Here is a 55542-nt window from a genome sequence, read left to right as displayed (position 1 = left end):
TTGCCCGAGAACGGTGCCTTTGGGGCAGATGTGCCCGCGCGACCACACGTCGTCCGGATTGCCGCGGATGTCAGTCACCTCGTCGCCGTCGACGGTCACCCGAAGCCCGCACATCGCCTCACACAGCGGGCAGGTCACCCGGGCCGCGAGACCGTTTGCCTTATCCGACCGCTGTCTGGACACCTGTCCAAGTTAAGCAGGCCTCGGCGGCCCACACAATGGTCAGGATTGGCCCCGGCGAGCCCGCCAGTCGCCGATCTCGGACAGGCGTCGCCGCTGCTGGACCGCCACCCCGGCGTCGAGACCGCGGCCGCGCTCCTCGAGATGACCGATGACGCGCTCACGGTGTTCGACCGGGTTGGCGTCGTCGTACTTGAACTTGGCCTCGACTCGCTGGACTGCCAGCCGGACGCCACGGATGCCGGGAAGCATCCGGCCGTACGGGTCCTCCCCCACGGCCACCTCGGCGTGGCGCCCCTCGGGCTGGAAGTCATCGAGCTGCGCCTGCAGGATGTCGGCCTTGCCCTGCGGATCGTCGACAATCGTTGGGCGGCAGATGAATTGCACCGAGGCGTAGTAGCTCGTGGGCACCCCGTCCTCATCGGGGCCACCGGCCTTGGCGCGCCAATACGTCGGGATGTAGGCATAGTCACCGATCACCGCCACCCGCACCTCGGTGGCGGCCTCCAGGTGTTGCCAGACCGGATTGGGTCGCGCGAGGTGGATAAACAGCTCGTCGGCGGCCACGGTGAAATGGGTCGGCACCAACACCGGCGCCTGCGCGGAGTCGATGTTGTTGACCGCGAGGACGCCGAACCGGTCGGTCGATGCCAGCCAGGTCTGCCACTCGGCAGTGTCCAGCGCGGCATCCCAGGGATGGATCAGCATGCCGGTCAATGCTTCCCGGGCAGCGGTCGTCACGCAACAGGTTTGAACGTGAGATGCAATTCGCTCAGGCCGCGCAGCAGGAAAGTCGGCTCGTAGCGGTAGCGACGGGCGCCGGCGGGACCGTGCTGTGTCTCGTCGATGGCGATGTCGGCCATGCGATCCAGAAGCCGGTTGAGCGTCACCTTCGCCTCAACGCGGGCCAGCGGCGCCCCGGCACAGGTGTGGATGCCGCGGCCGAACGTGATGTGCTCGCGGACGTTCTTGCGGTCGAGGTGGAACTCGTCGGGGTTCTCGAACTTGCGCGGGTCGCGGTTGGCCGCACCCAGGCACAGCATCAGCACGGTCCCGGCCTTGATGTCCACGCCGCCGAGGTTGGTGGTCTTGCGCGCCAGCCGGAAGTCGACCTTGGTGGGGCTTTCGATACGCAGCGATTCCTCGATGAAGTTGCCGATCAGACTGCGGTCGGCGCGCAGCTTGTCCTGAAGGTCGGGACGCTCGGCCAGTACCCGGGTCGACGCGCTGAGCAGCTTGACGACGGTCTCCTGTCCGGCGGCGAACAGGAATGTCGCCGCGCGGACGACGTCGACGACGTCCGGTGTCGTGCCGTCCGGGTACGTCGCTGCGGCAAGGGAATTCAGGACGTCTTCGCGCGGGTGCCGGCGACGTTCGTTGATATAGCCGGTGAACTTCGCGTCCAGCCACTCCAGCGGGTTGACCGCGACGGGCGTGTGATCCAGTGCGCCGACCGCGCTTCCGGGCTCCTTGCCCGCCCCGAGACTTGCCCGGAACTCCGCGCGGTCATCGTCGGGTACGCCCAACAGGTCCGCGATCACCAGGGTGGCGAAGGGCTTGCCGTATTCCGACAGCAGCTCGCACTTCCCGTTGCCGATGAACTCGTCGAGCTGGCGATCGGCCAGCTCCCACATGAAGTCTTCGTTCTCCTTCAGCCGGGCCGGGGTCAGCAACCGACTGAGCAGCGAACGGGCCCGGGTGTGTTCCGGCGGATCCATCACGACCATCATCTCGTTGATGGGAAACAGGTGCCGGTGGGCATCGATCTGCTCGGAGATGTCGTCGCCCTCGGGGACGAACGGCAGCGGCGGGAACGGACCACCGATGGCGTTCACCGCCGAGAACGTCTCGTAATCCTTGAATGCCGCGACCGCCTCGTCGTACCCGGTGACAGCCACGACCCCGTAGTTGGGCTCGCGAAACACCGGGTTCTGCGAACGGATGTAGTCCAGGTAGTCGTAGGGGTCCTGCGCGATGGCCTGGTCGGAGAAATAGTCGGCAGCTGCCAAATCGGTCATTCTTGCGGGCCTTTCACGATGCTGATGGCTTGGCGCGGGCACGCGGCCACCGCCGCCTCGAGAAGATCGGCGGCCAACTCGACACACAGGGCGTGCCCTTCGCACAGGTTCCGGTCGACCTGCACGCGCGAGCGAGCTGCGGTCATCGAAGCCTCCATATCCAATCGCGGAGCGATTTTTGATCGATCGATCAAATTCTCGCGGACATGCCTACCATGGCCGGAGATCACCGGTCAAGAGCCGGCCCCATTGGCTATCTAGCCAAGTGCGAAGGACTCCTGAGAGGATGGCGCCATGGCGTCGACATCGAAAAGCAAAGACAAAGATGTCGGCACGCGTGAACGCTTGATGGAGGCGACCGCTCAAATCATGCGCGAGGAGGGCTATGCCGGCGCCACGTCGCGACGGGTGGCCGCGCGCGCCGGCGTGAGATCCGCCCTGGTTTACTACTACTTTCCGACGATGGACGACCTGTTCGTCGCCGTACTGCAAGCGGGTTCGGAAGCGTCGCTGGCCAAAATGCGTCAGGCGATCACCGCCGACGAACCGCTGCGGACGTTGTGGGCCATCAACACCGACCCGCGCTGGACCGGTCTGTACGCCGAGTTCGTCGCGCTGGCCAACCATCGGAAGGTGATCAGCGCGGAACTGAAGTCCTACGCCGAACGTGTCCGCGATATCGAAACCGCCGCCGCGACAGTCGCTCTGCGGTCGCATGGCGTCGACCTCACCGAATTTCCCCCCGTCGCGATCTCGATGCTCGTTGCGCAGAGCGCACGCAGCCTGTGTAACGAGAGCGCGATCGGGATGACGGAGGGCCACAAGGAGCTACGCGAACTGGTGGAGCGCTTCCTCAACAAGGTCGCCGCTTCGCAGCAACCCCAATCCACCTGAGCGACGTTCGGCAGCTATGTGGCACAGCAGCTTTCATGCTCTTTCAAAGCCCGCTCGATAGCCGTGACCCGGTGGGTGCCAGTCGGCTTGGCCGGTCCAACCACAGCTCAACCCATAGCCGATCGTAATTGGTCGATCGGTCAATAGTCCCTGCAGGGTGGCAGGTTGGTCTCGATCATCAAAGACTCAACCCCCCGCCGACCTTGAGCGCAGTGCTCATCAGCAGGCCGCGGAAGGCCGGACGCTTCGCCGCCGGCGAGATCGCGATCACCGACATCCTGCCCACCATCGAACGCACGGTTCGATGGTTCACCACCGGCTACGAGGCGACCCGCGGGTAGGCCAGCCGCGGGCGCTACCGTCTTGGCATGGATTCTTATCAGGCACTACTGGCCCGTCAGGACGGCGATCAGATCACCGCGTCGGTGGAGACGCTCGACGCCTCCGAACTTCCCCCCGGCGACGTCACGATCCGGGTCGCCTATTCCAGCGTCAACTACAAGGACGCACTCGCGCTGACACCGCGTGGCGGGGTGGTCCGGGACTATCCGATCGTGCCCGGCATCGACCTCACCGGTGAGGTCGTGGAGTCCGACTCCGCCGAGTTCGCCGTCGGCGACCAGGTATTGGCGCACGGTTACGCGATCGGCACCGGCCACCACGGCGGCTACGCCGAGTATGTGCGGCTGCCCGCCGATCAGGTTGTCGCACTGGGATCGCTGACACCGCGCGAAGGCGCGGCGATCGGAACGGCCGGTTTCACCGCGGCGCTGAGCGTCGAGGCCCTGATCGGGTACGGCGTCACACCCGACGACGGCCCGATCGTGGTGACCGGTGCGACCGGCGGCGTCGGCTCGGTGAGCGTGGACATCCTCGCTGCCGCCGGTTTCCACGTGGTGGCCTCCACCGGAAAGGCCGAGGCGGCCGAGCATCTCAAGTCCCTTGGGGCCGCGGAGGTCATCGGCCGGCTGCCCGAGGACCCCGACGCCAAGCCCCGCCCGCTGGGCAAGTCGCGGTGGGCGGGCGCGGTCGATTGCGTCGGCGGAACGACGCTGGCCGACGTCATCAGCACACTGGAGTACGGCGGTGCTGTCGCGGCCAGCGGTCTGACCGGTGGCCCGGCGCTCAACACGACTGTGATGCCCTTCATCCTGCGCGGGGTCGCGCTGCTGGGTATCGACTCGGTGCAGTTGCCGATCGGTCCGCGTCGGGCGCTGTGGGAGCGCCTGGGCGGCGAGCGCAAGCCGCGTCACCTCGACGACGTCACCCACGAGGTCGACGTCAAAGATGTCGTCTCGGTCATCGACCAGGTGCGGGCCGGTAAATACTCCGGGCGCGCGGTGGTACGGGTCGCCGGCGGCTTCTGAGCCTCAACAACAAAGCGGGCCACCGGCTTTCACCGGTGGCCCGCTTCGTTGGCTTGCTACATCAGGACTGCGGAGTAGCTCCCAGGTGGCTGATGAGATCGGGCTTCATCGCCTGAAGCTCGCGACCCCAGTAGGCCCAGTTGTGGGTGCCGTTGTCGGGGAAGTTGAACACACCGTTCTTGCCGCCCGCGGCCAGGTAGTTGTCGCGGAAGGTGATGTTGGTGCGAATGGTCAGACCCTCGAGGAAGGTGGCCGGCAGGTCGCCGCCGCCCAGCTCATTGGGCTTGCCGTTACCGCAGTAGATCCAGATGCGGGTGCCGTTGGCGACGATCGCGGGGATCTGCACCATCGGGTCGTTGCGCTTCCAGCCGCTGTTCGGATCTTCGGTCCGACCCCACATGTCGTTGGCCTTGAAACCGCCCGCGTCACCCATGGACAGGTTGATCAGGAACGGCCACGAGCCCTCAGACGGGTTCAGGAAGCCCGACATCGAACCGGCGTAGATGAACTGCTGCGGGTGGTACACCGACAGGATCAGCGAGGCCGAACCGGCCATCGACAGACCGATCGCGGCGCTGCCGGTGGGCTTGACCTGACGGTTGGCCGACAACCACTGCGGGAGTTCCTGGGTCAGGAAGGTCTCCCACTTGTAGGTCTGGCAACCGGTCTTGCTGCAGGCCGGCGAGTACCAGTCGGCGTAGAAGCTGGACTGTCCGCCGACGGGCATGACAATCGACAGACCGGACTGGTAGTACCACTCGAACGCCTGGGTGTTGATGTCCCAGCCGTTGAAGTCGTCCTGCGCACGGAGGCCATCGAGCAGGTAGACGGCCGGAGAGTTCGGTCCGCCACTCTGGAACTGGATCTTGATGTCGTGGCCCATCGAGGGCGACGGAACCATCAAGTACTCCACCGGGAGCCCCGGACGGGAGAACGCGCTCGCCGTTGCCGATTCACCGACCAGGCCGATCAGGCCCGGAAGAGCCGCCGCCGCAACCGCAGCGACAGCCAATCGACGCGGCCAGCCGCGCACCTTGTCAAACAAGGACTTCACAAATCCACCCCAGCTTTCTATGACCCCGGTTCTCGGATTGCAGAGTTGAGTAAAACATGCCGTCTCAAACCTGTGAAAGTCCGCCACGTTACCCAACTCCTTGGTTGGGGCTTGTCAGGGGTCTAAAGAAAAACTAATGTCACTTTTAGTTTTCTACCGATGCGTACCTCGACGCCAATCTCGGGAGAGTCCATGGAATCCTTCACTCACCTGCGCAAAGGCACAACACCTCGGCGCGTCCACGCCGACCTCGACGGCCTCAAGGACGATGAACTGGGCCGAGGTGGATTCACCGGCCGTACCGCCAATATCTACCGCCGTAACGATCCCACCACATTTCGCGCCACGGGTCCGCTACGACCGCTCGACGTCCTTTCCAGTGAGCTCAAACCCAGCGACCTCGCCGACTTCGCCGGCACACCGCTGCTGCTGTTCACCAACGACGACTGCCGCATCTCACTGAGCCGGCGCGAGGCGGCCATGCCGTTCTATGTGCGCTACGTCGACGGCGACCTGCTGTGCTTCGTCCACCAAGGTTCCGGATCATTGGAAACCGAGTTCGGACCACTGGACTACCGCACCGGCGACTGGATCTACATCCCGAAGGCGTGCACGTGGCGGCAGATCCCCACCCCGGGGCACGAAAGCACCTGGCTGATCATCGAGGCCACCGACGAGTTCCGGGTGCCACCGGCGGGCCCACTCGGGCGCCACTGGCCCTTTGACCCCTCCCAGGCCGTCGTGCCGGACCCAGCGCCCATCGACGACGGCGACGGGCCGCACACCGACGGTGAATATCAGGTGCGGCTCTATCACCGCCCTATCGACGGCGTCGACACCACAACACTGCGCTACCCGCATAACCCGATCGACGTCGAAGGGTGGCGCGGCGACAACTACGCGTTCACCTTCAATATCGACGACTACAACGTGGTCACCTCCGACAGCGTGCACCTGCCGCCGATGGTGCATCTGTTCATGGAAGCGACGGGCGTGTACGTCTGCAATTTCCTGCCGAAGCCGGCCGAATCGGTCCCCGGCACCGAACGCACCCCCTGGTATCACCGCAACGTCGACTTCGACGAGATCGCGTTCTTCCACGGCGGCTCGCTCTACGGCATCCCGATGCCGCCGGGGTTGATCAGCCACGCCCCGCAGGGGGTCCACCACGGCGCACCGGAGAAAGCTCGCGAGCGGGCCCGGCGCAAGTTCGACGACTTCGACCGCGTGGACTGGAAAGTCATCGCGATTGACACCCGCAGGCGACTGGTCCCGTCGCCGGAGGTCCTGGCCAACGATTTGGAGCAGCACTGATGGTTACCCCGGTCAAACGCGCCTACGAACGCATCCCGTATCTCATTGCCTACCAGAACACTTCGGCCGTCCGCGACGTCTACGGCGGAGTCGCGGAGCTGGTCGTGCTGGAGAGCTACCTGCTCAAACCCACCACCCCGTCCGACACCGTGCTGGTGTTCATGCACCCGATCGGCGGTGGCGCCTACCTGCCGATGATCAACGCGCTGGCGAAGGCCGGGCATCACGTCATCTACTGCAACAGCCGCTTCCGTGGCACCGACTCGGCGCTGCTGATGGAGAAGGTGGTCGAGGATCTCGGCGAATGCATCAAGGACGCCAAGAATCGGCTGGGTTACACCAAGGTCGTCCTCGCCGGGTGGAGCGGCGGCGGGTCGCTGTCGGTCTTCTATCAACAGCAGGCTCAGAACCCGACGATCACGGCGAGTCCGTCCGGTGACGGCCCGGATCTGACCAAGTTGGGCTTGATTCCCGCCGACGGCATCATGCTGCTGGCCGCGCACATCAGCAGGCACGGCACCATGACCGAATGGATGGATGCGTCCATCCTCGACGAGAGCGACCCCACCAAGCGGGATCCCGAACTCGACCTGTACAACCCGGACAACCCCAACCAGCCGCCGTACACACACGAGTTCCTGACGCGCTATCACGAGGCGCAGATCGCCCGAAACCGGCGAATCACCAAGTGGGTCAAGAATAAATTGGCCGAGCTCAAAGCCGAAGGCCGACCCGATGACGAATTCTGTTTCGTCGTGCACGGCACCATGGCCGACCCACGGTGGCTCGACCCGACCGTCGACCCCAACGAACGCGCCCCGGGCACCTGTTATCTCGGCGATCCGCAGGTGGTCAACATGAGCCCGGTCGGGCTGGCACGGTTCTGCACCCTGCGCAGCTGGCTGTCACAGTGGAGCTATGACGACGCCAACGGTGACGCCGTGAAGGCCGGCCCGGACATCGCTGTGCCGGCACTGGTGATCGGTAACCTCGCCGACGACGCCTGTACGCCCAGCCATACCCGTCGGCTCTATGAGGCGATCGGGCATCCCGATAAGGAGATGCACGAGATCCCGGGCGCCAACCATTACTACTCCGGACCCGACCAGCGCGAGACGCTGCGTCAGGCCGTCGGGATCGTCACGGATTGGCTGGTCCGACACGACTTCTCAAAGGCTGATTGATGGCGCGAGCAGACACAGAATCGCGCATTTTCACCCAATTTCGTGCGAGTTTGCGTCTGCTCGAGGTGAGAAAGGGTGTGCGATGACGACTGGCCCCCTGGACGGTATTCGCGTCCTCGAGGTCGGGACGCTGATCTCGGGACCGTTCGCCGGCCGGCTGCTCGGCGACATGGGTGCCGAGGTCATCAAGATCGAGCCGCCGGGCGCTCCGGACCCGCTGCGCACCTGGGGCCAGGCCGAATTGGACGGTCACCACTTCTTCTGGACGGTGCACGCCCGCAACAAGAAGGCCGTCACACTCAACCTGCGCCAGCCCCGCGGGCGCGACCTGTTCCTTGATCTGGTCGAGAAGTCGGACATCATCGTCGAGAACTTCCGGCCCGGAACGCTGGAGAAGTGGGGCCTGGGTTACGACGTTCTGCGCGAACGCAATCGGGGCATCATCCTGGTCCGGGTGTCCGGCTACGGCCAGACCGGACCGGAGGCGAAGAAGGCCGGCTACGCGTCGGTGGCCGAGGCCGCCAGCGGGCTGCGACATATGAACGGCTTCCCCGGCGGACCGCCGCCGCGGCTGGCGCTGTCCCTCGGCGACAGTCTGGCCGGTATGTTCGCCGCGCAGGGTGCGCTGGCGGCGCTATATCGGCGCACCGTCACCGGTGAGGGGCAGATCGTCGACGCGGCACTGACGGAATCGTGCCTCGCCGTGCAGGAGTCGACGATCCCCGACTACGACGTCGGTGGTGTGGTGCGCGGACCGTCGGGCACCCGGCTGGAAGGCATTGCCCCATCCAACATCTACCGCAGCGCCGACGGTAGCTGGGTGGTGATCGCCGCCAACCAGGACACCGTGTTCCGTCGGTTGTGCGCGGCGATGGGTCAACCCGAGCTGGCCGACGACGACCGGTTCGCCAATCACGTTGCGCGCGGCCGCAATCAAGACGAGCTCGACAGGATCATCGGTGACTGGGCCGCGGCCCGCCAACCGGACGACATCATCACCACTCTCAGCGAGGCCGGCGTGATTAGTGGGCCGATCAACACCGTCGCCGAGGTCGTCACCGATCCGCAATTGCTGTCCCGCGGCATGATCGCCGACCACTGGGACGAACGCATCGGACGCAATGTGAAAGGGCCGGGCGTGGTTCCGGTGCTGTCGGAGTCCCCCGGCACCATTCGATCGGCCGGATCAGCGCGTCCCGGGCAGCACAACAGCGAGGTGTACGGTGAACTTCTGGGCCTGCGGTCCGAGGAGATCGCCGACCTCGAGTCCCAGGGGGTGCTGTGAGCGACCTACCCGAACACGTGACGATCCGTGAGGTCGCGCTGCGCGACGGCCTGCAGATCGAAGACCCGATCCCGTTGTCCGCCAAGCTCGAACTCCTCGCCGCGATCGCCGCCACCGGTGTGCGCGAGGTCGAGGCGACGGCCTTCGTCTCGCCGTCGAAGGTGCCGGCCCTGGCCGACGCGCCGGAGCTGGCAGCCCACCTCGGCGACTATCCGGACATCGAGTTCTCCGCGCTGGTCGCCAGCCCCAACGGCGCCAAGCGCGCGATCGCCGCGGGCTTGAGGTCGGTCGAATACGTGGTGTCGGCGGCCGACGCCCACAGCCGGGCCAACGTCGGGCGCAGCAGCGCCGAGGCCACCACACAGATCGCCGACATCGTCGCCATCGCCCACGACTCCGGCGTCACCGTCGAGGTCATCATCGCCACGGCCTGGGACTGCCCGTTCGACGGGCCCACCCCGCCGCAGCGGGTGCTCGACATCGTCGATGCCGCATGTGAATTCGGCGCCGACCGGCTGGCCATCGCCGACACGATCGGCACCACCACGCCGGGGCGCGTCACCGCACTGATGAATCAGGTCAGACCCCGCATCGGTAATCGGCCCCTGGGAGCGCACTTCCACAACACCCGCGGGGCCGGGCTGGCCAGCGCGTACGCGGCGGTGGCCGCGGGTGTGACACGGCTCGATTCCTCGGTTGGCGGCCTGGGCGGCTGCCCGTTCGCACCGGGAGCGAGCGGCAACATCGCCACCGAGGACCTCGTATACCTATTGCGAGACAGCGGGATTGGCGTCGACGTCGACCTACCGGCCGCGATCAGCGCGGCAGCAGTGGCGAAATCGGTGGTCGGTCACGATCTGCCCAGCGCTCTGCTGCGGGCCGGTGACCGGATCTTGAACTGACCCCTGATGGAATCGACCCGGGTGGATCGATGGTTGTGGGCGGTCCGACTGACCAAGACCCGGCCGGACGCCGCCGCGGCGTGCCGGGGCGGGCACGTCCGGGTCAACGGCCGGTTGGCCAAGCCTTCGACGTCGGTGGCGCCCGGTGACGAAGTGCGCGCGCTCGTGAATGACACGACGCGCATCGTCGAAGTCGTGCGGGTGATCGCGAAACGAGTGGGTGCCGCCGACGCTGCCACCTGCTACCTGGACCGCACCCCCAAACCACCCTCGGTCCCGGTCGTGCCGGTAGCGGCCCGCGACCGTGGCGCGGGCCGGCCGACCAAACGTGAGCGCCGGGCTCTGGAGAAGTGGCGTGCGAGCCAGTGGTGAACCGGCCCGGCCGCCCTACTTCGTCAGAGTGAACTGGCAGACGTCGGTGTAGCGGTTGCGGAACAGATCCGCACACCCCGTCAGGTACTTCATGTAGCGGTCGTAAACCTCTTCGGACTGCAGCGCGATCGCCTCGTCGCGACGCGCCTCGAGTGCGGCCGCCCAGAGGTCCAGGGTCTTGGCGTAGTGCTGTTCCAGGGATTGGATGCGTTCGGTGGTGAAGCCGGCCTTCCCGGAGAGCTCCACCACCAGCTCACGCGTCGGGAGGTGACCGCCGGGGAAGATCTCCACCGAGATGAACTTGAAGAACCGCAGCAGGCTCATCGTGATGGGCAGCCCGCGTGCCTCCATCTCGGCCCGCGGGATCTGCATGATCGAGTGCAGCATCATCACGCCGTCGTCGGGCAGGACGCCGTACGCGAAGTCGAAGAACGCGTTGTAGCGGTCCGCCCCGAAGTGTTCGAAAGCACCGATCGACACGATCCGGTCCACGGGCTCGTTGAACTGTTCCCAGCCCTGCAGCACGACACGGCGACTGCGCGTGGTGTCCATCTCGGCGAACGCCCGCTCGGCATGAGCCTGCTGATTGCGGCTCAGCGTCAAGCCGATGACGTTGACGTCGTACTTCTCGATCGCCCGGCGCATCGTGGCGCCCCAGCCGCAGCCGACGTCAAGCAGCGTCATCCCGGGCTCCAGGCCCAGCTTGCCCAGCGACAGGTCGATCTTGGCGAGCTGCGCCTCGTGCAGTGTCAGATCATCGCGCTCGAAGTAGGCGCAGCTGTACGTCTGCGTCGGGTCGAGGAAGAGCCGGTAGAAGTCGTCGGAGAGGTCGTAATGCGACTGGACGTCTTCAAAGTGCGGCTTCAGGTCTGAGGTGGTGCTCAATGCATGTGACAAGGAAAAGCCTTCGACTATTGGGCTGATTTTTGTGCAGCTCCAATTGCTCAAGAGCCTCCCTGACCAGATACAAGGGTACGCAATCGTGTCAAGGCGCGCCCACACGACCAGCGTTGGGCCAGGTCAGGTCGGAATTTTGCAGTCGCGGCGCCCTTGCCAAACCATTGGAACGAAAAGTAACGTCAGCTTTAGTTTCACACCAGCGAGCACGGGGGCCAGCCATGGAACCGTCCAGCCGTTCGCGTACCGCGGACGGGGCCGGCGACGCCCCGCGCGCATTGAGCTCCAAGGGTCGCCAGACCCGCCAGGCCATCGAGGACGCGGCTCGAAAGCTGTTCGCCGAACGAGGCTTCCACGGCACCACTTTGGTCGACATCACCTCGGCGGCCGGCCGGTCCCCCGCGGTGTTCTACCGGTACTACGACGACAAAGAGGATTTGCTTGCCGCACTGGCCGATTCGTTTCTGCACGATGTCGTGCTGCCCTCGGGATTGCGATTACATCTTCCCGAATCACCGGACGATACAAGCTTTTTCGTCACCGTCGTGACCGCGTACTGGGAGATGTTCAAACAGAGCATCGGCATCATGGTCGCCGTCGACCAGCTCGCCGCCACCCAGCCGCGGTTCGCCGGCCTACAGAACGAGTTCCGCCAGTTCGGCGTCGACATCGTCGCGGCGTCGGTGCTGCGGGCCCAGGAACACGGTTACGCGACCGGCCTGCAGCCCGAGCACACCGCGCTGGCGATCGCGCTGCTGTTCGAACAATTCACCACCGTATGTCTGCGCCCCGACAGCTCGGGACTGGGGCTGCGCCTGTCGGACGACGACGCGATCACGACCTTGTCCACCATTTGGAAGAAAACGCTCTACGGATATTGATCGATAGGAGATCAGTGTGGATTTCTCTCTGCCCGAACACCTTACGACGCTGCTGGCCGAGATGGACGCGTTCATCGACGCCGAGATCAAACCGCTCGAACGTGAGCACATGCAGTACTTCGATCAGCGTCGCGAGTTCGCCCGCACCGATGTCGAGAACGGTGGCATTCCGCGCCGGGAGTGGGAGGATTTACTCGACGAGATGCGTCGTCGCGCTGACAAAGCGGGCTGGCTGCGCTACGGGCTGCCGTCGAAGTTCGGTGGTCGCGACGGTTCCAACCTCGATATGGCGGTGATCCGAGAGCATCTGGCGCACAAGGGTCTTGGCCTGCACAACGATCTTCAGGACGAATCCTCGATCGTCGGGAACTTCCCCCAGGTCATCGTGATGGACCGGTTCGGAACCGACGACCAGAAGAGCGAATGGATCGAGGCGATGCTGACCGGCAAGCGGTCGATGGCCTTCGGACTCACCGAACCGGACCACGGCTCGGACGCTACCTGGCTCGAGACCCGCGCCGTCCGCGACGGTGACGACTGGGTGATCAACGGCAACAAGCGCTGGAACACCGGCGTCCATCGCGCCACCCATGACCTCGTGTTCGCCCGCACCTCCGGCGAGTACGGCCAGGCCCGCGGCATCACCGCATTCCTGGTTCCGTGCGACGCCGAGGGCTTCGAAGTGCCCTACTACTGGTGGACGTTCAACATGCCCACCGACCACGGCGAGGTCGTCCTGCGCGACGTCCGCATCCCTGCCGACGCCGTACTCGGCGAGGTGGATCACGGCCTGGAAGTGGCACAAACCTTCCTGCACGAGAACAGGATTCGGCAGGCGGCGAGCAGCCTCGGCGCCGCCCAGTACTGTATCGACCGTGCTGTGGACTACGCAGGCAAGCGCGTGACGTTCGGTAAGCCGCTGGCAGTCAACCAGGCGGTGCAGTGGCCACTGGTGGAGCTGCAGACCGAAGCGCAGATGGTCCGCCTGCTGGTGCGGTACGCGGCCACCGAACTCGACCGCAACCACCACCTCGAGGTGTCCGACAAGGTGTCGATGGCGAACTATCGCGCCAATCGGCTGGTGTGCGAGGCCGCCGACCGGGCCATGCAGGTCCACGGCGGTGTCGGCTACAGCCGCCACGAGCCGTTCGAGCACATCTACCGCCACCACCGCCGCTACCGGATCACCGAGGGAGCCGAGGAAATACAGATGCGCCGGGTGGCCCAACGGATGTTCAAGTTCGGCAAGCCGGCTCGCTGACGTGACCGCCGAAACGCTGTCCGACAATGTGGCCGGTGTGCTGCGTCCGTTACTCGGCGCCGACACCGAGGTCGACAACCTGCGCGCCCTGACCGGCGGCGCCAGCCGCACCACATGGGCCTTCGACGCGGTCACCGGCGCGCAGCGGCGCGCCCTGATCCTGCGCACCGGCCCGCCCGACGATGTGCACGCGGGAATGGAACTGGAAGCCGCCGTGCAGGTCGCCGCCGCCGCGGCCGGCGCTCCGGTACCCGACGTGTTGGTCGCCTCCGATTCGGTTGAGGCGCTGGGCAACCCGTTTCTGATCTGCGGTGAGATCGCCGGTGAGACCATCGTGCGGCGGATCCAGCGCCAACTCGACGATGACGGGCGCGCCACGCTGCTGCGGCAGTGCGCGCAGGCGTTGGCGGCGATTCATCGCGGCGCAGCCGATGCGCCGGGCCTGGCCGAGCAGGACCAGATGGCGGAATGGCACCAGCGTCTCGATGAAATGGGTGATACCACAGCGACATTCGAGTGGGCGTTCCGGTGGCTCGCGGCACATCGACCGCCACCTTCTCCCCTGCGGCTGGTGCACGGTGATTTCCGGATGGGCAACCTGATTGTCGACGGCTCCAACCTGGCGGCGGTATTGGACTGGGAGCTGGTCCACATCGGCGAGATCTACGAGGACATCGCCTGGTTCTGCATCCGGGCCTGGCGGTTCGGCGCTCCGCCCAGCATGGCCGCGGGTGGCCTGGGCAGCATCGACGACTTCGTGACGGCCTACGAGGAAGCCGGTGACGCGACCGTCGACCGGGCGACGCTTCGCTGGTGGCTGGTGCTGGCCACCCTGCGCTGGGGGGTGATCTGCCGCTTTCAGGCCGAACGGCATCTGAGCGGCCAGACCCGCTCGGTCGAACTCGCCGCGATCGGCCGCCGGGTCTGCGAAACCGAATGGGATGTGCTCGACCTGCTGGAGGGTGTCTCATGACCGGGCTCAACGGGCGGCCCACCGCCGCCGAACTCGTCGCTGCCGTTGCGGAGTTCCTCGAAGGCGACGTCCGGGCCAACACCACCGGGTCGGTCAACTTCCACGCCCTCGTCGCCGCCAACGTCTTGCGCACCGTCGAACGCGAACTGCTCGACGACACCGCGGCCGAACCACTGGCCGCCCTCGAGCGGCTCGGCTATCCGGACGAACGCGCCCTCGCCGCCGCCATCCGCGCAGGCGATCTCGACGACCGCGGTGACGAGGTGGTGGGCGGCCTGCGCGCGTTGGTTCGCCACCGACTGGCCATCGCCCATCCTGGATACGACGCACCCGAGGGAGGCACGCGGTGATGGCCGAAGACACCCGCATCCTGCAGGCCGCCGATCGACTGTTCGCCGCCATCACCGACGGTGACGTGGACGCCGTGGCGGCACTGTGGTCCGACGATGTCACCGTCTGGCACACCGGCGATGAGCGCGACAGCGACAAGACCCGCGCCCTGAAAGTCATCCGGTGGTACGTCGGCGCCACCACCTACCGGCACTACGAGGTGCTCGACCGGCAGGTCTTCGACGGCGGCTTCGTCCAGCAGCACATCCTGCACTGCACCTCCATACGCGGTGAAGACGTGGCCCTTCGGGTATGCCTGGTGGTGAAGATCGGAGACGATGGGCTGATCCGGCGGATCGACGAATACCTCGATCCGGCCGACCTGGCGCCGCTGCTGTCCTGAGGGAGATGAGATGTCCGCATTGCACGCGCTGCTCAACGATCCCGGCGCTGCCGGGACCTGGCAACTGGTTCCCGCGCGGTCGTCGGTTCGATTCAAGAACAAGACTTTCTGGGGGTTGGCCACCGTCACCGGCAAATTCGGTGATGTGAGCGCCACCGGCCAGATCAGTGCGAACGGTGCGGTGTCGGGCCGGCTGGACATCCGGGCGTCGTCGCTGAAGACGGGCATCGGCAAGCGCGACGAACACCTACGCTCGGCCGACTTCTTCGACGTCGAGAACCATCCCGACATTCGCGTCGAAGTGACCGCACTGAAACCCACCGGCGATGACACCGCCGACCTCACCGCCACACTCACCGCGCGCGGCGTCAGCCGGCCGATGCCGTTGTCGGCAACGATCACACCGCTCGGCGACGGCACGGTGCAGCTGACCGCCCAGACCTCGGTCGACCGCACCACATTCGGGGTCAGCGGCAACATGATCGGCATGATGCCCGCCACCACCACACTGCTGGCCGACGTCGTCTTCGCCAAGGCGTGAGCAGAACCTGCCGAACGCCCTAAGCGACAGGTCATTTCGCAGTAGCATCGGCTGCGTGTCTCGCCCGGGCGCACAGCCCCTCCACGTGCTGGTCTACAGCAGCAATGCCCGCACCCGCGAGCAAGTGCGGCTGGCCCTGGGCACACGCGTGCATCCCGAACTGCCAGACCTCACCTATACCGACGTGGCCACCGGGCCGATGGTGATCCAGTTGATGGACGCCGGCGGATTCGATCTGGTGATCCTCGACGGCGAGGCCTCCCCCGTCGGCGGCATGGGCATTGCCAAACAACTCAAAGACGAGATCGACGACTGTCCGCCGGTACTGGTGCTGACGGGCCGCTCCGACGACGCGTGGCTGGCCAACTGGTCGCGCGCGGAGGCAGCGGTGCCGCACCCGATCGACCCGGTACGGCTCGGCGAGGCGGTCGTCGGTTTGCTGCGAACTTCGGTGTAGTGACAGAAACGCCAATTACGCTGTCGCCCTTGCCATCCCGGACCGAGATTGGCCGCGCTCAGCTCTTGAAGACATCCTAACGAAAACGCGGCAACCCACGACTCAAGATCGGTAGGCTGTGTCTTAGCTCACATCTCCAGCCCAAGCGAGGAGTGACACAGCCATATGAATTTGTACCTGCCCATCCTGGTGTTGGGGGTGATAGCGGCTGGGTTTGCGGTGGTGTCGGTGGTGATCGCGCTGGTGATCGGGCCTCGGCGGTTCAACCGGGCGAAGCTGGAAGCTTACGAGTGCGGGATCGAGCCGGTGGCCGGGGAGCCGGCTGGTCAGCGGTTCCCGATCAAGTACTACCTGACGGCGATGTTGTTCATCGTGTTCGACATCGAGATCGTGTTCCTCTATCCGTGGGCGGTCTCCTTCGATGCGTTGGGGACGTTCGCGCTGGTGGAGATGCTGATCTTCATGGCCACGGTGTTTGTGGCGTACGGATACGTGTGGCGTCGGGGTGGGCTGGAATGGGATTAGAGGAAGCACTGCCGGGCGGCATTCTGTTGTCGACGGTGGAGAAGGTCGCCGGGTTCGTGCGCAAGGGGTCGTTGTGGCCGGCGACGTTCGGGTTGGCGTGTTGTGCGATTGAGATGATGGCGACGGCGTCGCCGCGGTTTGATATCGCCCGGTTTGGGATGGAGCGGTTTTCGGCCACGCCGCGGCAGGCGGATCTGATGATCGTGGCGGGGCGGGTGAGTCAGAAGATGGCGCCGGTGTTGCGCCAGGTGTATGACCAGATGGCTGAACCGAAGTGGGTGCTGGCGATGGGGGTGTGCGCCTCCAGTGGCGGCATGTTCAACAACTATGCGGTGGTCCAGGGTGTGGATCATGTGGTGCCGGTGGACATCTATCTGCCCGGGTGTCCGCCGCGTCCGGAGATGTTGCTGAACGCGATTCTGGCGTTGCACGCCAAGATCGCCGAGATGCCGTTGGGGGTGCACCGCGCCGAGGCTGTCGCCGCAGCCGAAAAGGCCGCGCTGGCCGCGCCGACCACCCTGGAACTCAAAGGGCTGCTGCGGTGAGCGACCAAGACCGCAGTGATCCGGCCACGGATAGCGGCGGCGAGGTCATCGGCGTGCGCCGCGGCATGTTCGGCATCAACGGCAGTGGCGACACCTCCGGGTACGGCCGGCTGGTCCGCGCAGTCGCCCTGCCCGGCAGCACACCGCGGCCGTACGGCGGCTACTTCGACGACGTCGTCGACCGGTTGACCGAGGTACTGGGTGACGACGGATTCAGCGCTGCTGTCGAGCGCGTCGTGGTCTTCCGCAATCAGTTGACCCTCGACGTCCGTCGCGAACACCTGATCACCGTCGCCAGGGCACTTCGCGATGACGAACAACTGCGCTTCGAATTGTGTTGTGGTGTTTCGGGTGTGCACTATCCGCAGGATGCGGGTCGGGAGTTGCATGCGTTCTATCCGTTGATGTCGATCACGCATAACCGGCGGGTTCAGGTGGAGGTGGCGTGTCCGGATGCTGATCCGCATGTGCCGTCGCTGTTTTCGGTGTATCCGACGGTTGATTGGCATGAGCGGGAGACCTACGACTTCTTCGGCATCGTTTTCGACGGCCATCCCGGGTTGACGCGCATCGAGATGCCCGACGATTGGGTGGGCCACCCGCAGCGCAAGGACTACCCGCTGGGCGGAGTACCGGTCGAATACCACGGCGCCCAGATACCCCCACCCGACGAACGCAGGTCGTATCACTGATGAGCGTGGAAGAAAACGTGATCGTCCTGGGCGGCCAGGACTGGGAGGACATCGTCGCCGCCGCCCGCCAGGGCGAAGCCGGCGAACGCATCGTGGTGAATATGGGTCCGCAGCATCCCTCGACGCATGGGGTGTTGCGGTTGATCTTGGAGATCGAGGGTGAGACGGTCACCGAGGCGCGGTGTGGGATTGGGTATTTGCATACCGGGATTGAGAAGAATCTGGAGTACCGCACCTGGACTCAGGGTGTGACGTTTGTGACGCGGATGGATTATCTGTCCCCGTTTTTCAACGAGACCGCCTACTGCCTGGGTGTCGAGCAACTCCTCGGCATCACCGATGACATTCCGGTGCGGGCCAGTGTGGTGCGGGTGATGATGATGGAACTCAACCGCATCTCCAGTCATTTGGTGGCGTTGGCCACCGGCGGGATGGAGTTGGGGGCGATGACCCCGATGTTCTTCGGCTTCCGCGAACGCGAACTCATCTTGAGTGTGTTTGAGGCGATTACCGGGTTGCGGATGAACAACGCCTATATCCGCCCGGGCGGGTTGGCGACCGACCTGCCCGACGACGGACCCCAGCGGGTGCGGGATTTGTTGAAGATTTTGCCGGGCCGGTTACGGGAGCTCGAAGACCTGTTGACCGAGAACTACATTTGGAAGGCCCGCACCCAGGGCATCGGCTACCTGGATGTGACCGGTTGCATGGCGCTCGGGATCACCGGCCCGGTGCTGCGTTCGACCGGGTTGCCGCACGATCTGCGGAAGACCCAACCGTATTGCGGGTATGAAACCTATGACTTCGACGTCATCACCGATACCGGGGCCGACTGTTACGGCCGGTATCTGATCCGGGTCGGCGAAATGCACGAGTCATTGAAGATCGTGGCCCAGTGTGTGGACCGGTTGGAGCCGGGGCCGGTGATGATCAGCGATAAGAAACTCGCCTGGCCCGCCGATCTGCAACTCGGGCCGGACGGGTTGGGGAATTCCCCGGCGCATATCGCCAAGATCATGGGCACCTCCATGGAGGGGTTGATCCACCACTTCAAACTGGTGACCGAAGGGATCCGGGTGCCGGCCGGGCAGGTGTACATCGCCGTGGAGTCCCCGCGCGGCGAGTTGGGAGTCCACATGGTCTCCGACGGCGGGACCCGGCCCTATCGGGTGCACTACCGCGACCCGTCGTTCACCAATCTGCAAGCGGTGGCCGCGATGTGTGAGGGCGGCATGGTCGCCGACGTCATCGCCGCCGTCGCCTCCATCGACCCGGTCATGGGAGGTGTCGACCGATGAGCATCGATCTGGTGTTGGGGCCGCGCCCGGACGAACCCGGACCGCCGATCAGCGGACCGACCACCTACCCGGGCGAGGTTACCGCCCGGCTGGCCGCCGATGCGGCGGTGATCATGGCCCGCTACCCGCAGGCCCGCTCGGCGCTGCTGCCGCTGCTGCACCTGGTGCAGGCCGAGGACGGCTACCTCACCACCGCCGGAATCGCCTTCTGCGCCACCCAACTGGCCTTGACCGAGGCCGAAGTGGCGGCGGTGGCGACGTTCTACTCGATGTACCGGCGCACCCCCACCGGGGACTATCTGGTCGGGGTGTGCACCAACACCCTGTGCGCCATCATGGGCGGCGACGCCATCCTCGAAACCCTGCAACGCGAACTCGGCATCAACCCCGGCGACACCACCAGCGACGGCCGCATCACCTTAGAGCACATCGAATGCAACGCCGCCTGCGACTACGCCCCCGTCATCATGATCAACTGGGAATTCTTCGACAACCAAACCCCCACCACCGCACGACAACTCATCGACGGAATCCGCGCCGGTGAACAACCCGTAGCCACCCGCGGATCGCGGGTGTGCCCGTTCCGGGAGACCGCGCGAACACTCGCCGGATTGACCGGTGAGACGAGCGCGGAGGGTGGTGCGCCAGGTACTGCGACCCTGGCCGGTCTTCGGGTGGCTCGTGAGTTGAACATGTCGGCGCCTGCCGTTCCCGAGAGCGAGGGGCGATGACACCTGCCACACCGTTGACGCCGGTCCTCAGCCGCTTCTGGGACGAACCCGAACCCTGGACGCTCGAGACGTACCTGCGCCACGACGGCTATCAGGCCCTGCGGACGGCGCTCGGCATGAAACCCGATGACGTGATCGCGACGGTCAAAGAGTCGGGGTTACGCGGGCGCGGTGGTGCGGGCTTCCCGACCGGCACGAAATGGTCGTTCATTCCGCAGGATGCCACCGGTGCCGGAGCCAAACCGAAGTACCTCGTGGTCAACGCCGACGAGTCGGAACCCGGTACGTGTAAAGACATTCCGCTGATGTTGACCACGCCGCACTTTCTGGTCGAGGGTGCGATCATCGCGGCCTACGCGATTCGGGCCCGGCACGCGTTCATCTATGTGCGCGGTGAGGTGGTGCCGGTGCTGCGCCGGTTGCAGGCCGCGGTGGCCGAGGCGTACCAGGCGGGATATCTCGGCACCGACATTCAGGGCTCGGGCTTCGATCTGGACTTGATCGTGCATGCCGGTGCGGGCGCCTATATCTGCGGTGAGGAAACCGCCCTGCTGGATTCGCTGGAGGGTCGGCGTGGCCAACCCCGCCTGCGGCCACCGTTTCCCGCGGTGGCGGGACTCTACGCCTGCCCGACGGTGGTCAACAACGTCGAATCCATCGCCAGCGTGCCGCCGATCCTGCTCAACGGCGTGGACTGGTTCAAGGAAATGGGTTCGGAGAAATCGCCTGGCTTCACGTTGTATTCGCTGTCTGGCCATGTCACCAATCCCGGACAGTACGAGGCGCCGTTGGGTATCACCCTGCGCGAGTTGCTCGAGTACGCCGGTGGAGTCCGCGCTGGTCACGAGCTGAAGTTCTGGACGCCCGGCGGATCGTCGACTCCACTGCTGACGGCCGAACACCTGGACGTGCCACTGGATTACGAAGGCATGGCGTCGGTCGGTTCGATGCTGGGTACCAAGGCGCTGCAGATCTTCGACGAAACCACCTGCGTAGTGCGCGCGGTGCGGCGCTGGACCCAGTTCTACGCCCACGAATCCTGCGGCAAGTGCACACCCTGCCGGGAAGGCACCTACTGGCTCAGCCAAATCTATGAACGCCTCGAGACGGGTCGCGGCACCGAAGATGACATCGGCAAGCTGCTCGACATCTCCGACACCATCTTCGGAAAGTCGTTCTGCGCGTTGGGTGACGGCGCCGCGTCGCCGATCATCTCCTCGATCAAACATTTCCGCGCCGAGTACGAGGCACATCTGGGCGGCAGCTGCCCGTTCGACCCATATGCCTCGATGTTGGCCGCACCGGAAGGGGTGGGAGCCTGATGACGCAGACTTCCGATACCGGTACCCACGAGGCGCCCGCCGTGGAGATGGTCACCGTCGTCATCGACGATGTCGAGGTGGCAGTACCCAAGGGCACCTTGGTGATTCGGGCGGCGGAGTTGATGGGTGTGCAGATCCCGCGGTTCTGCGATCATCCGCTGCTGGACCCGGTCGGGGCGTGCCGGCAGTGTCTGGTGGAGGTGGAGGGCCAGCGCAAGCCGATGGCCAGCTGCACCACCACGGTCACCGACGGCATGGTGGTGCGCACCCAGTTCACCTCCGAGGCCGCCGATAAGGCGCAGCACGGGGTGATGGAACTGCTGTTGATCAACCATCCGTTGGACTGCCCGGTCTGCGACAAGGGCGGTGAATGCCCGCTGCAGAACCAGGCGATGTCCAACGGCCGGGTCGAAACCCGCTTCGAAGACATCAAGCGCACCTTTCCAAAGCCGATCAATCTGTCGAGTCAGGTGCTGCTGGATCGGGAGCGGTGTGTGTTGTGTGCCCGTTGCACACGGTTTTCCGAGCAGATCGCCGGGGATCCGTTCATCTCCCTGCTCGAGCGTGGCGCCCTGCAACAGGTGGGAATCGGACCTGGGGAGGCGTTCGATTCCTACTTCAGCGGCAACACGGTGCAGATCTGCCCGGTCGGGGCATTGACCGGAACCGCCTACCGGTTCCGGGCCCGCCCCTTCGATTTGGTGTCCAGCCCCAGCGTGTGTGAGCACTGCGCCTCCGGATGCGCCCAGCGCACCGATCACCGCCGCGGCGTCGTACTGCGCCGGTTGGCCGGTGACGACCCGGAAGTCAACGAGGAATGGAACTGCGACAAGGGCCGCTGGGCCTTCACCTACGCCCGTGTCGGTGACCGGCTGACCACCCCGATGGTGCGCGACGAGAACGGTGCGCTGCGCCCTGCGTCGTGGTCAGAAGCCATCGCGGTGGCAGCCGCGGGATTGAGGTCCGGCCGGGCCGGTGTGCTGGTGGGCGGCCGTGCCACCGCCGAGGACGCCTACGCCTACGCCAAGTTTGCACGAATCGCCCTGGACACCAACGACATCGACTTCCGCTCCCGCCCACATTCGGTCGAGGAACAGGAGTTCCTGGCGGCACACGTCGCCGGCCGCCGCGACGTCAGCTACGCCGACCTGCAGGCCGCACCCATGGTCGTACTGGCCGGGTTCGAACCAGAGGACGAATCCCCAATCGTGTTCCTGCGGTTACGCAAAGCGGTCCGCAAGCACGGGCTTCGCGTCCTGACCATTGCGCCGATGGTCTCCTACGGATCGGAGAAACTCTCGGCCCGGGTGGTGCTGACTCCACCCGGCCAAGAAGCGGCCGCCCTCGACGCGCTCGCCGATGACGTGCCGCCGGGAGCGATCATCCTGGCCGGGGAACGACTGGCCACCAGCCCGGGCGCACTGTCAGCGGCGATCCGCCTGTCCGACCGCACCCAGGCCCGCCTGGCCTGGATCCCACGGCGTGCCGGTGACCGCGGCGCCGTGGAAACCGGTTGCCTGCCCAACCTGCTGCCCGGCGCCCGCCCGGTCACCGAAATCGTTGCGCGCCAACAACTCGCGGCCGCATGGCATGTCGATGACCTACCCTCGGAGCCCGGCCGCGACACCGCCGACATCCTCATCGCCGCAGCCGGCGGCGAACTCGACGCACTCCTCATCGGCGGCGTGGACACCGTTGACCTCCCAGACCCGCCTGCCGCGCTGGCGGCGATCGAGTCGGCGGGCTTCGTGGTCAGCCTCGAACTGCGGGAGTCGGCGATCACCGAGGTGGCCGACGTGGTGTTCCCGATATCGCCGGTCGCCGAGAAAGCCGGTTCATTCCTGAACTGGGAGGGCCGGATTCGACCGTTCGAGCCGGCGCTGACCTCCAACGCCTTCCCGGACCTCCGGGTACTGCAGATCCTCGCCGACGAACTGGGTGTGGACCTCGGGTTCCGCACCGCCGACGAGGCCCGCGCCGAGCTCGCCGGGCTGGGCCAGTGGGACGGCCCGCGACCCGCTGCGCCATCGGTGGCCCCGAAAGAGCCGCCGGCGTTGGAATCCGGCGAGGCGGTGCTGGCCGGCTGGCGGCTGTTGCTCGACGACGGCCGATTGCAAGACGGAGAGCCGTATCTGGCGGGTACGGCGCGGCCGGCGGTGGTGCGGTTGTCGGCGGTGACGGCGGCCGGCATCGGCGCCGTCGATGGTGATGTGGTCATCGTCTCGACGGGCCGCGGCGAGATCGCCCTCCCCTTGGCCATCACTGAGATGCCCGACGGTGTGGTGTGGCTGCCGCTGAACTCACCCGGCAGCTCGGTGTACACCCAACTCGGGGTGACCGCGGGCGCTGTCGTCAGCATCGAGCGGGAGGCGCGGGCATGACTCCGCCGGCGACGATGCAGAGCGAAGCAATGAGGAGGAGCGGCGGCATGATCCCGCCGGATATGACTGTGTTCGGCCATGATCCGTGGTGGCTGATCCTGATCAAAGCCGTCGCGGTCTTCGCCTTCCTACTCTTGACAGTGCTCGTCGCGATCCTGTTGGAGCGCAAGATCCTGGGCCGCATGCAGATGCGGTACGGCCCGAACCGGGTGGGCCCCTTCGGGTTGCTGCAGTCGCTGGCCGACGGTATCAAGCTGGCGCTGAAGGAGGGCCTGACCCCGGCCGGGGTGGACAAACCCATTTACCTGATGGCCCCGGTCATTTCGGTGATCCCCGCGATCATGGCGTTCGCGGTGATCCCGTTGGGTCCCGTCGTCTCCGTGTTCGGCCACCGGACTCCGTTGCAGCTGACCGATCTGCCGGTGGCGGTGCTCTACATACTGGCGGTCACCTCGATCGGGGTGTACGGCATCGTCCTGGCGGGGTGGGCGTCAGGCTCGACCTACCCGCTGCTGGGCGGTCTGCGATCCAGCGCGCAGGTCATCTCCTACGAAATCGCCATGGCCCTGTCGTTCGCCGCGGTGTTCCTCTACGCCGGCACCATGTCCACCTCCGGGATCGTCGCCGCCCAGGAACACACCTGGTATGTGTTCCTGCTGCTGCCGTCGTTCGCGGTGTACGTCACCTCGATGGTCGGTGAGACCAACCGGGCACCGTTCGACCTGCCCGAGGCCGAAGGTGAACTGGTGGGCGGGTTTCACACCGAGTACTCGTCGCTGAAGTTCGCGATGTTCATGCTCGCCGAATACGTCAACATGACCACCGTCTCCGCTCTGGCGACCACCCTGTTCCTGGGTGGCTGGCATGCCCCGTGGCCGATCAGCCTGATCGACGGCGCCAACACCGGCTGGTGGCCGCTGATCTGGTTCGTGGCCAAGGTGTGGACGTTCATGTTCGTGTTCATGTGGCTGCGCGCCACCCTGCCCAGACTGCGCTACGACCAATTCATGGCACTGGGCTGGAAACTACTCATCCCCGTCTCCCTGGTCTGGATCATGATCGTCGCCGTCCTGCACAGCATCGGCCACAGCGGCATCATTCCCAACCTCATCGCGGCGGCGGTCCTGCTGCTTGCCCTGTTGGCCGCGAACTCGCTGCGGCACAAGCTCAGTCAGCGTTCCACCGCACCGCCGCCGACTCCAACCGGCGCCGGTGGATTCCCGATACCTCCCATGCCCGGGTCGCCGGTGCCGAGCAAGGAGAAAGCAGATGCCTAAGTTCCTCGACGCGGTCAAGGGTTTCGGCGTGACGTTCGGGACGATGTTCAAGCGTCCGATCACCGAGGAGTATCCCGAGAAGCCGGGGCCGGTCGCCCCGCGCTATCACGGCCGCCACCAACTCAACCGTTACGCCGACGGGCTGGAGAAGTGCATCGGCTGCGAGCTGTGCGCCTGGGCCTGCCCCGCCGACGCGATCTACGTCGAGGGTGCGGATAACACCGAGGAGCAACGCTTCTCCCCCGGCGAACGCTACGGGCGGGTCTACCAGATCAACTATCTGCGCTGTATCGGCTGCGGGCTGTGCATCGAGGCCTGCCCCACCCGCGCGCTGACGATGACCAACGTCTACGAGATGGCCGACGACAACCGCTCCGACCTCATCTACGGCAAGGACAAACTACTGGCCCCACTACAACCCGGCATGCAACCACCTCCCCATGCGATGACGCCGGGGGCGACGGACGACGACTACTACCTCGGCCATGTCACCCCCGAGGGACTGACGCGATGACGACGACGCTGCTCGCGGCCGAGATGATGACCCGCACCACCACAGCCGAAGCCGTCGCGTTCTGGATCCTCGCCGTCATCGCGGTCGCGGGTGCGATCGGCGTGGTCGCGGCACCCAAGGCGGTCTACTCCGCGATCTTCCTCGCGACGACGATGATCGCGCTGGCCATGATCTACGTCGCACAGGACGCGTTGTTCCTCGGCGTCGTACAGGTGGTGGTCTACACCGGTGCGGTGATGATGCTGTTCCTGTTCGTGCTCATGCTCGTCGGGGTGGATTCCTCGGAGTCGTTGGTGGAAACCATTCGTGGACAACGGGTTGCCGCGATCGTCGCGGGCCTCGGATTCGGCATCCTGCTGATCGCCGGCATCGGCAACATCGCCACCACCGGGTTCGTCGGGCTCGCCGAGGCCAACGCCGGCGGAAATGTGCAAGGCCTGGCGACGTTGATCTTCACCCGTGATCTGTGGGCGTTCGAGTTGACCAGTGCGTTGTTGATCACCGCTGCGCTCGGGGCGATGGTGCTGGCGCACCGGGAGCGCTTCGAGCGGCGAAAAACTCAGCGCGAGTTGGTGGTCGAGCGCTTCCAAACCGGCGCGCGCGCCACCCCACTCCCCAATCCCGGCGTCTACGCCCGCCACAACGCCGTCAACACGCTCGCCCGGCTCCCCGACGGCACTGACGAGGAATCCTCGGTCAGCACGATCCTTCGTACCAATGGGAACGGAGACGGCCAGCGATGAACCCGGACAACTATCTGTATCTATCGGCGTTGTTGTTCACGATTGGTGCGGCGGGGGTGTTGTTGCGGCGCAACGCGATCGTGATGTTCATGTGTGTGGAGTTGATGCTCAACGCCGCGAACCTGGCGTTCGTCACCTTCTCCCGCATGCACGGCCACCTCGACGGTCAGGTCGTCGCGTTCTTCACGATGGTGGTCGCCGCCTGCGAAGTGGTGGTCGGTTTGGCGATCATCATGACGATCTTCAGGACCCGACGCTCGGCGAACGTCGACGACGCCCACCTGCTGCGGCACTGATATGCAGACACTGGTGTGGTTGACCATCGCGCTGCCCTTGGCCGGGGCCGTCATCCTGCTGCTGGGCGGCAAAGCCACCAACGCGTGGGGGCATCTGCTGGCCTGCGCGGCGGTGCTCGGCGCCTTCGCCTGCGGCGCAGTGCTGTTCACCCACCTCCTCGCCCTACCCGGCGAGGACCGCATCGTGCACCAGGTCCTGTTCTCCTGGGTGCCCGTCGGGGTGCTGCGGGTGGACTTCGGTCTGCAACTCGACGCGCTGTCGATGTGTTTCGTGCTGCTGATCACCGGCGTCGGCGCGCTGATCCACATCTACTCGATCGGCTACATGAAGACCGATCCCGGCCGGCGCCGGTTTTTCGCCTACCTCAACCTGTTCGTCGCCGCGATGCTGCTGCTCGTGCTCGCCGACAACTACCTCGGTTTGTACCTGGGGTGGGAGGGCGTCGGTTTGGCGTCGTATCTGCTGATCGGCTTCTGGGCGCACAAACCGTCGGCGGCGACCGCGGCGAAAAAGGCGTTCGTGGTCAACCGGGTCGGCGACATGGGGCTGGCGATCGCATTGATGGTGCTGTTCGCCAGCCTCGGCTCAGTCACCTTCAGCACCGTGTTCGGTGCGGTGCCGCAGATGACCTCCGGTGTCCTGACCGCCGTCGGCTTGCTGCTGCTCCTCGGCGCCTGCGGCAAGAGCGCCCAAGTCCCATTGCAGTCCTGGCTCGGCGACGCCATGGAAGGCCCCACCCCCGTCTCCGCCTTGATCCACGCCGCCACCATGGTCACCGCCGGTGTTTACCTGATCGTGCGCTCCGGGCCGATCTTCACCGCGGCGCCCGCGGCCCAGACCGCGGTCGTCACCGTCGGTGCGGTCACCCTGTTGTTCGGGGCGATCATCGGCTGCGCCAAAGATGACATCAAAAAGGCCCTGGCCGCCTCCACGATGTCGCAGATCGGCTACATGGTCCTCGCCGCCGGGCTCGGGCCCGCCGGCTACGCGGTGGCGATCATGCACCTACTCACCCACGGCTTTTTCAAAGCCGGACTGTTCCTCGGCGCCGGCTCGGTCATGCACGCCATGAACGACGAAACCGACATGCGCCGCTACGGCGGCCTCCGCACCCTGCTACCCATCACGTTTGTCACCTTCGGGCTCGGCTACCTGGCCATCATCGGTGTGCCACCGTTCGCCGGCTACTTCTCCAAAGATGCGATCATCGAAACCGCCTTCAACACCGGCGGACTCCAAGGATTTCTCCTCGGCGGCGCCGCCCTCCTCGGTGCCGGGATCACCGCCTTCTACATGACCCGCGTCATGCTGCTCACCTTCTTCGGCCAACGCCGCTGGAAGCCCGACACCCACCCGCACGAATCGCCTGCCTCGATGACCGCACCGATGATCATCCTGGCGATCGGCTCCGTCGGCGCCGGCGCCCTGCTGGCCATCGGCAACACCCTGCAACACTGGCTCGAACCCGTCGTCGGCCACCACGAAACCGAACATCTCATCCCCGCCTGGATCATCACCCTCACCGCACTCGGCGTCGTCGCCATCGGCATCGCAGTGGCATACCGGCAGTACGCGAACCACAAGGTCCCCGAGACCGCACCGCTGGACGTCTCGGCCCTCACCGTCGCGGCGCGCAACGACCTGTACGGCGACGCGTTCAACGAGGCCGCGTTCATGCGCACCGGCCAGGGATTGACCAAAGGCCTTGTCGCCGTGGATGAGAAGGGTGTCGACGGCGTGACCCAGGGGCTGGCGTACCTGGTCGGCCGGATCTCGGACCGGCTGCGTCAGGTGCAAACCGGGTTCGCCCGATCCTATGCGCTTTCCATGCTGGCCGGTGCGGCACTCGTGGTCGCCGCAGTCTTGTTCACGGCGTGGAGGTGAGCGGCATGATCCCCTGGCTGACGATCCTGTGGGCCATCCCCGTCATCGGTGCAGTGCTGATCATCGTGCTGCCCGCGTCGCTGCGCCACTTCGCCAAGTACGCCGGTCTGGTCGTGTCGCTGGCGGTGCTGGCGCTGTCGCTGCTGCTCGCGGTGCGGTTCGATCCGGCCGGCGAGCAGTTCCAGTTCGTCGAAAACCATCCGTGGATACCGTCTTTCGGAACCGGATACATCCTCGGCGTCGACGGCATCGCCCTGGCCCTGGTGGTGCTCACCGCCGTGCTGATGCCGATCCTGTTGATCGCCGGCTGGAACGACGCCGATGACCGGCCCGGCCTGTCCGGCCGGGGGCCGCACAGCTACATCGCGCTGATGCTGGCCGTCGAGGGCATGGTGATGATGTCGCTGGTCGCCCTGGACATCCTGCTGTTCTACGTGTTCTTCGAAGCCATGCTGATCCCGATGTACTTCCTGATCGGCGGGTTCGGCGCCGAGAACCGGTCGAAAGCAGCGGTGAAGTTCCTGCTGTACAACCTGTTTGGTGGACTGATCATGCTGGCCGCCGTCATCGGCCTTTATGTGGTGACGGCGGGGAGCAAGGCGTTCGAGGCGGGCACCTTCGACTTCCGCGCGATCGTCGACGCCGTGGCAACCGGGAAGTTCACCATGAACCCCGGGATCGCCAACGCCCTGTTCCTCGGGTTCATGTTCGCCTTCGCCGTGAAGGCACCGTTGTGGCCGTTCCATCGGTGGCTGCCTGACGCCGCCGTGCAGGCCACGCCCGCGTCGGCGGTGTTGATGATGGCGGTGATGGACAAGGTCGGCACGTTCGGGATGCTGCGCTACTGCCTGCCGCTGTTCCCAGACGCCGCAACGCTGTTCCGGCCCGTCGTCATTGCGTTGGCGGTGATCGGCATCGTCTACGGCGCGATCCTGGCGATCGGCCAAACCGACGTCATGCGGCTGATCGCCTACACCTCGATCAGCCACTTCGGCTTCATCATCCTCGGCATCTTCGTGATGACTAGCCAGGGCCAGGCCGGCTCCACCCTGTACATGGTCAACCACGGAATCTCCACCGCAGCACTGTTCTTGATCGCCGGCTTCCTGGTCAGCCGCCGCGGCAGCCGCCTCATCGCCGACTACGGCGGAGTCCAGAAAGTCGCCCCAGTGCTGGCAGGCACCTTCCTGGTAGCAGGATTGGCGACGTTGTCACTGCCCGGGCTGGCGCCGTTCATCAGTGAATTCCTGGTCCTCATCGGCACATTCACCCGCTACCCCGCCTTCGCCGTCATCGCCTCGGTAGCGCTGGTGCTCTCAGCGGTCTACATACTCTGGCTCTACCAGCGGATGATGACCGGTCCCGTCGCCGACGGCACCGACAGGGTGCGCGATCTGCGGCCCCGAGAGCTGCTGGTGGTGGCGCCGCTGATCGCGCTGCTGATCGGACTCGGGGTGTACCCCAAGATCGCGTTGGATGTCATCAACCCGGCCGTGAGCGCAACTCTCACGTCGATCCATCAACCCGACCCGGCGCCGACGGTCGCGGAGGGGGCACGCCCATGAACGCGCCCAGCATCGAATACACCCAGGTCTCACCGATGTTGATCGTGTTGGGTGTCGCCGTGGCCGGCGTGCTGGTCGAGGCGTTCGCGCCCCGCAAGAGCCGCTACCCTACCCAGGTCGCGCTGAGCCTGGCCGGCCTGGTCGCCGCGTTCGTCGCCGTGGTGCTGCTCGGTCGTGGTCTACACGGCGGGGTCGGCCAGTCCGTCGTGGTCGGTGCGGTGGCCGTCGACGCGCCGGCGTTGTTCCTTCAGGGCACCATCCTGTTGATCGGGGTGCTCGGCGTGCTGCTGATCGCCGAACGCCGGGCACCGGTCGAATCGCAAGACAGCCCAGCCACTTTGGACGCCTTCACCCCCGACGCGTCGGCCGTGCCGGGCAGCGTCGCGGAGAAGATCGCCGCCAAGGCCGCGCTGGTGCAAACCGAAGTGTTCCCGCTGACCATGTTCGCCATCGCCGGGATGATGCTGTTCCCGGCCGCCAACGACCTGCTGACGATGTTCGTCGCGTTGGAAGTGTTCTCGCTGCCGCTATATCTGATGTGCGGACTGGCCCGCCGCCGGCGGCTGCTGTCCCAGGAAGCCGCACTCAAATACTTTCTGCTGGGCGCGTTCTCGTCAGCCTTCTTCCTCTACGGCATCGCGCTGCTGTACGGCTACTCCGGCACCCTGAGCCTGCCCGGCATCGCCCGCGCCATCGACACCAGCACCGACACGTCCACCCTGGCTCTGGTCGGCGCGGCCCTGGTGGCCGTCGGCGTGCTGTTCAAAGTCGGTGCGGTGCCGTTCCACGCGTGGATCCCCGACGTCTATCAGGGCGCCCCCACCCCGATCACCGCGTTCATGGCCGCCGCAACCAAGGTCGCCGCGTTCGGCGCCATGCTGCGGATCTTCTACGTCGCGTTGCCCGGGCTCAATCACGAATGGCGCCCCGTCCTCTGGGCGGTGGCGATCCTGACCATGGTCGTCGGGACGGTCACCGCGGTGACCCAGACCGACGTCAAGCGGATGCTCGCGTATTCGGCTGTCGCGCATGCCGGTTTCATCCTCACCGGGGTGATCGCCGCCAACCCGCCGGGACTCTCGGCAACACTGTTCTATCTGTTCGCCTACGGGTTCTCGACGCTCGGAGCGTTCGCCGTCGTGAGCGTGGTCCGCGACGCCGCCGGGGCCGAGGAGACCGACATGTCCCGCTGGGCAGGCCTGGGCCGTCGCTATCCACTTGTCGGCGTGGTGTTCTCGCTGTTCCTGCTGGCCTTCGCGGGCATCCCGCTGACCAGTGGTTTCGTCAGCAAGTTCGCGGTATTCAAGGCCGCGGGCCAGGGCGGTGCCATCCCGCTGGTGGTGGTGGGCGTGATCGCCTCGGCGATCGCCGCCTACTTCTACGTGCGGGTGATCGTGTTGATGTTCTTCACCGACCCGCCCGAGGATGCCCCCGAGGTCGTCACACCCAGCTCGCTGAGCATCGCGACGATCACCCTGACCGCGGTGATCACGTTCGCGTTGGGAGCGCTGCCCCAGCCGCTTCTCGACCTCGTCGACCATGCGGCTAGATTCCTGAACTGATGATTCTCCTCAGCGATGACCACGGCGCGGTCCGGGTCTTGACCATGAACCGGCCCGAGGTGCGCAACGCGTTGAGCACCGAGCTGTTCGAGGCGCTCTACACCGCGCTCGGTGCGGCCGACGCCGACGAGTCGGTGCGCGCCGTGGTGCTCACCGGTACCGATCCGGCGTTCTGCGCCGGCGTCGACCTCAAGCAGGCGCAGAACCTCGGCATGGACTACTTCGGTCGGTTCGACAAGATGAACTGCATGAACGCGATCGTCGATCTGAGCAAGCCGGTCGTCGGGGCGGTCAACGGGCCGACGTTCACCGGCGGCCTGGAGATCGCACTGGCGTGTGACTTCCTGATCGCCTCGGAGCGCGCAGTTTTCGCCGACACCCACGCCCGCGTCTGCATCCTGCCGGGCGGCGGGATGACGGCGCGGCTGCCGCGGCTGGTGGGTTCGGGGATGGCGCGACGATTGTCGATGACCGGTGAGGTGGTCGACGCACAACGCGCCGAGAAGATCGGTTTGGTCACCGAAGTGGTTGACCACGAACGACTTCTGCCGCGGGCGCTGGAACTGGCCGCGCAGATCGCCGAGGTGCCCGCTGCGACCATGGCCGGTCTCAAGGAGATCTACCGGACCGGCACCGCGGCCGTCACCGGACCGGCGTTGAAGGCCGAGCGCGCCGTGGCCGGTACGGCCTCGGTGGACACCGCCCAGCTGGCCGCCCGCCAGCGCGAGGTCGCCGAACGCAACAAGCGGCAGATGTAGTCCCCCGCCCAAACCGCCATTTGGCAGCGAAAGTGCGAGTGGATCGCGACATAACGTCGATCTCGGCACAGCAAATGATTCAATATCGTCGTGACAGATCGTGTTCGCGCCGGTGCCGCTCTCATCGGTCTGGTGATACTCGTCAGCGCCTGCGGCAACACGGGAGCGCACAACGATCAGCCTTCCGAGTCCGCCGTCAGCCCCTCGACGGCGCAAGCGGGCCCGGCGCAGTCGGCGCGCCCCGCCGAACCATCCGGGACCGGCACGGACGATGCGTCGGGCTCGATGATTCCCCGGTATGACGACGCCACCTCGTCCGAGGCCAAGACGGGCCGCGATATTCAACAGGAGGCCAACCTCCTGAACCACCTCTCGGACAGCGTCAACAACACACTCAAACTGCCGCACGACATTCAGTTGGTCGGTAAGCAGTGCGATACGGCCAACGCGTGGTGGGATCCGAACGACAACTCGGTGACGCTCTGTTACGAGGAAGCGACAGAGGGTCTGGAGATCTACACCAAAGCCGGTGACGCCGATCCGAGGGCGTCCACTGTCAACGGTGAGATCGCCACCTTCTACCACGAGCTCGGTCATATGGTGATCAGCTTGTACGACCTGCCCATCACGGGCCGCGAAGAGGATGTCGCCGACCAGCTTTCGGCCTACATCCTGTTGACGCCGGGGCCGGACGGCAAGGTGGACCCGGGCAATGTGCAGGCCATCAAAGACTCGGCCCGCGAATTCCAGGGCTACGCCGAAGCCGCGGGTGAACTCGATGACGCCGACCTCGCCGGTGGTCACTCGCCGAACAAGGTCAGGGCATTCAACATGGAATGCTGGCTCTACGGGTCAAACCCGGCCGCCAATGGCGACCTGGTCGGCGACGGCCATCTTCCCCAGAGTCGGGCCGAGCTGTGCGAGGACGAATGGGACAAGCTGAGCCACGCGTGGAGTCAGTTACTGGGCCCGCATTTGAAGTAGCGGCGTCGACCCTTTATCCCAATGCGGACTTGGTATTGGTGAACGGGGCGAAATTGCCGTCGAGAGCTTCGAGGTGGCCGATGGTGCGCCCGGTCACGACGTTGGCGTCGACGAGCGCCAATTCCACTGCTGCACGCGCGAACTCGTCCTCCGGTGACACACTGGCGAACTCGTTGCGGTAGTACGACAGCCCCGGAGTCGGAATCGGCCGCGACGGCGCCAGCGCGTTGACCGCGATATTGTGCCGTTGCAGATCGTATGCCGCACACCAGGTCAGGTGCTCCAGCGCCGCTTTCGATCCACCGTAACCGGGCAGCACTCCCCCGGTGAAGTCCTTGTACGGTCCGTCCCCGGGCACCCGGGAGGCCACCGACGTCACATTGATGATCGACCCGAGACCGGCGGCGAACATGTCGGGGCACACCAGTTGCATGAGTTCATAGGACGCGAACACACCGATCTCGAAATGCCGGCGATAGGCACTCGGCGGGATCGTGACGAAGCCAGGCCACTCGGTGTTGACGGCCGCCGGCGCGCTCGCGCTCTTCGCCGGTTTGGGTGCGGCATCCGGCTTGGGCGGACGGCCTGGAGCAGTGAATGCGGCATTGTTGACCAGGATCGTGATCGGGCCCAGCGCGGCCCGGGCTTCCTCGACCAACCGGGGAAGGTCGCCGCGCTCGAGCAGATCGGCTTGGATGGCCACGGCCCGACCGCCGGTCTCCTCGATGGCACCGACGGTTTCGCCGATCGTGCCCGGCAGCCGGTCGTCCCACTGCTGTTCGGTCCGCGCCACCACTGCCACCGCGGCACCCTCGGCGGCCAGCGCCACAGCGGTCGCACGACCCAACCCCCGGCTGGCGCCGGTGACGATCGCGGTTCGGCCGGCAAGTCGTCCTGTCATCGCACTCCTGAAAGTCATAGCGCCACCCCGTGCACGAGGATCGCCGCAGTCTGATCGACCCAGCCGGCGTCGAGCACGTCGTCCGGGCGCAGCAGCAACCGCATCATCGTCGCACCACCGATCAGTTCGATCAGGCGTTCCGGGTCGACGTCGGCGTGCACTTCGCGGCAGTGCACCGCTTCGGTCAGACGATCCCGCACCGCGGCGAACAATTCGGTGAACCGGGACATCACCCGGGCATTCAGGGCTGCGTCGGCGCTCATATCGGCGATCAATCCCGGTAGCGCGGCCCGCACCACCGGGCTGGTGAACACGTCGCGAGTAGCTTCGAGCATCGCCCGGATGTCGGCGGCAATATCGCCGGCGGGCGTCGTCAACGCGGTGGGCGCCACGGGGAACGCCGCCTCGTGCACCAGCTCAGCCTTGCTGGACCACCGGCGGTACAGCGCGGTCTTCGTCGTTCCCGCCCGTTCGGCCACCGCCGCCAAAGTCAGATTCGGATAACCGATTTCAACAAGCAGCTCCGCGGTTGCGCGCAGTATGGCAGCGTCGATACGCGGATCGCGGGGCCGACCCGGGACCGCGGTCTTGTCAAGCGAAGACGCGTCTGCTTTCATAACGCTACCCACCGTATCGTAATAGGGTTGGAGGACAAAGGTGACCAACCAACCAGCCGTAGAAACCGACGTCGAGCGGTTACAACGTTCTGGTCGTGATGTCAGCACCGTTCCGGCTGTGCTGTCGGAATGGCTGTCGACCGTCATGCCCAGCGGCGTGAAGCCGGAGGTGACCGTCGAGAGCGGTATCGACTCCAACGGCATGTCGTCGGAGACCATCATCCTCACCGGGCGGTGGGACGAGGACGGCAAGAAGGTCGAGCAGAAGTGGGTGGCCCGTGTCGCCCCCACCGCCGAAGATGTCCCGGTCTTCATCACCTACCGGATGGACCATCATTTCGACGTCATCCGGCTGGTCGAGGAATTGACCGATGTGCCGGTGCCGAAGGTGCGCTGGATCGACAAGACCGGCGAGATTCTCGGCGCCCCCTTCTTTTTGATGAACCACGTCGAGGGCATCGTGCCACCCGACGTGATGCCGTACACCTTCGGCGGCAACTGGTTCGCCGACGCGCCCGCCGAACAGCAACGCGCACTGCAGGACTCGACCGTCGAGGTGCTGGCGAAGCTGCATTCGATTCCCAACGCGGCCGACACCTTCGGCTTCCTCGCCGAAGCCGTGCCCGACGGCGACACCCCGCTGCGTCGCCAGTTGAACTGGCTCAAGGGGTGGTACGAGTTCGCCGTTCCCGATATCGGCCGCTCACCGCTGGTCGAAACCGCCCTCGCATGGCTGGAGGAGAACTTCCCCACCGATGTCGCGGCCACCGAACCTGTTCTGGCATGGGGCGACTCGCGGATCGGCAATGTGCTGTACCAGGATTTCCGCCCGGTCGCGGTGCTGGACTGGGAGATGGCGACGCTGGGTCCGCGCGAGTTGGATGTCGCGTGGATCATCTTCGCGCACATGGTGTTCCAGGAGCTCGCCGGGCTGGCCGGAATGCCGGGTCTGCCGGACGTGATGCGGGAAGAAGACGTTCGCGCCACCTATGAGAAGTTGACCGGCGTCGAGCTGGGCGACCTGCGTTGGTTCTACGTGTACTCCGGGGTGATCTGGTGCTGTGTGTTCATGCGCACCGGTGCGCGGCGCGTGCACTTCGGCGAGATCGAGAAGCCAGAGGACGTCGAGTCGATGTTCTACCACGCCGGGCTGCTGCGCCGGCTGATTGAGGAGGCCTGACCCGACATGCTCGGACCGCTCGACGAATACCCCGTTCACCAGGCGCCGCTACCAATCGCCTGGCCGAACTCTTCGGACCGGAACTTCTACGACCGCAGCTATTTCAACTGCCACGATCGTACCGGCGACATCTTCCTGATCACCGGTATCGGCTACTACCCCAACCTCGGTGTCAAGGACGCCTACGTGTTGGTGCGCCGGGGTGACACGCAGACCGCGGTGCACGTGTCCGACGCGATCGACCAGGACCGGCTCAATCAGCATTGCAACGGCTACCGCCTCGAGGTCGTGGAGCCGCTGCAGAAGATCCGGATCGTGATGGACGAGACCGAGGGCATGGCCATCGATCTCACCTGGGAGGGCCTGTTCCCCGTCGTTCAGGAGCAGCCGCACATCATGCGCCAGGGCAACCGGGTGACCCTCGATGCCCAGCGGTTTGCCCAATTGGGTTCGTGGGCAGGCTATATCGCCATCGACGGCGAGGAGATCACCGTCGACCCGTCGGTATGGATCGGCAGCCGCGACCGGTCGTGGGGCATCCGCCCGATCGGTGAGGCCGAGCCCGCCGGCCGGCCGGCTGATCCCCCGTTCGAGGGCATGTGGTGGCTGTACGTCCCGATGGCCTTCGACGACTACGCGATCGTGGTGATCATCCAGGAGGCGCCCGACGGCTTCCGTTCGCTCAACGACTGCACCCGGATCTGGCGCGACGGCCGCGTCGAGCAGCTGGGCTGGCCGCGGGTCAAGATCCACTACCGGTCCGGCACCCGCATTCCCACCGGTGCGACCATCGAGGCGACCGATTCCTCCGGTGCGCCACTGCGTTTCGATGTGGAGTCCAAGCTTCCCGTACCGATTCACGTCGGCGGCGGCTACGGCGGCGACTCGGACTGGATCCACGGTGTGTGGAAGGGCGAGAAGTTCGCCGAGCGGCTCACCTACGACATGAACGACCCGGCGATCATCGGGCGCTCCGCATTCGGCGTGATCGACCACGTCGGGCGCGCGGTCTGCCACGACGGTGGCAAGTCTGCCGAGGGCTGGGGTCTGTTCGAGCATGGCGCTCTGGGCCGCCACGACCCGTCGGGCTTCACCGACTGGCTCACGGTAGCCCCCTGACCCTTCCCGCCCAAACCGACGTGTCGCAGGGAAAGCACGAGTAAAGCCCTGCACAACGTCGATCTCGATCGCTAGGTGAGAACAGTGAAAGTCTTGACGGCCCTGTTCGGGCCCACCGATGCGGTCGATCGCGCGCGAGCGCTGCGCGAGGCCGGCGCGAGTGGCGTCTTCACCTTCGAAGGCCCGCACGACGTATTCGCGCCGCTGACACTGGCGGCCGGTGTCGGCGGCCTGGATCTGCTGACGAACGTGGCAATCGCGTTCCCGCGCAATCCGATTCAGCTGGCACACCAGGCGTACGATCACCAGTTGCTCGCGCAGGGCCGGTTCACCCTCGGACTCGGCACCCAGGTCCGCGCACAGGTCGAGAAGCGTTACGGCGCCGCCTTCGACAAGCCGGTCGCACGCATGAGCGAGCTCGTGCGTGCGCTGCGGGCGATCTTCGCCACCTGGGAAACCGGCGAGCGGCTTGACTTCCGCGGCGAGTTCTACCGGCACACCCTGATGACGCCGACATTCAACCCGGGCCCGAATCCCTTTGGTCCACCGCCGATTTACGTCGGCGCGCTGGGACCCCGACTGACCCGGGCCACCGCCGAGGTCGCCGATGGATTGCTGGTGATGCCGTTCGGCTCGGCGAAATTCCTGCGCGAGTCCACGATGCCGGCGGTGCGCGACGGACTCGCCGCCGCCGGGCGGGCGGAGTCGTCGTTCGCGGTGGTGCCCGAAATCATCCTGTCCGCGGGCGAGGACCACGACGCGACGCGGCGGCTGCTGGCGTTCTACGGGTCCACCCCGGCGTACCGCCCGGTGCTCGACATCCACGGCTGGGGTGATCTGCAGCCCGAGCTCAATTCGATGTCCAAACAAGGCAAATGGCACGAAATGGCCGGTCTCATCAGCGACGAGGTGCTGCACACCATCGCGGCCTGCGGCACGCCGAAGCAGATCGCCGCGCACATCCGCGCGCGGGTGGACGGCGTCGGCGATACCGTCTGCCTCTACCAGCCGGGGCCCATCGCCACCCAAACCCTGGCCCAGATCGTCGACGAGCTGGCTCGCTAGCCGCCGAAGTCGACGTTCTGCAGCTCGCCACTCGCACTTTCGCGGCCAAATGTCGGTTTGGGCGAAAGGGACAGGCAACACTGGTGGAGTGGTGGGTTATGACGTCGTGGTCATCGGTGCCGGCTTCGCCGGTCTGACAGCCGCTCGTGAGCTGGTCAAACGCGGGCACGAGGTACTGGTGTTGGAGGGTCGCGACCGCGTCGGCGGCCGTTCGAGCACGACATCGCTGGCCGGCGTGCCGGTCGATCTCGGTGGCACCTTCGTCGGGCCCACCCAGGACGCGGTGATCGCGCTGGCCGAAGAACTCGGCTGCCCCACCTCCCCCACCCATCACGACGGTGCCAACCTCATCCGGTGGCGCGGCAAGGTGCGGTCCTACCGCGGCACGATCCCCAAGTTGTCGCTGCTCGGGCTCCTCGACATCGGCCGGATCCAGTGGCAGGTCGCGCGCCTGTCGAAGGGCGTCGACGTCGCGCAGCCCTGGACGTCAGCCAAGGCCAAGCAGCTGGACGGTACGTCCCTGGGCGGCTGGTTGCGCTCGGTGGGCGCCAGTGCGTCGTCGCGGGACCTGATGGCCATCATGTCGCGGGTGACCTGGGGCGCAGAGCCCGACGAAGTGTCGATGCTGCACGCGGTGCGCTACGTCAAGGCGGCCGGCGGCCTGGATCGCATGCTCGACGTCGTCGGCGGTGCCCAGCAAGACCACTTCCCGGGCGGTACCCAGCAGATCGCCCACGCGATGGCCGCCGAGCTCGGCGACCGCGTCCGACTGAACGCGGTCGTCAGCCGGATCGAATGGTCCGATGACGCGGTGGCGGTCACGTCGTCGAGCGGGGTCGTCGAGGCGCGACGGGTCATCCTGGCCATCCCGCCGGCACATCGGCTGAACATCGACATCGCACCACCGCCGCCGATCGGCTACCAACAGCTGGCCCAACGCTGGCCGCAGGGCGCTCTGAGCAAGGCGTACGCCGCGTATTCGCGGCCGTTCTGGCGCGACAAGGGCCTGTCCGGGCAGGCGCTGTCCGATCAGGGATCGGTCTTCATCACCTTCGACGTCAGCCCCGGCGCCGACGGTCCGGGAATCCTGCTCGGCTTCGTTGACTCGCGGGGGTTCGACGCGCTCAGCGCCGACGAGCGCCGACGGAAAGCGCTGGCCGGTTTCGCGGCGTTGTTCGGCCCGGACGCCGAGAGTCCCGTCGAGTATCTCGATCATTGTTGGGGCGCAGAGACTTTCGCTCCCGGTGGCCCGACCGCGGCGGTGCCACCGGGTGTGTGGACGGAGTTCGGCCACCTGCTGCGCGAACCGGTCGGCCCGTTGCATTGGGCCGGCACCGAGACCGCCGACCAGTGGACCGGCTTCCTGGACGGTGCGGTGCGCTCCGGACTGCGCGCGGCAACCGAGGTCGCCGCGACGCTTTAGGAGCTGATGCGCTGCGCAGTCACCGACGAAACCAGCGCCCGCAGATGCCCGTTGACGACGTCGGGGTGCTCCAGGATCGCGCAGTGTCCGCCCGGTATCTCGACCAGGTCGACCAGATTGGGCACGGCCTCGGCGATCTTGCGCGACTGGCACATCGGCAACAGCCGATCCTTGGTGCTGCCGATCACCAACGTGGGCACGGTCAGTCCGGTGAGATCGATGTGGCGCGGCCCTATCTCGTCGACGAGCACTCGCGCCCACGCGCCACGGCCGCCGGCCGGGGTCTCGGCGAACAGATCGTGGATGAGTTTGCCGACGGCCGGGTCCGCCCCGGCGCCGACGGCCATCATCGAGACGAACCAGCGGCTGCCGGGCTGGGCGCCCCAAATCAAGGGTGCGCCGCCGAAGGTCCTGATCAGGTGCCGTGCGGCCAGTGACCTGCCGGCCGCCAGTAGCGCGGGCACCCGCAGCAGATTGATTTCCTTCAGCAGGTCGCCGGTGGTGGTGTTGATCAAAGCGACAGCGTCGGCGCGCTGGAGAACCCGATGCCGGTAGCGGTCAGCCCACGAGCTGATCGCGATGCCGCCCATCGAGTGTCCGGCGATCACCGCTCGCTCACCGGGCCGCAGCGTGGCGGTCAGCACCGCGTCGAGGTCGCCGGCCAGGTGGCCGAGGCTGTATCCGGACCGGCGGGGAACCCCGCTGCGGCCGTGTCCGCGGTGGTCGTAGGCGATCACCCGAAAATCACGGGAGAGATCCTTGATCTGCTCGTGCCAGACCCGAAGGGCGCAGGTGATGCCGTGCGCCAGCACGATCGGATAGCCGTCCGGCGGTCCGAAGACCTCGGTGTGCAGGCGGGTGCCATCGGCGGCCCTGACCTCGACGGTCCGGCTGGGCGGCAACTCCGTGCCGTTCTTGACGGCCGTGCGGGACGCGGACATGGCCCCCTCCTTGCTCGGCGCGGCGCCACTGCCGCTCCGGGATCCCTAGAGTAACCACCCCAGGCGCGCCTGAACCGTCGCACCGCGCCGGTCGTTACCGCACCGTGCCTCTCTACGATGACCCCGTGACCGAGCACGCGTTCGCCGACGAGGAGCGTCGCGCCGTCTACCGCGTCATCCACGAGCGCCGGGACATGCGCAGATTCAGTACAGGCACCTCGGTGCCCGACGCGGTGTTGGCCCGGCTGCTCGCGGCCGCTCACGCCGCTCCCAGCGTTGGACTGATGCAGCCCTGGCGGTTCATCCGTATCACCGACACGGGATTGCGGCACAAGATCCATGCCCTGGTCGACGAGGAACGCCAGCACACTGCTGCGGCACTGGGCACTCGCGCGAGCGAGTTCCTGGCGCTGAAGGTCGAGGGGATCCTCGAGTGCGCTGAGCTACTGGTGGTCGCGCTCGGCGAGGGCCGCGACAGCCATGTCTTCGGCCGACGGACGATGCCGCACATGGATTTGGCCTCGGTGTCGTGTGCGATCCAAAACCTGTGGCTCGCAGCGCGTGCCGAGGGCCTCGGCATGGGCTGGGTGTCGATCTTCGACCCGCAGCGTCTCGCCGAATTGCTGGAGATGCCCGATGGTGCCGAGCCCGTGGCCGTGCTGTGCCTGGGTCCGGTACCGGACTTCCCCGATCGCCCGGCGCTGGAAATCGACGAGTGGACGTTCGGTCGCCCACTCGCCGAGTTCGTCAGCGAAAACCGGTGGAGTTAGCCAGGATTGGTCAGCCGACCGAGGCGCAACCCACGTAGGGGATGCATCCGGTCGCCCCGCCCGGGCCGGCTGATCCGCTCGGGCCGTTCGGGATGCCGCCACTGGCGCCATTGCGGTCTGCGGTGCCGCCCGGGCCGTAGGGAATCGAGCCGGAGGCGCCGTTGCCGTCCGCCGCACCGCTCGGGCCGTACGGAATCGAACCGGCCGCGCCGTTGCCGTCCGCCGAGCCACTCGGGCCACCCGGGATCGCGCCGGAGGCGCCATTCGGACCGGCTGTGGCCACCGGACACGGGCTCCCGTCGGGGTTGACGCACCCCGGCGCGGGATCAGCGGCAGCCAGTGGAGCGGCCGCGATTGCGACGGCTGCAGCACCGGAGAGGAAAACTGATGTCAGGGAAATCGTTTTCAGTGCCATGCAAGGCCGTATACCCGGATTGACGCGTTGAAACGCCAATTCTGTTAGCTGAACTAGTTACCGTGGTCACACGCTGCGCGACAGTCTCTTTCGCATTCTCACCGCCGGCGACGCGCCGACAGAGTAGAACAAGACCGATGAAGACACTGTTCGCGGTCGCGGTGATGGCTGCGGCACTGCTGGTGGCGCCGTCGCCGGCCCGGGCCGACGAGTGCGGCGCAGCCGCGGCAGCGCAGGACGCGACCGGGTGCGTCGTGTTCGGTCCCCAGGTCATGGTCGGTCCCGGTATCGAGCTCAGCCCGGGCGTGGTGTCGCCGGTCGCCTCACCCGAGGATGCGGCGGCGCAGTCCGCATCCGGCCGACCCCCGTGTATGACCGGCGATGGTGTGCCGTACTACACGCCCGCGGACATGCCCTGCTGACGCAATTGATGACGTCCGGCGGGCCCAGGTTGTGGCCCACAGGGTCGGGTGCCATATTCGGATCCAAGCGATGAATTTGGAGGCACCGTGGCGGGACACCCCGACGACAACGCAGCTGAGCAACTAGCTCAGCTCGATCTGGAGTTGTCGGAGGAGCGCGCCCAGACATTCACGGTCCTGCATCAGGTCGACGATGTGCAGCGGACTGAGAACGGCGACTTCGACTCGGCGCTGCGCGCGATCGGCGAGACCACCGTGGAGTCGGTACCGGGCGCTCAGTACGCGGGCCTGACCGTCATTGAAGGCATCGAGCACATCACCACGAAGGGCGCGACGCACCGCTACCCCACCGTGCTCGACGAGGTGCAACGCGAAAACGGCGAGGGCCCTTGCCTTTCCGCGGCGTGGACTCATCAGATCATCCACATCGACGATCTTGCTACTGAAGACCGCTGGCCAAAATACCGTGCGGCCGCGCTCGACCGCACGCCGGTGCAATCGGTTCTCTCGTTCCGTCTGTTCGGCGAGAGCGCATTGTTCGTCGCACTGAACCTCTACGCCGAATCGGCGGGCGCCTTCGACGACGACTCCATCGAATTAGGTCTCGTCTACGCCGCACACACGAGCGTGGCCTGGAATTCGATGCGCCGCGAACAACAATTTCGCAGTGCGTTGGCGAGCCGGGATGTGATCGGCCAAGCCAAGGGACTGCTGATGGAACGGTTCAATATCGACGCGGTCGCCGCGTTCGAGCTACTGCGGAGACTGTCCCAGGAATCGAACACCCGCCTGGCCGAAATCGCGGAGCGTCTCGTCTCCGCTAGGCCGGCTGAGCAGTAACTTCTTTCGGGACTGGGCCGCGTCGCCCGTTGCGTGTAGGGTCGAGGAAGGTTGAATTTACAGCCGCGGTATTCGTCGCAGGCGTGCGGTGCACCTCGCACCCGCAATGCGAGCCTTTCGGGCGCGTCCCACACAAAACTTGCTTTTTCCTTCTATTGCTCATCGGAGCCGATTCAATGTCTTTGTCTCTTTTTCCGTCGACCAGTGACCCGCCCACCGGCCGAATCCAGTTGTCCAGCGAGTGGCCTGACACCGCCGACGTCCGTGTCAGAGTCGTCGGCGACGTCGACATGTCCACCGCCCGGCAATTCAGCGACTATGTGCTCCGCAGTGCGGCCAACTGCCGGCGGATCACCCTCGACATGACCCGGGTGACGTTCTTCGACTGCGCCGGCCTTTCGGCGCTCTACAGCATCGAGGACCGCTGCCGCATGGCGGACGTCACGCTGGACCTCGAACCCGCACAATGTGTCTCGCGTGTCATCACTCTCTGCGAGTCGTTGTGCGCATAAGCCCGCCCGCCGCTAGCCGTTGACGGACGCAGGCTTCTAGCCCCGCTTCTTGTTGCCCTTTCCGTGGCCTCCGCCGCCGCCCGGCGCGCCCGGTTGATCCTCGACCGCTGGAGCGGGTTGTTGGACGACCGGGCTCGGCGGTGGCGCGACGCTCGGCGGTGGGGCTACGGGGGTACTGGTGCTGACCGGTTGCGGTGCCGGCGTCGTCGACGACGGGTCCATTGCCAGCGCCACCACCGAGATGGCCAGGGCACCAAGAACGCCGGCCGCAATCCCGTACTTGCGGCCTGCCGTGCGCTGACGCCGCCGCGGCGGCGGATAGTGCGTGACCGGAACGGGCGGGCCCTCAAGCACTTTGGTCGCCGGCCGCTGTACCGGCACGGCCCCGTCGAGTAGCGCCCGCCGATCGCCGGACAGAGCAGCGCGCATCTGTTCGGCACTGCCGAAGCGCTGCGCAGGATCTCGTGCGATCGCACGGTCGATAACGGCGGCCAGCACCGGGTCGGCGTCGGCGCGCACCGAGGCCACCGGCGGTGGTGTGCTGCCCATGATCGCGTGTGCCAGCGCAGCGGGATTGTCTTGCGGGAACAGTCGTCGACCCAGCAGCGCCTCGTAGCCCAGCAGCCCGACCGCGTAGAGATCGTCTCGGATCGACGCGGGAGCCCCGGCGATACGCTCGGGGCTCATGTAGCACATCGTGCCCACGATCTGGCCAGTCATCGTGTAGGCAGCACCACCGGTCTTGGCGATGCCGAAGTCGGCGACCTTCATCGAGTCACCTGGCGCAGATACCAGGATGTTGCCCGGCTTGATGTCCCGATGTAACACCCCGGCGGCGTGCGCTGCGCTCAGACCGGCAAGAACATCATCGAGCATCGCGCGGACGTGATGCGCCGGCATCGGGCCGGCGGCGATGACGTCGGCGAGGGTCTGACCGGGCAGGCGCTCCATCACGATGAACGGACTGCCGTGGTGTTCGCCGAAGTCGTACACCGTGACGATGTTCTGATGGCAGAGCTGCGCCGCCGAGCGTGCTTCGTCCTCGAATCGGCTGCGAACCCCCGGCTCCGCGATCAGCGCGGGGTGCAGCAGTTTGATGGCCACCGGCCGATTCAGCCTGGTGTCCCAACCTTCGCGGACCTCAGCCATGCCGCCGCGACCGAGAACCCCGTGCAGCGCGTAGCGGTCCACGAGCATGTCGTGGCCGGTCATACTCTCTCCGTAGCCGCAATGACGTTGATGCAAACCAGCATTAAACGCTCTACTTGCTTCGCAGTTGTGTGCCGTGGGTGACTCATCTCGCAAGTGAGCCTAACCTTCTTTACCTATCCGCTGGTGAGGCGCCCACCGGGCCGCGCGAACGCGCCGTTCACATCGAAAGTTCAAGCAGCCCAACATGAAATGCCGTATCGGTGTAACGTTTCGGCGTCCCCGAGCGACCTGCGCAACGCCTGGCAGCCGGTGTCGATGGCATGTTCGACGCTGCATCACCCGCATCACCACCAACGCCGGCCGGGCGGCGCCGCTCAGCGTCGTCCGCCGAACGTTCCGCCCGCGGGTTCACCTGATCGCTCGGTCAGTCCAGGGTTGCGAGCTAGGCTTTTGACGCTTCGGTTAATACAAGCCCCGCAATCAGGGGTGACCTGCAAAGGAACCGCATGAAATTCGCGCAGTCGAGCAGGCTGTTCAGCCTCTCGCGCGAGACTGCGCGATCGATCGCCGAAGAGGCGGCACGCTTGGAGGCGGCCGGACACCGCGTCATGCGCCTGGATACCGGCGACCCGTTTCCGTTCGGTTTCGAGCCGCCGGCCGAACTGATTCGCGACATCGCCGAAACCCTCACTTCCTCGGCCGGATACACCCCCACCAAGGGGCTGCTGTCGGCGCGGGAAGCCGTCGTGCGATACCACTGCGCCCGCGGGGTCCCGGGTATCGACGTCGAGCATGTGTTCCTCGGCAACGGCGCATCCGAACTGATCACGATCGCGATGACCGCGCTGCTCGACGAGCGCGACGAGGTCCTGGTGCCCGCGCCTGACTTCCCCGTGTGGACCGACGCCGTGAACGTCAATGGCGGCCGCGCCGTCCACTATCGGTGCGACGAGTCATCGGACTGGTATCCCGACATCGCCGATATCGCGGCGAAGGTGACCGCGCGCACCCGGGCGATCGTCATCATCAACCCCAACAACCCGACCGGTGCGGTGTATCCGCCGGAGGTGTTGACCGGCATTCTGGACATCGCACGCGAGCACAACCTCATCGTGTGCTCGGACGAGATCTACGACAAAATCCTCTTCGACGACGCCGTCCACGTCACGACGGCGTCACTGGCGCCCGATCTGCTGTGCCTGACGTTCAACGGCCTGTCAAAGGCATACCGCTGCGCAGGATTCCGCGCGGGCTGGCTGGCGGTGTCCGGACCGACCGATCACGCCGTGAGCTACCTCGACGGTCTGACCACCGTCGCCGGTCTGCGCCGCTGCGCGAATGCACCTGCCCAGCAAGCGATTCGGATCGCCCTCGAAGCCGACCGGTCCGGGCACGACCTCACGCTGCCGGCCGGCCTACTACAGGACCAACGCGACCGGGCGTGGGCCGCCCTGAATTCGATTCCCGGGGTCTCCTGCGTGAAACCGCGGGGCGCGCTCTACGCGTTCCCCAAGATCGACCTCAACGTGTATCCGATCCGCGACGACGAGCAGTTCGTCCTGGACCTGTTGCTGCAGGAGAAGATTCACCTCGTCCCCGGCACCGGCCTCAGTTGGCCTGAGCCCGACCACGTCCGGATCGTGACGCTGCCGTCGGCCGAGGAACTCGAGACCACCATCGACAGCATCGGAGGATTCCTGGCGACTTATCGCCAGTGATCGCGACGTGCGGGCCCGGCCACCGACCCACTCTCGAAGCGAGGCCCCTCAGCTCCCTAGTCGCCGTGTCGGTCCGCGTTCGCATGGATTGCGTCGCGGCAGAAGGCCGCGAGACCCGGAAGCCCGAATGACTCGTCGTAAGTGGCGACGTACCGCGGATCGCTGACGTACATGTCGCCCAGGTTGCGGTGAAAAGCCGGCGGGCAGTCGTAGAACCAGCGATTCACGTGCAGCCGGTGTTTTTCCGCGGCATCCATCGCCTGCGGCGAGTCAGCAGGAAGTCCCGCGCGGAACGCGTCAGCCAATGCCTTTTCGACGGCTTCCCCTTCGGACTTGATCTGGACCCACTCCTGCTTGCCGTAGGACTTCGTCCGGCGCTTCGATTCCTTCCACTCCGCGGTCTCGCCCCACTTCTGTTCAGCCTCGGCCTGGTAGTCGTCGAAACCATCGCCGAAGAGTTCGCGCATATCGTCGTCGGTCATGGGTGTGTTGCTCATTGCTTTGTCCAATGCGTGATCGATTGCGTCGATGAGGCTCTTCATCTCATCGAACCTGGCCATGACGCGTTCGCGCTGACGAATCAAGTGGCTGACCACGTCGCCCTCGTCGAGCAGGGTCGCGATCTCGTCGAGAGGCAACTCGAGGCGGCGGTAGACGATGATCTGAGACAGCCGGGTCAGGTCTTCCGACGTGTACAACCGATAGCCCGATGCCGCGCGCTTACTCGCGGTCAGCAGCCCGATTTCGTCGTAGTGGTGAAGCGTGCGCACCGTGATGCCGAATCGCTTCGCGACCTCGCCCACGGTGAGTTCGTCCACCTGCATCTCCTGCGTCACATCACTCATGTTCGCGCCTCACGCCGCGTGAGGGTCAAGTCGTCGGGCGTCGGGCGATCACCGTCAACGCGATCTCGCGGCTCGGTTTGGTCGCGATCCCGCGCGGCACCGCACGTGGCGGTCTGCCGTCCGGCACAGCCGACAGGTCGAGGGTCTTCATGATCGTACCGATCGCGACCGCCAGCTCGTTGTGCGCGAAGGCCGCGCCGATGCAACGCCGGTATCCCCCGCCGAACGGCGCGTACTGGAACGGAGACGGCCTGCACCTCAGGAACCGGTCCGGGTCGAAGGTGTCCGGTTTCGCCCATATCTCAGGATTGAAATGCAAGGCAGGCAACGCGATTCCGACCACATCACCGGGCGAACAGGCGACGCCGGCAACCGTGAGCGGGCCGGTGAGCCTGCGCAGGACGATCGGCACCGTGGGGTGCACGCGCAGGGTTTCCTGAATGACCGCACCGAGGTACGGCAGAGCCGCGATCTCAGCGGGTGTGGTGGCGGTGGCCAGCTCGTCGAGGACGTGTCTGCGAATGCCTTCGTCGCGGTGAATGTGGTAGAGCGCCCACGCCAATGAGGTCGAACTTGTCTCATGCCCGGCCGCGAGCATCGTGCGCAGTTGGTCCCGAAGCGCCGCGTCGGTGAGGCCGTTGCCCTCGTCGTCGGTGGCGTTGAGAATCAGGTCGAGTACATCGCCGCGGTGGTCGCCGCTGCACCTGCGCTCGTCGATCTGTTCGGACAGCAACTCATCGAGTAGAGCGCGCAACGCGACCAGGCGGGCCCACGGGCCCCGGCCCGCGATATCGCGACGTAGCCAGGGAACCAGCATCAGCGCCGCGCCACCGGTCCGCAGCAATTGTGTTGTCACTCGCGAGAACTCGGTGCGTCGCCTGCGATCGGTCACGCCGAACACCACCCGGATCACCACATCCAGGGTGATCGCCTGACTCGTCCGGCCGGCCAGCAGGCGATCCCCGGATTGCAGTGCCGCGATCTCGTGCTCGGTGGTTTCGGCGATCAGATCGACGTAGGAACGCATGAGTTCACCGCGAAAAGCCTGTGCCACGACACTTCGAGCCCGGCGATGCGCCTCACCGGAGAGCAAGATCAGCGAATTCGCGCCGACGATCGGCTCGATCGGATTGGGCAGCGGTGCCCGGCATAGTGTCCCTGGGGCGGACAGAATGTCGCGGGCACCGTCTTCGGTCGAAAAGAACAACACCTCACCGAGTCCCGGAAATCGCACCGCGAACGGTGCACCGTCGCCGGCGTGGCGCCGGAAGAATCCCTCCGGGTCGACGCCCGCCCATACGGCACGCCCGAGTGCAGCCGCCGTCCCCGTGAGCCTCACGTGCGACGCGCCAGGACAATCTGGTTGCGGCCCAGGCGGCTGAACTCGACGGTGATGGCCGGATCGGCGTGGGCGGCCAATGTGCGGAACGCCGAGGGGCTGTATGCACGCAGCGAGCTGATCAGTCCGTCGTGGGCGAATGGCAGCAGAACGAACGGCAGCATCGACGCCAGCCGCACGAGGTGCACCACAGCCGAGGGCCGGTACAGATCGCAGATCAGCAGCGTGTCGGCGACTCGGGTTCCCTCCGCGAGGACGCGCGCGGCCTGAGCCGGTGGCAGGTGATGAAACGACAGAGCGAACAGGGCCAGATCGTAGGAGCCGTCTGCTGCGTCGATCTCGGTTGCATCGATGCGGCGGACGGTGGCCCGCGGGTCGCGGCCCAGCTCGCCGGCGGCGATGTCGGCCACCGACACCGGGTCGATGTCGCTGACCGTGACGTGTGCGGTGGGCCGCAGCTTCAGCACTGCCCGCGACAGCGCCCCATGGCCGGCGCCCAGTTCCAGGACCCTCGGTGCGTCGACGTCGGCGACCAGGGGCAGGGCCCGGGCCGCGAGGTGCTCGTGGTCCCGCAGGAGCCGGCCCATCCAGTCCAGCGACCAGATCACCTGTCGCTTGACCCGCTCATTCACGTCATCGCGGTCCAGGTATTCCGGGCGGCCCGTTTGCAGCCGACGATCGAGCCAGGAGGCGTCGAACCCGGCACGCGGCATGGTCGCGATGTCCATCTGAGCCCTCCTATCCCGGTGACGCCTCGTCGACGACCGCTTCCACCACGCTGAGCGGGGACGCGGTCGGAACCACCCGCGTCAGCCGGAACCCGGCCTGCGCCAACAGAGTTCGGTACTCGTGTTCGGTGCGCTCGCGTGATCCGAGATTCAGCAGCATCTCCAGGTCCACCCAGTTCTCCGGGCCGTCACGGCCGTTCTCCCGGACGACCATTTCGACGAGCAGGACGGTCGCGCGCGGGCGGCCGAGGAGCAACAGCTTCCCGGGGCTGCGCCTCCTGCTGCTCCCGGCGCTCCGCCCGCCCCCGGCGCGGTCCCCGCGCCAGCTGCTCCCGCACCCGCTCCGGCCAAGCCGCGTCCGTGAGTGTGGGTGCTATGCACGAAATTCGGTCGAAATCGGTGCATAACACCCACACTCGGCACGTGTTCATGCGGTTGCCGGCTGCGCTCGCCGTCCTGACGACGGCGATGGCCGGCGTGGTGAGTCCGCACGCAGCCGCTGACACGTCTCTGCCGTCATGTCCGCAGTCGAACCCGGTGATCACCCCGTCGGGCAAGTCACCACAGGTCGACTGCACCCTGCATTCCGGCGATCTCGACTTCGCCGTCCAGTACTGGAGGGTGCCGGAGTTGCCGAAGCCCGGAGCGGTCAAGGTCACCGTCACCGACCCGTCGGGGGCGGTGGTCCAGACGATCGACGAACTGCTGGAGCCGTCGACCCCGGGAGGCGTTGGGCTGCAGGACATCGACGGCGACGGCCGCGAGGAACTGATCATCCCGATCTCGCAGAATCTGCTGAACGGCGGCAACCCCAACACCCGGTTCGCGGTATGGCGCGCCCACGACGACAGCCGGCATTACGAACGCACCCAGATGGTCGGTCAGGCCGTGTATCCCAGCGGCGACGGCTATCTGGTCAGCAATGGTGGCGGCCTGTCCAGCCGGGACCTCACCTTCTATCTGCCGACCGGCGCCGGGTACACCCTCGTCGTGGTATTGACCATCGAGGTCTTGGAGGCTGATCCGGCCACCAACAAGGCGTTGACTGTCAACTGCCGCGCCCACCAGGAGGACGGCCTGCACGCGGTCGACATGAGCATCCGCCAGGCCGAGGACTACTTCTGCAATTCACCTGCCGCCAAGGCGATTTGGCCCGACGCAGAGCGGGTCCAGATCAAACGCTGGGGCGTTTTCGGAAACTGAACCGCTAACGACGGGTCCACACAGTGACATCGCGCGCTGCTCGACGCTCCGTCGGGGGCAACGGCTCGGCATCCTCCACCGGGCGTCCGACACGAATCAGGGCCTGCGGATGGGCCGCACCGTCGAACACCTCGCATGCCAGCGCCAGTCGGCTTCGGGTGTCGTTCAACGGTTCGGTCAGCGGGCAGCTCGCGAACCCCATCGCGGTGGCCGTCAGCGCCACGTGGCTGAGCGCTTCACCGGCTCGCAACCGCATGTCGTCACCGTCGTTGCGCGTGCCCAGAACCAGCAACACCGCGCCATCGGGCGTTTCGTTGGACTGCTCGCCCGTGGGGTAGCGAAGCTCGACGGCGCCGTCGTCGAGCCGAGTCCACCGCGACGTCGGGACAACCTGAAGATCCACATCCAGACGCCTGGCCCGGATGTACAGCATCTCCAGCGTGCCGGGTGCAATCCGCCGGGTGCTGTAGGGGCGGCGGTCGGCGCGTCGCTGCGGTATGGCCGAAGCCAATTCGCGCCACCCACCCTGAGGCGGCTGCTCGACCACTTCCAGGATCGCCAGATGGCTGTTGTCGGCACGGTCGGGGAACCGCCGGACGCTCGGGTGCCAGCCCGCGGCCGCCAACGCGACGATGCAGTGATCGAGAACCGCCCCGCAGCCCAGGAGGACGTCGCGGCGGTCCGCCGGGGTGTCGCCGGCCCGGCGACTCCAGTCCGCATACAGGTGCACGGCCTCGCCGTCGACCTGCCAGCGCCACGGCTGCAGGTTGCGCAGAGAAGGGGCGCGGGCAGCGACGTCCAGCACTGTCTCCAGCGTTGCCGCGTCGGGCAAGGAACTCACCTGCCGTCTCACCTCCGTCCGTCACGTCGTTCCCGATTATCCTCGGGGCCAACGCTAGGGCGCGCACCATTCGCGTACCGCGACGAGCAGATCCCTGGCCTTCGCCAGATCGCTCGCGAGTCGCTCCGGTGTCGCCGGGCGGTACGGGTCGCCGTTGTCGATCTGCGACGCCACCATGTTCGACCGGATCCGGAGGTCGATGCCGGGCGGACTGCTCAGATTGTGCAGCGGACTCAACGGGGCCCGAACCTGGGCAGCCACCCACGGTGGCGTTCCGGTCGGGGCGATGTCGTTGAACACAGCTTCCAACCGATCCGCCGCCGGCAGCAGCACAGCGCAGTCGTCATCGCCGGCCACCGCCGTGGGGGCAGATATCAGGCACACGGTCGCGATGAACGCGAGCGGAGCACCAATTATGGGTCGACGCATCGGGTCTACCTTCGCACGCGGGCGCACGACCGTTGCGGGGTTCGATCCAGAACAGCGGAGGAAAAATCTCCACCCGTCACACTAGATATTCGCCAATGGCCACGCTAAGATCGTCACCGTACAGAGCACAGGATCAGATGCGCGGGAGATGAACTGCCCGTGAGCGTGTGGCGCTACATCAGGCCGCACGGCGAAGACGGAAGTGGGATACACGAAAGGAGGACGTTGCCGTCGGATCGCCCGCGATTGTCAGTTCGGGCGGATGCCGCATTTTCTCTAGCAGTATCAACAGATGGTAGTGATCCCCTGAGGGTCGGTATCCCCGTGTCGGTGTCGTAAGCGTACTCGGGGATACCGACCCTCCCTCGCTTGTGAACATCCGAAAGGCGCAGTCGTAGAAGCAGATAGCAGTTCCGCAGAACCAGATGCGAACGACAAGTTCGACGACGAGGACTACCCGGCCTACAGCATGGGCAGCGCCGCGCAAATCCTCGGCACCACACCCGCATTTCTACGAAGCCTCGACGAGGCGAAGCTCCTGACGCCTCAACGCTCCGAAGGCGGACACCGCCGCTATTCCCGTTACCAGCTGCGCGTCGCGGCCAGAGCCCGCGAACTTCTTGATCAGGGCATCGCGCTGGAAGCCGCCTGCCGCATCATCGTCCTCGAGGACCAACTGGCCGAGGCCAATGCCATCAACGCGGCACTCCACCGTCGACTCGACGGCGCTTCCGAGGGACAGCCGCCGACGGGATGAGTTTTCGCGCAGCCATGCGTTCTGGCAGTCGACGAGCGATTCCTCAAGGCGGTCAGGAGAACAAACATGAGCGTGGACAACATTTCCCGGGCGGACGAGCTGGTGCCGTCGCGCTACGCGGTGCAGGTCGGCGATATCGAGGTGCTGGTAATCAGCGACGGCGTCCTCCCGATCACCGCGTCGACGTTGGCGACCACCACGCCGTCCGCTGAGCTCGCGGGCTGGCTGGACGGCCAGTTCCTGCCCCGCGACGTCGTCGACTGGCCGCTCAACGTGGTCGTCGTGCGCACGGGCGGCCGGACGATTCTCGTCGACGCCGGGCTCGGAGTGGAGTTCCCGGATTTCCCGCGGGCCGGGCAGACCGTCCACCGGCTCGAGGCCGTCGGAATCGACCCCGGCGCAGTCAATGACGTGGTGCTGACCCACCTGCACATGGACCACATCGGTGGACTGCTCACCGACGGGCTGAAGGCGCGCCTGCGCCCGGATCTGCGCGTTCACGTGGCCAGCCGCGAGGCGGAGTTCTGGGAGAAGCCTGATTTCACTCACACCGTGATGCCGCAGCCGATTCCGGATGTGCTGCGGCGCACCGCAACACAGTTCCTCAGCGACTACCGTGGCCAGCTTCACCCGTTCGAGACGGAGTACGAAGTCGCGCCGGGTGTTCTGATCAGCCGGACCGGTGGGCACACACCGGGGCACAGCATCGTTCGGCTGGAATCCCGAAGTGAACGTTTGACCTTCGCCGGTGATGCGGTGTTCGCGCCCGGCTTCGATAATCCCGAGTGGCAGAACGGTTTCGAACACGATCCGAAGGAGGCCGCCCGCGTGCGAGTGAACCTGCTGCGCGAGGTCGCGGCTACCGGCGAAGCACTCGTGGCCACCCACCTGCCGTTCCCGTCGGTCTGCCACGTCGCGACGGCCGGCGACGTGTTCCGCTGTGTGCCTGCGGTGTGGGACTACTGAGTCCCCCGGCTACCAGCGGGCAGGGGCGGGCGTGTCGATGGACAGCGGGCGATCGTAGGACAGATCCGAGCGATCCCGGGTGCCGACAAGGTAGCCCTTGTCGGTGAAGAACGGCGATTGCAGCACCCGGGCGTCGGCGATGAACATCCCCTCGACAGTGGAGCGGCGGACGGCGATGCGCCACTGCCCGTCCCGGCGCTCCAGGCGGTCGATGTAGCGCCCGGTGATGAACTGCGCCGTCTTCCCGTCCGAGCCGATCAGAACGACGATGACGTAGCTGTCGGCATGCGCGGTGTCACCGTCGATCTCGCATGTGTGGGTGGTGATGTTGTGCGTGTGCACCGCCGACGTCTCGGCGTGCGTCGCGTTGGCCCATTCACCGTATTTCGGGCCCGCATTGATCGCATGGCCGTGCTCGTCCACGCCGTCGTCGTGGTAGGCCGACGTGATCAGGTCGATGTCGTGCCGGTCGCAGCCGCGTGCGTGCCGGGATATGCAATCCAGGATCTCCGTGCGATCCATGAGGTAACGGACATCGCTGCGCAGAGTGTCCATCTCGGCATCCGTGGTGGTCATGCCTCTCCTCATAGGTGGGTGTTTGTCGATGCTCGACGAGACTATACGATCGTATAGCACCAGTCGAGTGTCAGAATATCGGTAACCGACGGAGCGAGGAGACATGGCGACATCGTCGCGGCGCGTGGGCGCCGAAACGTCGAAGACCAGGGACGTACTGCTCGACTGCGTCGAGAAAATGATGCTGGAAGAGGGATATGCCAGCGTCACGTACCGGGCGCTGGCCGCAAAAGCCGGCGTGACCCCCAGCTTGGTTCAGTACTACTTCCCCACCCTGGACGACATCTTCATCGCAGCGATCCGCCGATACTCCGAGCGCGGCATTGCCCACCTCACCGATCTGATGCAGCGCCGAACCGAAGATCCCCTGCGGGCAGTGTGGGAATACAGCTGGGACGAGGCGACCGGTGCGATGATCACCGAGTTCATGGCTTTGGGCAATCACCGCAAGTCGATCCGCACCGAGATCGCAGCGGTCACCGAAGCCACTCGCCGACTCCAATTGGAGGCGCTGGTCGCAAAGTTCGGCAAGAACGCGAAACCGATCGGCGACCTGTCGCTGCCGGCCTTACAGCTCCTGATGTCCGGCCTGCCGAAGTTCCTAAACCTCGAGGAGGACATCGGCGTGAAGTCAGCGCACGCCGAGGTGACGGAAGCCTTTGAGCGCTATATCGATTCGGTTGAGCCCAAGGCGACAGCCAAGCCGAAGCGGAAGTCCCCGGCCCGCAAACCCGCATCGGGCCGCTAGACCTCACTCGCCGACGAACATCCCGCGGTACCCGTACGCCGGATGACGATCACTGATATCGGCTCCGCCACCGAAGAGCTTCTCCCGCAGCGTCCCGGCCCGGTACTCGCGTTGCATCAAGCCCCGCGCCTGCAGAACAGGCACCACGTGTTCGAAGAACTCGTCATAGCTCTGCGGCATCAGCGCGTTCATGATCTGCACTCCGTCGACCCCGGCCGCCTGATACTCGACAAGTCGATCGGCGATGGTCTCGGGTGAGCCAACGACCATCTGCGGCAAAGACAGTGACGTCAAGAAGTCCTTGACCGTCGGCTTTGTGCCCTCTGGCCAGGCGTTGATCATCGACAGGAACGCACCGCGGATGCCGGGGATCTCGTCGATGATGTCCTCGAGCGGCGTCGACGGCTCGTAGCGTCCGAGATCCATTCCGCTGAGGCTGGAGAAGTATGCCGTCTGGGCTTCCTGGCTGCGGAACTCCTCCAGCTCGCCCCATTTTCGGTACGCCTCGTCATCCGTGGAGCCGGTGACGAACATCATGCCCTGCAAGAATTTGATGTCGCCGTCGCGGCGGCCCCGCTCTCGAGCCAGTCCCCGCACGGTATCGATCTGCTGGGCAATCGTTTCCAACGACATCGCCGACAGGA

Annotated in this window: 62 protein-coding genes and 1 pseudogene (2 of these 63 running past the window's edge); 44 read left to right on the top strand and 19 right to left on the bottom strand. The window is 66.0% G+C overall.

What is annotated here, in order from left to right; genetic code table 11:
* The 4 genes in view from K0O64_RS08375 to K0O64_RS08360 are tightly spaced (at most 39 nt apart) and all read right to left on the bottom strand, a layout consistent with a single transcriptional unit that may run on beyond the window.
* Window positions 1–183: the 5' portion of a molybdopterin-dependent oxidoreductase gene (locus K0O64_RS08375; RefSeq protein ID WP_225933659.1), read on the bottom strand. Its footprint begins 2100 nt before the window's first position; the window shows 183 of its 2283 coding nt (coding positions 1–183); its start codon is at window positions 181–183; its stop codon lies beyond the left edge, outside the window.
* Between the two features lie 39 nt (window positions 184–222).
* On the bottom strand, window positions 223–921 hold the full coding sequence (locus K0O64_RS08370; protein WP_225933658.1) for an FMN-binding negative transcriptional regulator: 699 nt from the start codon (window positions 919–921) through the stop codon (window positions 223–225).
* Window positions 918–2198 carry a cytochrome P450 gene (locus tag K0O64_RS08365; RefSeq protein ID WP_220046282.1) on the bottom strand — a complete coding sequence of 427 codons (1281 nt, stop codon included), beginning with the start codon at window positions 2196–2198 and terminating at the stop codon, window positions 918–920. Before K0O64_RS08365 ends, K0O64_RS08370 begins: the two co-directional genes overlap by 4 nt.
* Window positions 2195–2344 (bottom strand): ferredoxin, encoded by a 150-nt coding sequence (locus K0O64_RS08360; protein WP_220046281.1) that lies wholly within the window; start codon window positions 2342–2344, stop codon window positions 2195–2197. The genes K0O64_RS08365 and K0O64_RS08360 overlap by 4 nt, the downstream gene beginning before the upstream one ends.
* A gap of 148 nt (window positions 2345–2492) precedes the next feature.
* Between K0O64_RS08360 and K0O64_RS08355 the strand changes: the two genes are divergently transcribed.
* From K0O64_RS08355 to K0O64_RS08345, 3 genes and pseudogenes are all read left to right on the top strand, one after another.
* Window positions 2493–3092: a TetR/AcrR family transcriptional regulator gene (locus K0O64_RS08355; RefSeq protein ID WP_096310729.1), complete on the top strand. Its 600-nt coding sequence runs from the start codon at window positions 2493–2495 to the stop codon at window positions 3090–3092.
* 239 nt (window positions 3093–3331) lie between these two features.
* A pseudogene (locus tag K0O64_RS08350) lies at window positions 3332–3433 on the top strand (TetR/AcrR family transcriptional regulator); the annotation flags it as partial.
* Between the two features lie 27 nt (window positions 3434–3460).
* Entirely contained in the window at window positions 3461–4459 is a 999-nt protein-coding gene (locus K0O64_RS08345; protein ID WP_096310727.1) for an oxidoreductase, read from the top strand.
* A gap of 61 nt (window positions 4460–4520) precedes the next feature.
* On the opposite strand, the gene K0O64_RS08340 is transcribed toward K0O64_RS08345, so the two are convergent.
* Window positions 4521–5513: an esterase family protein gene (locus K0O64_RS08340; RefSeq protein ID WP_164520037.1), complete on the bottom strand. Its 993-nt coding sequence runs from the start codon at window positions 5511–5513 to the stop codon at window positions 4521–4523.
* A 192-nt stretch (window positions 5514–5705) separates the two neighbouring features.
* On the opposite strand from K0O64_RS08340, the gene K0O64_RS08335 reads away from it, so the two are divergent.
* The 5 genes from K0O64_RS08335 to K0O64_RS08315 all read left to right on the top strand — a co-directional run bounded on the left by K0O64_RS08335 (window position 5706) and on the right by K0O64_RS08315 (window position 10570).
* Complete coding sequence (locus tag K0O64_RS08335) at window positions 5706–6827, top strand: homogentisate 1,2-dioxygenase (protein ID WP_096310725.1); 1122 nt, start codon at window positions 5706–5708, stop codon at window positions 6825–6827.
* Complete coding sequence (locus K0O64_RS08330) at window positions 6827–8011, top strand: alpha/beta hydrolase family protein (RefSeq protein ID WP_096310723.1); 1185 nt, start codon at window positions 6827–6829, stop codon at window positions 8009–8011. Before K0O64_RS08335 ends, K0O64_RS08330 begins: the two co-directional genes overlap by 1 nt.
* Window positions 8012–8093: 82 nt before the next feature.
* Window positions 8094–9296 (top strand): CaiB/BaiF CoA transferase family protein, encoded by a 1203-nt coding sequence (locus tag K0O64_RS08325; protein ID WP_096310721.1) that lies wholly within the window; start codon window positions 8094–8096, stop codon window positions 9294–9296.
* A complete protein-coding gene (locus tag K0O64_RS08320) occupies window positions 9293–10198 on the top strand; it encodes a hydroxymethylglutaryl-CoA lyase (RefSeq protein WP_096310719.1) in 906 nt (301 codons plus the stop codon). The genes K0O64_RS08325 and K0O64_RS08320 overlap by 4 nt, the downstream gene beginning before the upstream one ends.
* Window positions 10199–10204: 6 nt before the next feature.
* The gene (locus K0O64_RS08315) at window positions 10205–10570 is read left to right on the top strand and encodes an Hsp15 family ribosome-associated heat shock protein (protein ID WP_096310717.1); all 366 of its coding nucleotides are present in this window, start codon (window positions 10205–10207) and stop codon (window positions 10568–10570) included.
* 15 nt (window positions 10571–10585) lie between these two features.
* Here K0O64_RS08315 and K0O64_RS08310 read toward each other — a convergent pair whose 3' ends face one another.
* The gene (locus K0O64_RS08310; RefSeq protein ID WP_275085019.1) at window positions 10586–11467 is read right to left on the bottom strand and encodes a cyclopropane mycolic acid synthase family methyltransferase; all 882 of its coding nucleotides are present in this window, start codon (window positions 11465–11467) and stop codon (window positions 10586–10588) included.
* 221 nt (window positions 11468–11688) lie between these two features.
* Between K0O64_RS08310 and K0O64_RS08305 the strand changes: the two genes are divergently transcribed.
* The 23 genes from K0O64_RS08305 (at window position 11689) to K0O64_RS08195 (ending at window position 33391) form a co-directional block, all read left to right on the top strand.
* Entirely contained in the window at window positions 11689–12348 is a 660-nt protein-coding gene (locus tag K0O64_RS08305; protein WP_220046280.1) for a TetR/AcrR family transcriptional regulator, read from the top strand.
* A 16-nt stretch (window positions 12349–12364) separates the two neighbouring features.
* On the top strand, window positions 12365–13609 hold the full coding sequence (locus K0O64_RS08300) for an acyl-CoA dehydrogenase family protein (RefSeq protein WP_220046279.1): 1245 nt from the start codon (window positions 12365–12367) through the stop codon (window positions 13607–13609).
* Window position 13610: 1 nt separating this feature from the next.
* Entirely contained in the window at window positions 13611–14582 is a 972-nt protein-coding gene (locus K0O64_RS08295) for a phosphotransferase family protein (protein WP_220046278.1), read from the top strand.
* The gene (locus tag K0O64_RS08290; RefSeq protein ID WP_071946875.1) at window positions 14579–14932 is read left to right on the top strand and encodes a DUF6285 domain-containing protein; all 354 of its coding nucleotides are present in this window, start codon (window positions 14579–14581) and stop codon (window positions 14930–14932) included. Before K0O64_RS08295 ends, K0O64_RS08290 begins: the two co-directional genes overlap by 4 nt.
* Window positions 14932–15315, top strand: a complete 384-nt coding sequence (locus K0O64_RS08285; protein ID WP_071946877.1) for a nuclear transport factor 2 family protein — start codon at window positions 14932–14934, stop codon at window positions 15313–15315. Before K0O64_RS08290 ends, K0O64_RS08285 begins: the two co-directional genes overlap by 1 nt.
* Window positions 15316–15325: 10 nt before the next feature.
* Complete coding sequence (locus K0O64_RS08280) at window positions 15326–15856, top strand: YceI family protein (protein ID WP_071946879.1); 531 nt, start codon at window positions 15326–15328, stop codon at window positions 15854–15856.
* Window positions 15857–15911: 55 nt separating this feature from the next.
* On the top strand, window positions 15912–16313 hold the full coding sequence (locus tag K0O64_RS08275; protein WP_071946881.1) for an Rv3143 family two-component system response regulator: 402 nt from the start codon (window positions 15912–15914) through the stop codon (window positions 16311–16313).
* Between the two features lie 165 nt (window positions 16314–16478).
* Window positions 16479–16838: an NADH-quinone oxidoreductase subunit A gene (locus K0O64_RS08270; protein ID WP_071946883.1), complete on the top strand. Its 360-nt coding sequence runs from the start codon at window positions 16479–16481 to the stop codon at window positions 16836–16838.
* Window positions 16829–17383, top strand: a complete 555-nt coding sequence (locus K0O64_RS08265) for a NuoB/complex I 20 kDa subunit family protein (protein WP_047329601.1) — start codon at window positions 16829–16831, stop codon at window positions 17381–17383. The genes K0O64_RS08270 and K0O64_RS08265 overlap by 10 nt, the downstream gene beginning before the upstream one ends.
* Window positions 17380–18075 carry an NADH-quinone oxidoreductase subunit C gene (locus K0O64_RS08260; protein ID WP_071946886.1) on the top strand — a complete coding sequence of 232 codons (696 nt, stop codon included), beginning with the start codon at window positions 17380–17382 and terminating at the stop codon, window positions 18073–18075. The genes K0O64_RS08265 and K0O64_RS08260 overlap by 4 nt, the downstream gene beginning before the upstream one ends.
* A complete protein-coding gene (gene nuoD / locus K0O64_RS08255; protein WP_071946888.1) occupies window positions 18075–19373 on the top strand; it encodes an NADH dehydrogenase (quinone) subunit D in 1299 nt (432 codons plus the stop codon). Before K0O64_RS08260 ends, nuoD begins: the two co-directional genes overlap by 1 nt.
* On the top strand, window positions 19370–20104 hold the full coding sequence (gene nuoE / locus K0O64_RS08250; protein ID WP_071946890.1) for an NADH-quinone oxidoreductase subunit NuoE: 735 nt from the start codon (window positions 19370–19372) through the stop codon (window positions 20102–20104). Before nuoD ends, nuoE begins: the two co-directional genes overlap by 4 nt.
* Window positions 20101–21426, top strand: a complete 1326-nt coding sequence (nuoF, locus tag K0O64_RS08245; RefSeq protein WP_071946892.1) for an NADH-quinone oxidoreductase subunit NuoF — start codon at window positions 20101–20103, stop codon at window positions 21424–21426. The genes nuoE and nuoF overlap by 4 nt, the downstream gene beginning before the upstream one ends.
* Complete coding sequence (locus K0O64_RS08240; protein ID WP_071946894.1) at window positions 21426–23807, top strand: NADH-quinone oxidoreductase subunit G; 2382 nt, start codon at window positions 21426–21428, stop codon at window positions 23805–23807. The genes nuoF and K0O64_RS08240 overlap by 1 nt, the downstream gene beginning before the upstream one ends.
* A 47-nt stretch (window positions 23808–23854) precedes the next feature.
* Window positions 23855–25084 carry an NADH-quinone oxidoreductase subunit NuoH gene (nuoH, locus tag K0O64_RS08235; RefSeq protein WP_096310693.1) on the top strand — a complete coding sequence of 410 codons (1230 nt, stop codon included), beginning with the start codon at window positions 23855–23857 and terminating at the stop codon, window positions 25082–25084.
* Window positions 25077–25598, top strand: coding sequence for an NADH-quinone oxidoreductase subunit NuoI (nuoI, locus tag K0O64_RS08230; RefSeq protein WP_071946898.1), 522 nt, complete (start codon window positions 25077–25079; stop codon window positions 25596–25598). Before nuoH ends, nuoI begins: the two co-directional genes overlap by 8 nt.
* Window positions 25595–26341 (top strand): NADH-quinone oxidoreductase subunit J, encoded by a 747-nt coding sequence (locus tag K0O64_RS08225; RefSeq protein ID WP_071946900.1) that lies wholly within the window; start codon window positions 25595–25597, stop codon window positions 26339–26341. Before nuoI ends, K0O64_RS08225 begins: the two co-directional genes overlap by 4 nt.
* On the top strand, window positions 26338–26637 hold the full coding sequence (nuoK, locus tag K0O64_RS08220) for an NADH-quinone oxidoreductase subunit NuoK (protein ID WP_071946902.1): 300 nt from the start codon (window positions 26338–26340) through the stop codon (window positions 26635–26637). Before K0O64_RS08225 ends, nuoK begins: the two co-directional genes overlap by 4 nt.
* Before the next feature lies 1 nt (window position 26638).
* Window positions 26639–28522 carry an NADH-quinone oxidoreductase subunit L gene (gene nuoL, locus K0O64_RS08215; protein ID WP_071946904.1) on the top strand — a complete coding sequence of 628 codons (1884 nt, stop codon included), beginning with the start codon at window positions 26639–26641 and terminating at the stop codon, window positions 28520–28522.
* Window positions 28523–28527: 5 nt separating this feature from the next.
* The gene (locus K0O64_RS08210) at window positions 28528–30087 is read left to right on the top strand and encodes an NADH-quinone oxidoreductase subunit M (protein WP_071950006.1); all 1560 of its coding nucleotides are present in this window, start codon (window positions 28528–28530) and stop codon (window positions 30085–30087) included.
* Window positions 30084–31649, top strand: coding sequence for an NADH-quinone oxidoreductase subunit NuoN (gene nuoN, locus K0O64_RS08205; protein WP_071946906.1), 1566 nt, complete (start codon window positions 30084–30086; stop codon window positions 31647–31649). Before K0O64_RS08210 ends, nuoN begins: the two co-directional genes overlap by 4 nt.
* Complete coding sequence (locus tag K0O64_RS08200; protein ID WP_071946908.1) at window positions 31649–32407, top strand: enoyl-CoA hydratase; 759 nt, start codon at window positions 31649–31651, stop codon at window positions 32405–32407. The genes nuoN and K0O64_RS08200 overlap by 1 nt, the downstream gene beginning before the upstream one ends.
* Before the next feature lie 90 nt (window positions 32408–32497).
* The gene (locus K0O64_RS08195; RefSeq protein WP_071946910.1) at window positions 32498–33391 is read left to right on the top strand and encodes a DUF4344 domain-containing metallopeptidase; all 894 of its coding nucleotides are present in this window, start codon (window positions 32498–32500) and stop codon (window positions 33389–33391) included.
* 13 nt (window positions 33392–33404) lie between these two features.
* On the opposite strand, the gene K0O64_RS08190 is transcribed toward K0O64_RS08195, so the two are convergent.
* Both K0O64_RS08190 and K0O64_RS08185 read right to left on the bottom strand, forming a co-directional pair.
* Complete coding sequence (locus K0O64_RS08190) at window positions 33405–34292, bottom strand: SDR family NAD(P)-dependent oxidoreductase (RefSeq protein ID WP_071946912.1); 888 nt, start codon at window positions 34290–34292, stop codon at window positions 33405–33407.
* 14 nt (window positions 34293–34306) lie between these two features.
* Window positions 34307–34909: a TetR/AcrR family transcriptional regulator C-terminal ligand-binding domain-containing protein gene (locus tag K0O64_RS08185; protein ID WP_071946914.1), complete on the bottom strand. Its 603-nt coding sequence runs from the start codon at window positions 34907–34909 to the stop codon at window positions 34307–34309.
* Between the two features lie 40 nt (window positions 34910–34949).
* On the opposite strand from K0O64_RS08185, the gene K0O64_RS08180 reads away from it, so the two are divergent.
* The 4 genes from K0O64_RS08180 (at window position 34950) to K0O64_RS08165 (ending at window position 39696) form a co-directional block, all read left to right on the top strand.
* Window positions 34950–36089 (top strand): phosphotransferase family protein, encoded by a 1140-nt coding sequence (locus tag K0O64_RS08180; protein ID WP_220046277.1) that lies wholly within the window; start codon window positions 34950–34952, stop codon window positions 36087–36089.
* Between the two features lie 6 nt (window positions 36090–36095).
* A complete protein-coding gene (locus K0O64_RS08175) occupies window positions 36096–37208 on the top strand; it encodes an Rv3169 family protein (RefSeq protein ID WP_071946918.1) in 1113 nt (370 codons plus the stop codon).
* 84 nt (window positions 37209–37292) lie between these two features.
* The gene (locus K0O64_RS08170) at window positions 37293–38273 is read left to right on the top strand and encodes a TIGR03617 family F420-dependent LLM class oxidoreductase (protein WP_071946920.1); all 981 of its coding nucleotides are present in this window, start codon (window positions 37293–37295) and stop codon (window positions 38271–38273) included.
* Between the two features lie 49 nt (window positions 38274–38322).
* Window positions 38323–39696, top strand: a complete 1374-nt coding sequence (locus K0O64_RS08165) for a flavin monoamine oxidase family protein (RefSeq protein ID WP_071946922.1) — start codon at window positions 38323–38325, stop codon at window positions 39694–39696.
* On the opposite strand, the gene K0O64_RS08160 is transcribed toward K0O64_RS08165, so the two are convergent.
* Window positions 39693–40637, bottom strand: coding sequence for an alpha/beta fold hydrolase (locus K0O64_RS08160; protein ID WP_071946924.1), 945 nt, complete (start codon window positions 40635–40637; stop codon window positions 39693–39695). The two genes, K0O64_RS08165 and K0O64_RS08160, sit on opposite strands and share 4 nt — an antisense overlap.
* Before the next feature lie 125 nt (window positions 40638–40762).
* On the opposite strand from K0O64_RS08160, the gene bluB reads away from it, so the two are divergent.
* Window positions 40763–41407: a 5,6-dimethylbenzimidazole synthase gene (gene bluB, locus K0O64_RS08155; protein ID WP_071946926.1), complete on the top strand. Its 645-nt coding sequence runs from the start codon at window positions 40763–40765 to the stop codon at window positions 41405–41407.
* Window positions 41408–41417: 10 nt separating this feature from the next.
* Here bluB and K0O64_RS08150 read toward each other — a convergent pair whose 3' ends face one another.
* Window positions 41418–41822, bottom strand: coding sequence for a hypothetical protein (locus K0O64_RS08150; RefSeq protein WP_096310691.1), 405 nt, complete (start codon window positions 41820–41822; stop codon window positions 41418–41420).
* Between the two features lie 137 nt (window positions 41823–41959).
* On the opposite strand from K0O64_RS08150, the gene K0O64_RS08145 reads away from it, so the two are divergent.
* From K0O64_RS08145 to K0O64_RS08135, 3 genes are all read left to right on the top strand, one after another.
* Window positions 41960–42244, top strand: a complete 285-nt coding sequence (locus tag K0O64_RS08145) for a hypothetical protein (RefSeq protein ID WP_096310689.1) — start codon at window positions 41960–41962, stop codon at window positions 42242–42244.
* Between the two features lie 144 nt (window positions 42245–42388).
* The gene (locus K0O64_RS08140) at window positions 42389–43084 is read left to right on the top strand and encodes a GAF and ANTAR domain-containing protein (RefSeq protein WP_071950008.1); all 696 of its coding nucleotides are present in this window, start codon (window positions 42389–42391) and stop codon (window positions 43082–43084) included.
* A 176-nt stretch (window positions 43085–43260) separates the two neighbouring features.
* Window positions 43261–43596 carry an STAS domain-containing protein gene (locus tag K0O64_RS08135; RefSeq protein WP_071946930.1) on the top strand — a complete coding sequence of 112 codons (336 nt, stop codon included), beginning with the start codon at window positions 43261–43263 and terminating at the stop codon, window positions 43594–43596.
* 36 nt (window positions 43597–43632) lie between these two features.
* Here the strand turns inward: K0O64_RS08135 and K0O64_RS08130 are convergent, their stop codons facing one another.
* The gene (locus K0O64_RS08130) at window positions 43633–44808 is read right to left on the bottom strand and encodes a serine/threonine-protein kinase (protein WP_071946932.1); all 1176 of its coding nucleotides are present in this window, start codon (window positions 44806–44808) and stop codon (window positions 43633–43635) included.
* Window positions 44809–45254: 446 nt separating this feature from the next.
* Here K0O64_RS08130 and K0O64_RS08125 point away from each other — a divergent pair, with 446 nt between their 5' ends.
* Entirely contained in the window at window positions 45255–46466 is a 1212-nt protein-coding gene (locus tag K0O64_RS08125) for a pyridoxal phosphate-dependent aminotransferase (protein WP_071946934.1), read from the top strand.
* Between the two features lie 56 nt (window positions 46467–46522).
* On the opposite strand, the gene K0O64_RS08120 is transcribed toward K0O64_RS08125, so the two are convergent.
* The 4 genes from K0O64_RS08120 to K0O64_RS08105 are packed head-to-tail and all read right to left on the bottom strand — an operon-like array spanning window position 46523 to window position 49634.
* Window positions 46523–47284: a MerR family transcriptional regulator gene (locus K0O64_RS08120; RefSeq protein ID WP_071950009.1), complete on the bottom strand. Its 762-nt coding sequence runs from the start codon at window positions 47282–47284 to the stop codon at window positions 46523–46525.
* 52 nt (window positions 47285–47336) lie between these two features.
* Window positions 47337–48650: a cytochrome P450 gene (locus K0O64_RS08115; protein ID WP_071946936.1), complete on the bottom strand. Its 1314-nt coding sequence runs from the start codon at window positions 48648–48650 to the stop codon at window positions 47337–47339.
* Complete coding sequence (locus K0O64_RS08110; protein WP_071946938.1) at window positions 48647–49378, bottom strand: class I SAM-dependent methyltransferase; 732 nt, start codon at window positions 49376–49378, stop codon at window positions 48647–48649. The genes K0O64_RS08115 and K0O64_RS08110 overlap by 4 nt, the downstream gene beginning before the upstream one ends.
* Before the next feature lie 10 nt (window positions 49379–49388).
* On the bottom strand, window positions 49389–49634 hold the full coding sequence (locus tag K0O64_RS08105; RefSeq protein WP_225933656.1) for a methyltransferase: 246 nt from the start codon (window positions 49632–49634) through the stop codon (window positions 49389–49391).
* 173 nt (window positions 49635–49807) lie between these two features.
* Between K0O64_RS08105 and K0O64_RS08100 the strand changes: the two genes are divergently transcribed.
* Window positions 49808–50581, top strand: coding sequence for a hypothetical protein (locus K0O64_RS08100; RefSeq protein ID WP_071950010.1), 774 nt, complete (start codon window positions 49808–49810; stop codon window positions 50579–50581).
* A gap of 4 nt (window positions 50582–50585) precedes the next feature.
* Here the strand turns inward: K0O64_RS08100 and K0O64_RS08095 are convergent, their stop codons facing one another.
* Complete coding sequence (locus tag K0O64_RS08095; protein WP_071946942.1) at window positions 50586–51422, bottom strand: nitroreductase; 837 nt, start codon at window positions 51420–51422, stop codon at window positions 50586–50588.
* A gap of 54 nt (window positions 51423–51476) precedes the next feature.
* Entirely contained in the window at window positions 51477–51851 is a 375-nt protein-coding gene (locus K0O64_RS08090; RefSeq protein WP_071950011.1) for a hypothetical protein, read from the bottom strand.
* 469 nt (window positions 51852–52320) lie between these two features.
* Between K0O64_RS08090 and K0O64_RS08085 the strand changes: the two genes are divergently transcribed.
* Both K0O64_RS08085 and K0O64_RS08080 read left to right on the top strand, forming a co-directional pair.
* Entirely contained in the window at window positions 52321–52608 is a 288-nt protein-coding gene (locus tag K0O64_RS08085; protein WP_071946944.1) for a helix-turn-helix domain-containing protein, read from the top strand.
* Between the two features lie 66 nt (window positions 52609–52674).
* Window positions 52675–53574: an MBL fold metallo-hydrolase gene (locus tag K0O64_RS08080; protein ID WP_220046276.1), complete on the top strand. Its 900-nt coding sequence runs from the start codon at window positions 52675–52677 to the stop codon at window positions 53572–53574.
* 9 nt (window positions 53575–53583) lie between these two features.
* Here the strand turns inward: K0O64_RS08080 and K0O64_RS08075 are convergent, their stop codons facing one another.
* Window positions 53584–54150, bottom strand: a complete 567-nt coding sequence (locus K0O64_RS08075; protein WP_096310683.1) for a nuclear transport factor 2 family protein — start codon at window positions 54148–54150, stop codon at window positions 53584–53586.
* Window positions 54151–54253: 103 nt separating this feature from the next.
* Between K0O64_RS08075 and K0O64_RS08070 the strand changes: the two genes are divergently transcribed.
* Window positions 54254–54898, top strand: a complete 645-nt coding sequence (locus tag K0O64_RS08070) for a TetR/AcrR family transcriptional regulator (protein WP_096310681.1) — start codon at window positions 54254–54256, stop codon at window positions 54896–54898.
* Window positions 54899–54901: 3 nt separating this feature from the next.
* Here K0O64_RS08070 and K0O64_RS08065 read toward each other — a convergent pair whose 3' ends face one another.
* Window positions 54902–55542, bottom strand: the 3' portion of a protein-coding gene (locus K0O64_RS08065; protein WP_096310679.1) for an LLM class flavin-dependent oxidoreductase. The gene runs 733 nt beyond the window's last position; 641 of the gene's 1374 nt are visible here — the last part of the coding sequence; the start codon falls outside the window, past its right edge; it ends in the stop codon at window positions 54902–54904.

This window comes from Mycolicibacterium pallens (genome assembly GCF_019456675.1).
In the GTDB taxonomy this organism is placed as follows: domain Bacteria; phylum Actinomycetota; class Actinomycetes; order Mycobacteriales; family Mycobacteriaceae; genus Mycobacterium; species Mycobacterium crocinum.
Note: the sequence above shows the minus strand (reverse complement) of the source record. Positions and strands in the feature narration are given on the sequence as shown.

What these genes read in the sequence shown, in the direction of transcription:
- K0O64_RS08285 (WP_071946877.1), top strand. Translation starts at nt 14,932, where the DNA reads ATGGCCGAAGACACCCGCATCCTGCAGGCCGCCGATCGACTGTTCGCC.
- K0O64_RS08125 (WP_071946934.1), top strand. Translation starts at nt 45,255, where the DNA reads ATGAAATTCGCGCAGTCGAGCAGGCTGTTCAGCCTCTCGCGCGAGACT.
- K0O64_RS08100 (WP_071950010.1), top strand. Translation starts at nt 49,808, where the DNA reads ATGCGGTTGCCGGCTGCGCTCGCCGTCCTGACGACGGCGATGGCCGGC.
- nuoE (WP_071946890.1), top strand. Translation starts at nt 19,370, where the DNA reads ATGAGCATCGATCTGGTGTTGGGGCCGCGCCCGGACGAACCCGGACCG.
- K0O64_RS08265 (WP_047329601.1), top strand. Translation starts at nt 16,829, where the DNA reads ATGGGATTAGAGGAAGCACTGCCGGGCGGCATTCTGTTGTCGACGGTG.
- K0O64_RS08185 (WP_071946914.1), bottom strand. Translation starts at nt 34,909, where the DNA reads ATGAAAGCAGACGCGTCTTCGCTTGACAAGACCGCGGTCCCGGGTCGG.
- K0O64_RS08290 (WP_071946875.1), top strand. Translation starts at nt 14,579, where the DNA reads ATGACCGGGCTCAACGGGCGGCCCACCGCCGCCGAACTCGTCGCTGCC.
- K0O64_RS08225 (WP_071946900.1), top strand. Translation starts at nt 25,595, where the DNA reads ATGACGACGACGCTGCTCGCGGCCGAGATGATGACCCGCACCACCACA.
- K0O64_RS08270 (WP_071946883.1), top strand. Translation starts at nt 16,479, where the DNA reads ATGAATTTGTACCTGCCCATCCTGGTGTTGGGGGTGATAGCGGCTGGG.
- K0O64_RS08365 (WP_220046282.1), bottom strand. Translation starts at nt 2,198, where the DNA reads ATGACCGATTTGGCAGCTGCCGACTATTTCTCCGACCAGGCCATCGCG.
- K0O64_RS08080 (WP_220046276.1), top strand. Translation starts at nt 52,675, where the DNA reads ATGAGCGTGGACAACATTTCCCGGGCGGACGAGCTGGTGCCGTCGCGC.
- K0O64_RS08165 (WP_071946922.1), top strand. Translation starts at nt 38,323, where the DNA reads ATGTCGGTTTGGGCGAAAGGGACAGGCAACACTGGTGGAGTGGTGGGT.
- K0O64_RS08075 (WP_096310683.1), bottom strand. Translation starts at nt 54,150, where the DNA reads ATGACCACCACGGATGCCGAGATGGACACTCTGCGCAGCGATGTCCGT.
- K0O64_RS08085 (WP_071946944.1), top strand. Translation starts at nt 52,321, where the DNA reads ATGGGCAGCGCCGCGCAAATCCTCGGCACCACACCCGCATTTCTACGA.
- K0O64_RS08200 (WP_071946908.1), top strand. Translation starts at nt 31,649, where the DNA reads ATGATTCTCCTCAGCGATGACCACGGCGCGGTCCGGGTCTTGACCATG.
- K0O64_RS08355 (WP_096310729.1), top strand. Translation starts at nt 2,493, where the DNA reads ATGGCGTCGACATCGAAAAGCAAAGACAAAGATGTCGGCACGCGTGAA.
- K0O64_RS08325 (WP_096310721.1), top strand. Translation starts at nt 8,094, where the DNA reads ATGACGACTGGCCCCCTGGACGGTATTCGCGTCCTCGAGGTCGGGACG.
- nuoL (WP_071946904.1), top strand. Translation starts at nt 26,639, where the DNA reads ATGCAGACACTGGTGTGGTTGACCATCGCGCTGCCCTTGGCCGGGGCC.
- K0O64_RS08135 (WP_071946930.1), top strand. Translation starts at nt 43,261, where the DNA reads ATGTCTTTGTCTCTTTTTCCGTCGACCAGTGACCCGCCCACCGGCCGA.
- K0O64_RS08160 (WP_071946924.1), bottom strand. Translation starts at nt 40,637, where the DNA reads ATGTCCGCGTCCCGCACGGCCGTCAAGAACGGCACGGAGTTGCCGCCC.
- nuoD (WP_071946888.1), top strand. Translation starts at nt 18,075, where the DNA reads ATGAGCGTGGAAGAAAACGTGATCGTCCTGGGCGGCCAGGACTGGGAG.
- K0O64_RS08150 (WP_096310691.1), bottom strand. Translation starts at nt 41,822, where the DNA reads ATGGCACTGAAAACGATTTCCCTGACATCAGTTTTCCTCTCCGGTGCT.
- K0O64_RS08360 (WP_220046281.1), bottom strand. Translation starts at nt 2,344, where the DNA reads ATGACCGCAGCTCGCTCGCGCGTGCAGGTCGACCGGAACCTGTGCGAA.
- K0O64_RS08240 (WP_071946894.1), top strand. Translation starts at nt 21,426, where the DNA reads ATGACGCAGACTTCCGATACCGGTACCCACGAGGCGCCCGCCGTGGAG.
- K0O64_RS08315 (WP_096310717.1), top strand. Translation starts at nt 10,205, where the DNA reads ATGGAATCGACCCGGGTGGATCGATGGTTGTGGGCGGTCCGACTGACC.
- K0O64_RS08130 (WP_071946932.1), bottom strand. Translation starts at nt 44,808, where the DNA reads ATGACCGGCCACGACATGCTCGTGGACCGCTACGCGCTGCACGGGGTT.
- K0O64_RS08070 (WP_096310681.1), top strand. Translation starts at nt 54,254, where the DNA reads ATGGCGACATCGTCGCGGCGCGTGGGCGCCGAAACGTCGAAGACCAGG.
- K0O64_RS08330 (WP_096310723.1), top strand. Translation starts at nt 6,827, where the DNA reads ATGGTTACCCCGGTCAAACGCGCCTACGAACGCATCCCGTATCTCATT.
- K0O64_RS08145 (WP_096310689.1), top strand. Translation starts at nt 41,960, where the DNA reads ATGAAGACACTGTTCGCGGTCGCGGTGATGGCTGCGGCACTGCTGGTG.
- K0O64_RS08305 (WP_220046280.1), top strand. Translation starts at nt 11,689, where the DNA reads ATGGAACCGTCCAGCCGTTCGCGTACCGCGGACGGGGCCGGCGACGCC.
- nuoH (WP_096310693.1), top strand. Translation starts at nt 23,855, where the DNA reads ATGATCCCGCCGGATATGACTGTGTTCGGCCATGATCCGTGGTGGCTG.
- K0O64_RS08110 (WP_071946938.1), bottom strand. Translation starts at nt 49,378, where the DNA reads ATGGACATCGCGACCATGCCGCGTGCCGGGTTCGACGCCTCCTGGCTC.
- K0O64_RS08345 (WP_096310727.1), top strand. Translation starts at nt 3,461, where the DNA reads ATGGATTCTTATCAGGCACTACTGGCCCGTCAGGACGGCGATCAGATC.
- nuoN (WP_071946906.1), top strand. Translation starts at nt 30,084, where the DNA reads ATGAACGCGCCCAGCATCGAATACACCCAGGTCTCACCGATGTTGATC.
- K0O64_RS08210 (WP_071950006.1), top strand. Translation starts at nt 28,528, where the DNA reads ATGATCCCCTGGCTGACGATCCTGTGGGCCATCCCCGTCATCGGTGCA.
- nuoF (WP_071946892.1), top strand. Translation starts at nt 20,101, where the DNA reads ATGACACCTGCCACACCGTTGACGCCGGTCCTCAGCCGCTTCTGGGAC.
- nuoK (WP_071946902.1), top strand. Translation starts at nt 26,338, where the DNA reads ATGAACCCGGACAACTATCTGTATCTATCGGCGTTGTTGTTCACGATT.
- K0O64_RS08190 (WP_071946912.1), bottom strand. Translation starts at nt 34,292, where the DNA reads ATGACAGGACGACTTGCCGGCCGAACCGCGATCGTCACCGGCGCCAGC.
- K0O64_RS08280 (WP_071946879.1), top strand. Translation starts at nt 15,326, where the DNA reads ATGTCCGCATTGCACGCGCTGCTCAACGATCCCGGCGCTGCCGGGACC.
- K0O64_RS08335 (WP_096310725.1), top strand. Translation starts at nt 5,706, where the DNA reads ATGGAATCCTTCACTCACCTGCGCAAAGGCACAACACCTCGGCGCGTC.
- K0O64_RS08175 (WP_071946918.1), top strand. Translation starts at nt 36,096, where the DNA reads ATGCTCGGACCGCTCGACGAATACCCCGTTCACCAGGCGCCGCTACCA.
- nuoI (WP_071946898.1), top strand. Translation starts at nt 25,077, where the DNA reads ATGCCTAAGTTCCTCGACGCGGTCAAGGGTTTCGGCGTGACGTTCGGG.
- K0O64_RS08090 (WP_071950011.1), bottom strand. Translation starts at nt 51,851, where the DNA reads ATGCGTCGACCCATAATTGGTGCTCCGCTCGCGTTCATCGCGACCGTG.